Source organism: Aristaeella lactis (assembly GCF_018118585.1).
GTDB classification, from domain to species: domain Bacteria; phylum Bacillota; class Clostridia; order Christensenellales; family Aristaeellaceae; genus Aristaeella; species Aristaeella lactis.
In genome coordinates this window covers 2472533-2530203 of record NZ_CP069421.1, presented here as the reverse complement: position 1 = coordinate 2530203, position 57671 = coordinate 2472533, and the positions used below count along the sequence as shown (strand labels likewise).

45 protein-coding genes (2 of these 45 running past the window's edge) are annotated in these 57671 nt (G+C 56.7%); 33 read left to right on the top strand and 12 right to left on the bottom strand.

The genetic code is table 11. From position 1 onward, the window contains the following. From JYE50_RS11715 to JYE50_RS11705, 3 genes are all read right to left on the bottom strand, one after another. Positions 1–890 carry the 5' portion of a sensor histidine kinase gene (locus JYE50_RS11715; protein ID WP_084097435.1) on the bottom strand. It extends 649 nt beyond the left edge of the window, so only the first 890 of its 1539 coding nucleotides appear in the window; its start codon is at positions 888–890; the stop codon falls past the left edge of the window. Between the two features lie 612 nt (positions 891–1502). Then, positions 1503–3281 carry a SpoIID/LytB domain-containing protein gene (locus JYE50_RS11710; RefSeq protein WP_179138455.1) on the bottom strand — a complete coding sequence of 593 codons (1779 nt, stop codon included), beginning with the start codon at positions 3279–3281 and terminating at the stop codon, positions 1503–1505. Beyond that, a complete protein-coding gene (locus JYE50_RS11705) occupies positions 3278–4612 on the bottom strand; it encodes a replication-associated recombination protein A (protein WP_084097431.1) in 1335 nt (444 codons plus the stop codon). Before JYE50_RS11705 ends, JYE50_RS11710 begins: the two co-directional genes overlap by 4 nt. Positions 4613–4763: 151 nt before the next feature. Between JYE50_RS11705 and JYE50_RS11700 the strand changes: the two genes are divergently transcribed. Beyond that, positions 4764–6122 (top strand): MATE family efflux transporter, encoded by a 1359-nt coding sequence (locus JYE50_RS11700; protein ID WP_084097429.1) that lies wholly within the window; start codon positions 4764–4766, stop codon positions 6120–6122. A gap of 68 nt (positions 6123–6190) precedes the next feature. On the opposite strand, the gene JYE50_RS11695 is transcribed toward JYE50_RS11700, so the two are convergent. Then, positions 6191–6742, bottom strand: a complete 552-nt coding sequence (locus JYE50_RS11695) for a histidine phosphatase family protein (RefSeq protein ID WP_084097489.1) — start codon at positions 6740–6742, stop codon at positions 6191–6193. A 158-nt stretch (positions 6743–6900) separates the two neighbouring features. Between JYE50_RS11695 and JYE50_RS11690 the strand changes: the two genes are divergently transcribed. The 13 genes from JYE50_RS11690 to JYE50_RS11630 all read left to right on the top strand — a co-directional run bounded on the left by JYE50_RS11690 (position 6901) and on the right by JYE50_RS11630 (position 24544). Further along, positions 6901–8079, top strand: coding sequence for an acyltransferase family protein (locus JYE50_RS11690; RefSeq protein ID WP_084097427.1), 1179 nt, complete (start codon positions 6901–6903; stop codon positions 8077–8079). A gap of 76 nt (positions 8080–8155) precedes the next feature. Then, positions 8156–10420: a glycoside hydrolase family 3 C-terminal domain-containing protein gene (locus tag JYE50_RS11685; RefSeq protein ID WP_084097425.1), complete on the top strand. Its 2265-nt coding sequence runs from the start codon at positions 8156–8158 to the stop codon at positions 10418–10420. A gap of 384 nt (positions 10421–10804) precedes the next feature. Next, positions 10805–12040, top strand: coding sequence for an ABC transporter substrate-binding protein (locus JYE50_RS11680; protein WP_084097423.1), 1236 nt, complete (start codon positions 10805–10807; stop codon positions 12038–12040). Between the two features lie 95 nt (positions 12041–12135). Further along, a complete protein-coding gene (locus JYE50_RS11675; protein ID WP_084097421.1) occupies positions 12136–13113 on the top strand; it encodes a carbohydrate ABC transporter permease in 978 nt (325 codons plus the stop codon). Further along, positions 13110–13991: a carbohydrate ABC transporter permease gene (locus JYE50_RS11670; RefSeq protein ID WP_084097419.1), complete on the top strand. Its 882-nt coding sequence runs from the start codon at positions 13110–13112 to the stop codon at positions 13989–13991. Before JYE50_RS11675 ends, JYE50_RS11670 begins: the two co-directional genes overlap by 4 nt. A gap of 566 nt (positions 13992–14557) precedes the next feature. Beyond that, a complete protein-coding gene (locus JYE50_RS11665) occupies positions 14558–15823 on the top strand; it encodes an ABC transporter substrate-binding protein (protein WP_084097417.1) in 1266 nt (421 codons plus the stop codon). Positions 15824–15967: 144 nt separating this feature from the next. Then, positions 15968–16891 carry a carbohydrate ABC transporter permease gene (locus tag JYE50_RS11660; protein ID WP_084097415.1) on the top strand — a complete coding sequence of 308 codons (924 nt, stop codon included), beginning with the start codon at positions 15968–15970 and terminating at the stop codon, positions 16889–16891. Positions 16892–16906: 15 nt separating this feature from the next. Further along, a complete protein-coding gene (locus JYE50_RS11655; RefSeq protein WP_084097413.1) occupies positions 16907–17770 on the top strand; it encodes a carbohydrate ABC transporter permease in 864 nt (287 codons plus the stop codon). 328 nt (positions 17771–18098) lie between these two features. Further along, positions 18099–19331, top strand: coding sequence for an ABC transporter substrate-binding protein (locus JYE50_RS11650; RefSeq protein WP_084097411.1), 1233 nt, complete (start codon positions 18099–18101; stop codon positions 19329–19331). 102 nt (positions 19332–19433) lie between these two features. Continuing rightward, positions 19434–20333 (top strand): carbohydrate ABC transporter permease, encoded by a 900-nt coding sequence (locus tag JYE50_RS11645; protein ID WP_084097409.1) that lies wholly within the window; start codon positions 19434–19436, stop codon positions 20331–20333. Beyond that, positions 20333–21232 carry a carbohydrate ABC transporter permease gene (locus JYE50_RS11640; protein WP_366212542.1) on the top strand — a complete coding sequence of 300 codons (900 nt, stop codon included), beginning with the start codon at positions 20333–20335 and terminating at the stop codon, positions 21230–21232. Before JYE50_RS11645 ends, JYE50_RS11640 begins: the two co-directional genes overlap by 1 nt. Positions 21233–21302: 70 nt before the next feature. After that, positions 21303–22976: a glycoside hydrolase family 13 protein gene (locus JYE50_RS11635; protein WP_084097407.1), complete on the top strand. Its 1674-nt coding sequence runs from the start codon at positions 21303–21305 to the stop codon at positions 22974–22976. A gap of 209 nt (positions 22977–23185) precedes the next feature. Next, positions 23186–24544: a GH1 family beta-glucosidase gene (locus tag JYE50_RS11630; protein WP_084097405.1), complete on the top strand. Its 1359-nt coding sequence runs from the start codon at positions 23186–23188 to the stop codon at positions 24542–24544. A gap of 56 nt (positions 24545–24600) precedes the next feature. Here JYE50_RS11630 and JYE50_RS11625 read toward each other — a convergent pair whose 3' ends face one another. The 3 genes from JYE50_RS11625 to feoB form a co-directional block, all read right to left on the bottom strand. Further along, a complete protein-coding gene (locus tag JYE50_RS11625; RefSeq protein ID WP_179138454.1) occupies positions 24601–25431 on the bottom strand; it encodes a sugar phosphate isomerase/epimerase family protein in 831 nt (276 codons plus the stop codon). A gap of 130 nt (positions 25432–25561) precedes the next feature. Continuing rightward, positions 25562–25723, bottom strand: a complete 162-nt coding sequence (locus JYE50_RS11620; protein ID WP_084097401.1) for a FeoB-associated Cys-rich membrane protein — start codon at positions 25721–25723, stop codon at positions 25562–25564. A gap of 12 nt (positions 25724–25735) precedes the next feature. Beyond that, on the bottom strand, positions 25736–28066 hold the full coding sequence (gene feoB / locus JYE50_RS11615; protein ID WP_084097399.1) for a ferrous iron transport protein B: 2331 nt from the start codon (positions 28064–28066) through the stop codon (positions 25736–25738). A gap of 192 nt (positions 28067–28258) precedes the next feature. On the opposite strand from feoB, the gene JYE50_RS11610 reads away from it, so the two are divergent. Together JYE50_RS11610 and JYE50_RS11605 are read left to right on the top strand one after the other, a co-directional pair. Beyond that, positions 28259–29392: an immunoglobulin domain-containing protein gene (locus tag JYE50_RS11610; protein ID WP_084097397.1), complete on the top strand. Its 1134-nt coding sequence runs from the start codon at positions 28259–28261 to the stop codon at positions 29390–29392. Positions 29393–29512: 120 nt separating this feature from the next. Further along, on the top strand, positions 29513–30328 hold the full coding sequence (locus tag JYE50_RS11605) for a hypothetical protein (protein WP_143763695.1): 816 nt from the start codon (positions 29513–29515) through the stop codon (positions 30326–30328). A gap of 56 nt (positions 30329–30384) precedes the next feature. Here the strand turns inward: JYE50_RS11605 and JYE50_RS11600 are convergent, their stop codons facing one another. The 5 genes from JYE50_RS11600 to JYE50_RS11580 all read right to left on the bottom strand — a co-directional run bounded on the left by JYE50_RS11600 (position 30385) and on the right by JYE50_RS11580 (position 35170). Beyond that, a complete protein-coding gene (locus JYE50_RS11600) occupies positions 30385–31116 on the bottom strand; it encodes an ABC transporter ATP-binding protein (RefSeq protein WP_143763694.1) in 732 nt (243 codons plus the stop codon). 2 nt (positions 31117–31118) lie between these two features. Next, complete coding sequence (locus JYE50_RS11595) at positions 31119–31940, bottom strand: ABC transporter ATP-binding protein (protein ID WP_283399262.1); 822 nt, start codon at positions 31938–31940, stop codon at positions 31119–31121. A 32-nt stretch (positions 31941–31972) separates the two neighbouring features. Next, positions 31973–33055, bottom strand: coding sequence for a branched-chain amino acid ABC transporter permease (locus tag JYE50_RS11590; RefSeq protein ID WP_084097391.1), 1083 nt, complete (start codon positions 33053–33055; stop codon positions 31973–31975). 10 nt (positions 33056–33065) lie between these two features. Then, on the bottom strand, positions 33066–33944 hold the full coding sequence (locus JYE50_RS11585; RefSeq protein WP_084097389.1) for a branched-chain amino acid ABC transporter permease: 879 nt from the start codon (positions 33942–33944) through the stop codon (positions 33066–33068). 95 nt (positions 33945–34039) lie between these two features. Next, positions 34040–35170: an ABC transporter substrate-binding protein gene (locus tag JYE50_RS11580; RefSeq protein ID WP_084097387.1), complete on the bottom strand. Its 1131-nt coding sequence runs from the start codon at positions 35168–35170 to the stop codon at positions 34040–34042. Positions 35171–35435: 265 nt separating this feature from the next. Here JYE50_RS11580 and JYE50_RS11575 point away from each other — a divergent pair, with 265 nt between their 5' ends. The 17 genes from JYE50_RS11575 to JYE50_RS11495 all read left to right on the top strand — a co-directional run. Further along, a complete protein-coding gene (locus tag JYE50_RS11575; protein WP_179138453.1) occupies positions 35436–37409 on the top strand; it encodes a CARDB domain-containing protein in 1974 nt (657 codons plus the stop codon). 179 nt (positions 37410–37588) lie between these two features. Next, positions 37589–40291 carry a preprotein translocase subunit SecA gene (gene secA / locus JYE50_RS11570; protein WP_084097383.1) on the top strand — a complete coding sequence of 901 codons (2703 nt, stop codon included), beginning with the start codon at positions 37589–37591 and terminating at the stop codon, positions 40289–40291. 30 nt (positions 40292–40321) lie between these two features. Then, a complete protein-coding gene (gene prfB / locus JYE50_RS11565) occupies positions 40322–41428 on the top strand; it encodes a peptide chain release factor 2 (RefSeq protein ID WP_084097381.1) in 1107 nt (368 codons plus the stop codon). 106 nt (positions 41429–41534) lie between these two features. Then, on the top strand, positions 41535–42233 hold the full coding sequence (locus JYE50_RS11560) for a DUF1461 domain-containing protein (protein ID WP_084097379.1): 699 nt from the start codon (positions 41535–41537) through the stop codon (positions 42231–42233). A 33-nt stretch (positions 42234–42266) separates the two neighbouring features. Further along, complete coding sequence (gene tsaD, locus JYE50_RS11555) at positions 42267–43334, top strand: tRNA (adenosine(37)-N6)-threonylcarbamoyltransferase complex transferase subunit TsaD (RefSeq protein ID WP_283399260.1); 1068 nt, start codon at positions 42267–42269, stop codon at positions 43332–43334. Between the two features lie 42 nt (positions 43335–43376). After that, complete coding sequence (locus JYE50_RS11550) at positions 43377–44492, top strand: GGDEF domain-containing protein (protein WP_084097376.1); 1116 nt, start codon at positions 43377–43379, stop codon at positions 44490–44492. A gap of 16 nt (positions 44493–44508) precedes the next feature. Beyond that, on the top strand, positions 44509–47331 hold the full coding sequence (gene uvrA, locus JYE50_RS11545; protein WP_084097374.1) for an excinuclease ABC subunit UvrA: 2823 nt from the start codon (positions 44509–44511) through the stop codon (positions 47329–47331). A 133-nt stretch (positions 47332–47464) separates the two neighbouring features. After that, on the top strand, positions 47465–48736 hold the full coding sequence (locus JYE50_RS11540) for an adenylosuccinate synthase (protein WP_084097372.1): 1272 nt from the start codon (positions 47465–47467) through the stop codon (positions 48734–48736). Between the two features lie 65 nt (positions 48737–48801). Then, the gene (locus tag JYE50_RS11535) at positions 48802–50466 is read left to right on the top strand and encodes a diphosphate--fructose-6-phosphate 1-phosphotransferase (RefSeq protein ID WP_084097370.1); all 1665 of its coding nucleotides are present in this window, start codon (positions 48802–48804) and stop codon (positions 50464–50466) included. Between the two features lie 162 nt (positions 50467–50628). After that, on the top strand, positions 50629–51375 hold the full coding sequence (locus tag JYE50_RS11530) for a YebC/PmpR family DNA-binding transcriptional regulator (protein ID WP_084097367.1): 747 nt from the start codon (positions 50629–50631) through the stop codon (positions 51373–51375). A gap of 188 nt (positions 51376–51563) precedes the next feature. Continuing rightward, positions 51564–52901 carry a thymidine phosphorylase gene (locus JYE50_RS11525; protein WP_084097364.1) on the top strand — a complete coding sequence of 446 codons (1338 nt, stop codon included), beginning with the start codon at positions 51564–51566 and terminating at the stop codon, positions 52899–52901. Further along, positions 52898–53599, top strand: coding sequence for an AzlC family ABC transporter permease (locus JYE50_RS11520; protein WP_084097362.1), 702 nt, complete (start codon positions 52898–52900; stop codon positions 53597–53599). Before JYE50_RS11525 ends, JYE50_RS11520 begins: the two co-directional genes overlap by 4 nt. Next, complete coding sequence (locus JYE50_RS11515; protein ID WP_084097360.1) at positions 53596–53913, top strand: AzlD domain-containing protein; 318 nt, start codon at positions 53596–53598, stop codon at positions 53911–53913. The genes JYE50_RS11520 and JYE50_RS11515 overlap by 4 nt, the downstream gene beginning before the upstream one ends. A 17-nt stretch (positions 53914–53930) precedes the next feature. Further along, positions 53931–55094 (top strand): serine hydrolase domain-containing protein, encoded by a 1164-nt coding sequence (locus JYE50_RS11510; protein ID WP_084097359.1) that lies wholly within the window; start codon positions 53931–53933, stop codon positions 55092–55094. Positions 55095–55255: 161 nt separating this feature from the next. Then, complete coding sequence (locus JYE50_RS11505; RefSeq protein ID WP_084097357.1) at positions 55256–55861, top strand: ECF transporter S component; 606 nt, start codon at positions 55256–55258, stop codon at positions 55859–55861. A 28-nt stretch (positions 55862–55889) separates the two neighbouring features. After that, positions 55890–56663: a type III pantothenate kinase gene (locus tag JYE50_RS11500; RefSeq protein ID WP_304588085.1), complete on the top strand. Its 774-nt coding sequence runs from the start codon at positions 55890–55892 to the stop codon at positions 56661–56663. A 93-nt stretch (positions 56664–56756) separates the two neighbouring features. Then, positions 56757–57671 carry the 5' portion of a homoserine dehydrogenase gene (locus JYE50_RS11495; protein WP_084097353.1) on the top strand. The gene runs 348 nt beyond the window's last position, so 915 of the gene's 1263 nt are visible here — the first part of the coding sequence; the start codon lies at positions 56757–56759; its stop codon lies beyond the right edge, outside the window.

The window sequence follows — 57671 nt, the reverse complement described above, 5'->3', positions numbered from 1 at the left end:
TCCTTCAGGTTCCGGTTCAGGTCCTCAATGCTGTTTTTCATGGCCCGCTTGCGGGACAGCAGTACCAGATCACCGCTGAAGATGCGGTTGGCACTGGCCAGGATCAGGATCAGCGTCAGGAGGGAGAACAGCAGGAAGAACAGGGTGATCCAGCCGGGGAGCCAGGTGCCGTTCGCAAAGAACCAGAAGGCACTCAGGAAAACAGCCTGGCTGCTCAATGCCAGCGGAATCGTATGGAAAACGATGAAGAACACAAAACCGTACAGGCTGGAGATTCCCAGCAGCAGAAAGAACGTGTCGTTGAAGCATGTGACGTTCTTTCGGATATACTGTACGGTCAGCAGCAGTGCCGGAGACAGCACGAACAGCAGGATCAGGCCCTTGAAAAGCCGGGTGATAAGGGTGATCAGCTGTACAAAAGAGGCGCGTGCCGCCCCGCTGAGCTCGTAGTATCTCATGTACAGGCGGAAGGCACAGGCGGGGGAGAAAAAGACCATATACGCTGTCAGGAACAGGAAAACAGCAGTACCGCACAGGACCTCCCAGAAGATCCGGTGATGGATTGTTTTAATATTCCGCGCGATCAGCATCAGCATCAGTACGATTCCAAAGAAAAAGACCAGGGTGCCGCAGTTGCGCAGCGTCTGTGCCTGGCTCAGGGGAAGACGCATGCGGGAGATCAGCTGGAAAAGCGCCTGGTCCAGGGAACGGAGCGGGAAAATACGCGGCGTGGTATACATGGAGGTGCTGCTTGTCTGGAACATGACCGCCACACAGGCGATGCTGATTCCCGCGTTCATCAGGAACAGCGGGAGTCCGTAGCGGCTCCGGAGTGAAAAGACCAGCAGCAGAACCGCGGAGATGGCCAGGATCAGGATGCTCAGTGCCATAGGCGGTCCTTTCCCCTTTCATGATTATGTGGCAGACTGTTTCTTCCTGTATGCTAACACAGACAAGGGTTTGTTTCAAGGACGTGTATCCCGGGGTGAGGGTATATAAAATATATACCCTGTCCTGCGGCCGGAGGCAGGGGGAACTCCGCATGCCGTGTACGGGTAGATAAAAAATCGGACTGTTCATCAGGTGTGATCCATATATAATAGAATTAGAATGAGACAGGTAGGAATTTTTCGCCTGTGAAGGCGGACGTTTTTCGATTAAGCAGTTCATTCCGATGGTCTCCTCCGCATAAGGACTTTCCGCGCGGGAAAATATTGAGCAGGCTGCCTGTGGAAGGCGCTCCGCTACGGAGACCGGCCAGGCGGTCGATAACCGGCTCAACACTGCTTTCGGGAACTGGAGCCCGATGTGCAGGCCTCCTAAATCGCGTAGTCCGGCCAGTTGTTACCAGGGACAGCTGACCGGTTGGACAGTCCCGGCGCGCCGGCAGCAAGCCGGTGCGCTTTTTTGCGGCAGAAACGCGGGGAAAAGGCGTGGCCGTTTCGAATTGATGACAAATCCCCCGCCGGGATAATCCGGCGGGGGATTCTTTACGCGTTCGGTTATTCCTTTTCTGCTTTCTGCAGGAAGGAGAGCATCACGTATCCTTCAACCACATCTGTTTTGACTCTGGCCCATCCGGGAACTTCAGCCTCTTCCAGCACGATCAGGGGCTGGTGCTTATACAGCCGGCGCAGGACCTTTGATCCGGCAGAGGGCTTTTCCCGCAGGTTCAGGCTGCTGTCATCGTCAATGTTTTCCACCGTGGCCATCCAGGCGCCTTCCGGAAGGCCGGTTTCCGCTGTTGTCACAGGCATCAGCGTGGGCCGCGGCGTGGCAGTGGGGATCGGGCCGGGTGTTTCCCCGAGCAGCGGATCCGGGGTGGGCAGGGCAGCAGATTCTCCGGTATAGCGTCTGAGTTTGGCTCCCGGATAATAGAAATCCAGGATTTCCGTGTATTTCTTTTTTCCTTCGGAGGCCTGCTGCTGGGCTCCCCGCTGGCTCATGCCTACGCCGTGGCCGTAACGGCCGGCGGTCAGGGTAAAGCTGGTTTCATCTTCCGAAACGGTGATGATCTCATTGTCAGCGCCGTAGACGCTCAGGCCCAGCTGGAACACGGTTTCCGGAAACAGGTCCAGCACCGCTGTATAGGTTCCGGCGGGAATGAGCTCCGACACGGCTTCCGCGGCAGGGGCAGGAGTATCAGTCGGTTCGGCTGTGCGGTCCGGATACAGGATCTCGCTGATGCTCAGCTCGTCTTCATCCGTGCTACGGCGGGTGCGGCCTTCCTTCAGGACCGCGGAAAGGGATACGGTCAGTTCCAGCCGGGTCATCAGCCGGCTGGGCGCCTTATACCGGGGCGTTGTCAGCTTAACCCCGCGGATGGCATCCACCCGGATCTCGTCTTTTTCAGTCAGCCGGAAATCATCCAGCTCCGGTTCTTTTGCCAGGGCGGCGCGGATCAGCCGCAGGAGTCCCGCGGACAGGCCTGAACCGTCTTTCTGCAGTACGGCGGTCCGGACCGTGCTTTCCGGATTCTGCACGTCCCAGGGGTCATCGGTCATGGCAAAACAGCCGGGGATGTTATCCCCGCTCCAGATGTTGCCGGGCAGTTCTGTCTGGCCGCCGTTTGAGGCACTGTACCAGGCGGTGATCAGCTTGCTGTTCCAGGTCAGCACAAGCCCCTCGGTTTCCAGTACGGCGAGGGAAGCGTTTTCGCTGTTGTCCGGCGTGCCTTTGAAGGCCTGGTCATTGGTGTTATCCACCACATCCCACTCGGCGGAGGGATTCATTTTGCTCAGCGCGTAGGTCCTGGCACAGACAGCCTGGGCCTTCAGGGCCTCCAGCGGGAAGGAGTCGCTCATTTCATAGGGAACGACACCCTTCAGGTAGGATTCCAGCGGGAGTGTCAGGATGGGACGGATCGCGCCGTCCTTTACGGTGAGGGTCAGGTCTCCGGGATAAACGCCGGCCTGGAGGTTAAAGCGGATACCGGGTTCCGTGTCCCCGTCACGGCGGCGCAGCAGTTTGAGCTCTTTTCCGGCGGACAGGGACAGCCCGTTGTGGAAAAGGACCATTTTGCCGTTCCGCAGGAGAACGGTGATCTGCGCCCCGGCGGGAAGCAGCACTTCCCCGCCGTCCGCGCATTGCGTAAGGTAACGGCCTTCCAGTGTCATCCATGCCTCATCCGAAAGATTCAGTCGGGTGAGCAGCACTCGTATATCGGAAGAGGCGGTATTCGTTTTTTTCGCGGCAAGGGAAACCTGCGGAAGCAAAAGAGCCAGGCACAAAAGCAATAATACGGCTTTGTGCAGGACGGTCTGCTTTCGGATTATGCTCATTCTTTCCGGTGCTCCTTTTTCCATGCCCGGATCTGTTCCAGACGTTCTTTGTACCGGCTTTCCTGTCCCTGATCCGTCGGATGATAGAAGTGCCGGTCCTTCAGCGCATCCGGCAGGCACTGCATGGCGGTGATCTTTTCTTCATAGTCGTGGGCATACTGGTAGCCCTTTCCATAGGAAAGATCCTTCATCAGGCGGGTCGGAGCGTTGCGGATGACCAGCGGAACCGGAGCGTCCGGCTCTTTAACGATGGCCTCCCGCGCCTCATTCACCGCCATCTCCATGGCATTGGATTTGGAAGCCAGGGACATATATACAACGGCTTCGGCCAGGTGTACATTGCATTCCGGTACGCCGATGAAGTGACAGGCCTGGTAGGCGGCAACGCCGACCTCCATGGCCCGGGGGTCAGCCAGCCCCACATCCTCGGCAGCAAAACGCAGCACCCGGCGCGCGATATACAGGGGGTCCTCTCCGCCTTCCAGCATTCGCATCATCCAGTAGACGGCAGCGTCCGGGTCGGAGTTGCGCATGGATTTGTGCAGGGCGGAGATCAGGTTGTAGTGTTCTTCCCCGTCTTTGTCATACATCAGGTTTTTCCGGCTCAGGCACTGGGCGACGATCTCGTCTGTGACCTGGATACCGTCTTCCCCGGCTTCGCCGTTCAGGACTACCATCTCCAGCGAACTCAGGGCGCTGCGGGCGTCCCCGTTGCTGAAGCCGGCAATGGCTTCGAGGGCGTTTTCGCTGATCGTGACGTGATCCCGGCCGAAACCGCGTTCGTCTGTCAGCGCCCGGTGGAGCAGCATCAGGATATCATCCCGGCTGAGGGCCTGCAGTACGAAGACCTTGCAGCGGGAAAGAAGCGCGCTGTTAACCTCAAAGGAGGGATTTTCCGTTGTCGCGCCGATCAGGACAATGCTGCCTTTTTCCACAAAGGGAAGGAACGCGTCCTGCTGGGCTTTGTTGAAACGATGGATTTCATCCACAAAGACGATGGTGCGGATGCCGTAGACCCGGTTTTCCTCCGCCTGGTTCATCACCTGGCGGATCTCTTTAATGCCGCTGTTCACGGCGGAGAAATCAATGAAAGAGGCCTTGGTCTGCAGGGCTATGACCCTGGCAAGTGTGGTTTTGCCGACGCCGGGAGGCCCCCAGAAGATCATGGAGCATATGCTGTCGGAGGAGATCAGCCGGCGCAGGACTTTACCCGGGCCCAGCAGATGCTGCTGTCCCGCGATCTCATCCAGCGAGGAGGGCCGCATCCGGGCGGCAAGGGGCTGGCCAAACATGGACGGAGCCTGTTCCGGCAGCAGCGAATTCTCACTCATGGCTTATCCTCCCTTCATCATCGATGGGCCTATTATACCGTACTTTATATGGAAAGAAAAGCGAACAAAAGACCGTTGACAAAGCCGGAGCCTTTTCGGATAATGAATCGTAATCGATTACAGGCTTTAATCAAACGGCCCGGAGGTACCCATGCAGATCGACAACCGTGCCTTTTACCGGAAACTGAGGACGCTGGCGGCGCCTATCACCTTCCAGAGCTTTATGCTGGCGGCGGTGGCCGCGGCGGATGCCCTGATGCTGGGCGGTGTGGCCCAGAACGAGATGACGGCGGTTTCCCTTGCCACGCAGATCCAGTTTGTGCAGAACATGTTCATCTTTTCCATTGTCTCTGCCGGATCCATTCTCGGTTCCCAGTACTGGGGCAAGGGAGACAGGGAAACGGTCCGGAGTGTTTTCCACATTATGCTGCGCTGGTGCGGGATCATATCCCTGGTGTTTTTCGCAGCCTGCGAATGCTGTCCGGACCGGCTGATGCGCCTGTTTTCCCATGATGATCCGATCATTGAGACCGGCAGCGCCTATCTCCGGATTGCCGGCTGGTCCTACCTGATCGCGGGGGTTTCCCAGTGCTACCTGCTGATCATGAAGGTGACGGACCATGCTGTGGCCGGAGCCTGGATCTCTTCATCGGCGGTGGTCAGCAACATTGTCCTGAACGCGGTGTTTATCTTCGGATACCTGGGCATGCCGGCCATGAACGCACGGGGCGCCGCGCTGGCCACCACCCTGGCGCGGGTGATCGAGCTGGTTTTGTGTGTGACCGTTTCCGCGGGAAAAACCTATATCCGGCCGGCCTGGAACAGGATCTTTGAACGCCGCAGGCAGCTGGCGGCGGATTTCCGCAGGCAGTGTATGCCGCTGCTGGGCGGCGGCCTGCTGTGGGGCGTTGGTTTTACTTCCTATACGGCCATCATGGGACATATGGGAACGGATGCGGCAGCGGCCAACGCGGTGGCGGCGGTGATCCGGGATCTGATCTGCTGTGTGTGCAACGGCGTGGGCACCGCTGCCGGGATCATGGTGGGCAATGAACTGGGGGCCGGGAACCTGGAAAAGGGGAAGGCCTGCGGGATCAAACTGAAGAATGTTTCCTGGGTGATCGGGTTCGCGTCCATGGCGCTGGTACTTGCGCTGACACCGGTTGTGGTACAGATGGTGGTCCTGACGCCGGAGGCGCAGCAGTACCTGACCGGGATGATGATCATTATGGCGGTATACATGATCGGCCGGTGCGTGAATACCGTCACGATCAACGGGGTACTGGACGGCGGGGGAGATACGGTTTTCGACATGTACTCCCTGGCGGTATGCATGTGGGGACTGGCAATCCCGCTGGCGCTGCTGGGCGCTTTTGTGTTCGGCTGGCCGGTGCTGGCGGTGTATGCCTGTACCTGCCTGGATGAGGTGGGCAAAATTCCCTGGGTGATGTTCCGCTTCCGGAAATATAAATGGGTGAAGAACCTGACAAGGGATAATCCGACGGACTGACGGGGCCGGCTGTGTCTGCCGGTCATCAAAACAGCCGGCGGGAATATCCCGCCGGCCGTGATGTGTGTTCAGGGCAGTATCATCAGTTTGCAGTTTTCAATTCCCGCGCTCCAGAACTGGGCCCGGGGAAGATGGCGGACCTGGCAGACAATGCTGGAGTTCATCGCGCCGTGGCCGACGATCAGCACATCCTTTCCTTCCGCCAGCAACGGGTCCACGCGTTCCCGCAGGAAGTCGCCGGTGCGGGCGAACAGGTCGTCCAGGCTTTCAGCGCCGCCGGGTGGTGAGGTGTACTGGTCCGGAGCGTAGAAGAGCTGGTTGATCGGACAGTCCGGGATCTGAAAGCTGTTTTCGGTTCCTTCATAGCTTCCGAAGCTCATTTCCATCAGCCGGTCATCGGCCACGATGGGGATGTTCCGGTCCCGCAGCAGGATTTCCGCGGTTTCCCTGGCGCGGACCAGCGGGGAACAGAAGCAGATATCAAAATGGACGTTCCGGTATTCCTCCCGGGCGGTTTCGGCCATGCGCCGGCCTTCGTCGTTGAGCGGGATGTCGGTCCGGCCCTGCAGTTTGTGCAGGACGTTCCAGTCGGTCTTTCCGTGCCGGATGATATACAGCATAATGACAGCTCCTTCCGCGCCGCGGGTTTCGGGTGGCTGCATTATATCACACCCTGCGTCCGTGTAAAACGGGGAAAACAGCCGGGTTTCTGCCCGGACGGGAGCCTGTTCGGATCCAATACACCAATATCCTTCAGGAATAAAGGAGAGAACCTGCCATGGACTGGATGTATCTGTTCTATTTTTCGCTGGGGCTGCTGCTGTTTTTCGGCGCGAAGAGCACCGGCCGGGGCGAATGGAACGAGGAATATACCTCCCTGAAGCAGACGAAAATACTGCAGGGGATTGCCGCACTGGGAGTAGCCCTGCATCATATGGCCCAGAAGAGCTGCGCTCCGTGGCATCCGGCAAAGTATACGGTGCACGGCCTGGATCCTTTTGTGCCCATCGGCTATATGCTGGTAGGCGTATTCCTGTTCTGCAGCGGCCTGGGCCTGTATAAAAGCTTCAGGACCAAGCCGGACTACCTGAAAGGATTTTTCCGCCGGCGGATCCTGCCGGTGATTATTGCTTTTTACCTTTCGGAGTTCATTTATACCGGTATCCGCCTGCTGATGGGCGAAAAGATGACCCCGGTGACGATCCTCTGGTATCTGTCCGGCCTGCATATGGCGAATTTCAATGCCTGGTATGCGGTTGTGATCGTTTTCTTTTATCTGGCCTTTTGGGCGGCTTTCCGCTTCTGTAAAAAGGAGGGAACAGCCATTTTCCTGGTTTTCCTGTTTGCGCTGGGCTATACAGTGCTCTGTGCTTTCATTGATCACCAGAACGACTGGTGGCTGCGGGGAGAGTGGTGGTACAACAGCATTATCCTGTTCCCGCTGGGGCTGCTTTTCGGAAAGTTTGAGAAGCGCGTGACCGGTTTCTTCCGCAAGGGTTACTGGTTCTGGCTGCTGCTTTCCTTTGCGGGGATTTTCCTGCTGTTCCAGCAGTCGGAGTGGCTCAACAACAACGCATGGGGTTATTACGGTGAATGGGGAGATCCCCTGAAGGTGCCGCACCGGCTGATGAGCGCGGGACTGCAGTGGCTGGTGGCCCTGTTCTTCACCGTCTTCTGGTTTCTGCTGGCAATGAAGGTGAAGCCTGGGAACAAAGCGCTGGCCTGGCTGGGTTCCGTGACGCTTGAATTCTATCTGATGCACGGCGTCTTCGTGGAACTGTTCGGGTATAACTTCCTGGATATCTCAAAGAGCATCATCTATATCAGATCAGTACCGCTGTACATAGCCGCGGTGCTGGCGTGCGCCGTTGCCGCGACGCTGCTGTTCCGGCTGGTATTCCGGAAGATCCGGGGGTTTGTTCAGGCAAAGGACGGGAAGCCGACAGGCGTTGCTTGACAGTCCCGCAGGGGGAATGACATAATGAACGCGGCTGACAGGAGAACGTTTACAGTATATAAAGGAGAATACTGATATGGATATTAAGGCCCTGGTTTCCCAACTGACGCTGGAAGAAAAGGCGGGACTTTGCTCCGGAGACGATTTCTGGCATACCAAGGCTGTGGAACGGCTTGGAATTCCCCGCGTCATGGTGAGCGACGGCCCTCACGGCCTGCGCAAGCAGGATGAGGAGGCAGATCACCTGGGGATCAATGACAGCATCAAAGCGGTCTGTTTTCCCACGGCCTGTGCCACAGCGGCCTCCTTTGATCCGGAACTGATCCGGGCCATGGGAGAAGCCATCGGTGACAGCTGCCAGCATGAAAAACTGTCTGTGGTGCTGGGCCCGGCGGTGAACATCAAGCGGAGCCCCCTGTGCGGCCGGAACTTTGAGTATTTTTCCGAGGATCCGTATCTGGCCGGCCGGTTGGCCGCAGCGATGATCCAGGGGGTCCAGAGCCGGAATGTGGGTACAAGCATCAAGCATTTTGCGCTGAACAGCCAGGAACACCGCCGCATGAGCTCCTCCTCTGACGCGGATGAACGGACGATCCGGGAGATCTATTTCCCCGCTTTCGAAATGGCGGTCAGGGAGGCTCAGCCCTGGACGGTTATGTGTTCCTACAACAGGATCAACGGCGTGTATGCTTCAGAGGATCCCTGGCTCCTGACCGATGTGCTCCGGAAGGAGTGGGGCTTTGAAGGCTTTGTGATGTCCGACTGGGGTGCTGTTTCCGACCGGGTTGCCGGTGTGGCGGCCGGACTGGACCTGGAGATGCCGGCCTCCGGCGGTGTCAACGACCGGAAGATCATTGACGCTGTGCGGGCAGGGAAGCTGGATGAAAAACTGGTGGACCTGGCCTGTGAGCGGATCCTGAACATTGTGTACCGGTACCTGGAAAACGCGAAACCGGGGACTCCCTGGGACAAGGACGCCCAGCACGCGCAGGCGGCGGAAATGGCGGCGGAGTGTATGGTGCTGCTGAAGAACGGGGATGCTCTGCTGCCGCTGAATAAAGAGGATGAGATTGCCTTTATCGGCGAATTTGCGGAAAAACCCCGTTTCCAGGGCGGCGGAAGCAGCCATATCAATGCTTTTAAAATCACTGGCGCCCTGGAGGCCGCAAAAGGGCTGAAGATTACCTATGCCCGCGGCTATTCCGTGGAGAAGGACGAAGCGTCCGAAGCGGATATCGCTGAAGCCGTTGCAGCGGCAAAGAAGGCCAGGGCAGCTGTGGTGTTTGCCGGCCTGCCGGGTTCCTATGAATCGGAGGCTTATGATCGTTCCCACATGCGCATGCCTGCCTGCCAGAACAAACTGATCGAAGCTGTGGCGGAAGCCAATCCCAACACCGTTGTGGTCCTGCATAACGGAGCGCCTGTGGAGATGCCCTGGATTGGAAAGGTGAAGGCGGTGCTGGAAGCCTACCTGGGCGGCCAGGCTGTGGGCGAAGCGGCAGTGCGCGTTCTCTTTGGGGATGTTAATCCCTGCGGGCATCTTCCGGAGACATTCCCGCTGAAGCTGGAAGACAATCCATCCTATCTTTTCTACGGCGGGGAAGGCAACACCTCGGAATACCGGGAAGGCATCTTTGTCGGCTACCGGTATTATGATAAAAAGAATATGGACGTCCTGTTCCCCTTCGGCCACGGCCTGTCCTATACGACCTTTGAATACAGCGGACTGAAACTCAGTGCGGAAACACTGAAGGATACGGAAACCCTGACAGTATCCGTAACGGTGAAAAATACGGGAAACCGTGCGGGGAAAGCGGTTGTGCAGCTGTATGTGGGCGACAGGGAAAGCACACCTATCCGTCCCGTCCGGGAGCTGAAAGGGTTTGCCAAGACGATGCTGCAGCCCGGGGAGAGCAGGGAAGTCACCTTTACCCTGGATAAAAGGAGCTTTGCTTACTGGAACAGGGAGATTCATGACTGGCATGTGGAGACCGGCGTGTTCACCATTGAAGCCGGTGCTTCCAGCCGTGACCTGCCGCTGAAGGCGGAGGTCACCGTTGAATCCACGGCGGAACTGCCCAGGCATTACACAATGGACAGCATCTTCATGGATATCATGGCGGATCCCAAGGCGGCGCCTGTAATGCGGGAGTTTATGAGGCGGAATAAAGGCATCTTCGGCCATCAGGAGCAGGAAAACGGGTCGGATGCGGCAAAGGAAGCCATCACGGCAGATATGAAAACGGCGATGATCAACTATATGCCCCTGCGGGGTGCATTCAGCTTTGGGAACGCATCTGCGGAGCTGGCGGAGGAGCTGCTGAAGAAGCTGAACGGATGAGCAGATTCACGACCACAATATGTTGTGGCCGTATACAAAACCGGAACGTTACGCTCCGGTTTTTTTGATGCTTGTCAACGGGTTGACAGGATGATAATGAAACAAAACCAAAAAAAAACATACTTTTTTGGGGAGAGTGCTGAAATAAGCAAATGTTGGTTTACAAGGGCTGTTAACGATTGCGCTGCTGTCGGAGCATGTCCAAAAAGGGTATAAAAGCCCGCAAAACCTACATTTTGTGGTTGCAAAATGAAATGAAGGAGGGTATACTGTTCTTCGCTTGAGAAAGTGTAAAAAAGTACGGCTAAATCAGTCGAAAACAGTGAGGAATCGCTGTTTGAGAATACGCGGCAAAGCCGCAAAATAAAAAGGAGGAAACCCGTTATGAAAAAGGCCCTGTCCCTGGTTCTGGCCCTGGTCCTGCTTCTCTCCGTGACTTCCGTGTTCGCTGAAGAAGAAAAGACCACCCTGACACTGTGGTGTATCGCTACCGAGAGCGACTCCAACCGCATTGCCTATGAAAAGGCTATCCCCGAAATCGAAGAAGCTTTCAACGTAAAAATCGAGTGGGAAGCTTTCGAGAATGACTCCTACAAGACCAAGATCAAGAGCACGAGCGCTGAAGAGCTGCCCGACATCTTCTTCACCTGGGCCGGCGCTTTCTGCGGCGACTTCGCCACTGCCGGTAAGGTCTACTGCCTGGACGAAGCGTATGCTGAGTATGCTGACGCTCTGCCGGACGTTATGACCAAGAACGCCACCTACGATGGAAAGCGCTACGCTGTGCCGCTGACCATGAACATCGTGGCTATGTTCGCCAACATGGACCTGCTGGCCGAAGTCGGCTATGACAAGGTTCCGGAAACCTACGAAGACCTGATCGCCTGCTGCGACGCTCTGAAAGCTAAGGGAATCATCCCCTTCGGCTGCTCCGGCAACGCCACCTGGTGCGTGACCGAGTACCTCGAGCCCATCATCGAAAAGACCATCGGTTATGAAGAACTGGGCAACATCTTCGCTGGCAAGTCCACCTGGAACAACCCCGCGATCGCTACCGCTGTTGACAACTTCCAGAAGATGGTCATGGGCGGCTACTTCGATCCCGCTGGCGTGTCCCTGGACAACGACACCGTGAAGGCCAACTTCATCGCCGGCAAGTACGCGTTCTATCAGAATGGTACCTGGAACTGCGGCGACATCGCGAAGAAGGGCGACAACTTCAAGGTTGCTCTGTTCCCCGTCATGGATGCTGAAAAGGCTACCTACGCTCAGGTTATCGGCGGCCCCGCCGACTCCCTGGCTGTTTCCGCCAACGGCAAGAATCCTGAACTGGCTGCGAAGGTCGCTTTCGCGCTGGGCAAGAAGATCTGCCAGTACAGCTTCATCGATGCCGGTTCCGGTCTGCCCGCCTGGACCCCGGATTACGACACCTCTGCTGTGAACTACCTGACCACCGACGTGGCTGCCATGGTTGCTGCTGCTGATGGTATGGTTCTGTTCGGCGACACCGCTATGAGCGCTGACCCCGCCAACGTCTACCTGAGCTATGTTGCTAAGGTTTACGGCTGCGAGATCGACGGTGCTGGATTCATTGAAGCTCTGGCCAACGAACTTCAGTAAGATCAGCCTGATCTGAACAAATCAATCCGGAGACGGTCCTGAAGGGGATATTCCGAGGGGCCGTCTCCCTCTTTTGTTAAAAAGGATCACGAAAGATGAAAAGAACATTTACCTACAAGCTGCATATTTTTCTGTTTTTGCTGCCGGCGCTGGTCCTGTTTATCGGGATTCTGATTGCGCCGATTATTATGTCAGCATATTACAGCTTCCATGAGTTCAATCTGGTCTCAAACTCTGATATGGAGTACATGGGATTTGAAAACTACAGGATCCTGTTCAGCAGTATGCTGACCAATCCGAATACAGGAAAACTATACGCGAACAGCATGTATATGGGAGACGCCCTTGGGCACGCCCTGATCCTGGCCGCGCTTTCCACCTTTATCCAGCTCCCGCTGGCGCTGATCATCGCGCTCAAGCTGAGCAAGGGTATCCGGGGTGAACGGGCATATCTGTCCATTTACTTCATGCCTGTGCTGATTTCCACAGTTATTATCGGTCGTCTGTGGATGAATATTTATGATCCGGGCCAGGCCGGTCTGCTGAATGCCGGACTCCGGGCGCTGGGAATCGACAAGTGGTTGTTCCCGGCGATTACGAACGGAATTACCTCTTCCAAACTGCCATTTACGGGACAGTGGACCGGTTTCCGGGAGACCGCGCTGCTTGCGGCCTTTATCCCGATTTTGTGGCAGTATGTGGGATATCATATGCTGCTGATGTACGCGGGTATCAAGGGTGTTCCGGCGGATCTGCTTGAAGCGGCCCAGCTGGACGGATGTACTGAGGGACAGGTGAACCGTTTTATCATTATCCCGTATATCAAGCCGATTCTGAAGGTCTGCGTGATTTTCGCCGTGACCGGTTCCCTGAAATCATTCGACCTGGTCTATGCCCTGATGAAGGATACCTCCCGTGCGGAGCTGCCGAGTACGCTGATGTACAAGCTGCTGTTCCTGCATCAGAGATATGGACTGGGCAGTGCGGTCGCTGTGGTGCTGATTATTCTCTGCTTCCTGTTTGCGGTGCTGATCAGCCTGGCGTTCAGAGATAAGGGGGCGAAAGTAGCATGAAAGAAGCGCGTAAATTCAAGCCCTCGAACATTATTGTTCATCTGCTTCTGATCGTCCTGGTCGTGATCAACCTGTTCCCGCTGTACTGGATGGTCACCTTCGGCCTGAAATCCAACGATGAGATCCTCGGCTATTCATACAAGACTGAAGAAGGCGAGCGGGTCATTGTTCCGCCGAATCACGTCGGTCTTCCGCATACCTGGGCGTGGAGCAACTATACCCGGGCGATGAATACCGGCGACATGGGACAGTATTTTATCAACAGCCTTATTGTTTCCGTGTCCGCGATCGTGATCACGATCATAGCGTCATTCATGGCGACTTACGCATTGACCAGACTTGTCTGGAAAGGCCGAAAGGCCATGAATAAGTTCTTCATGCTCGGTCTCACGATCCCGATCCACGCGGCTATTGTTCCGGTGTTTACGATCCTGTCGAAGATGAAACTGCTGAACACATACACCGCGCTGATCGTGCCGTATTCCGCGTTTGCGCTGGCGATGGGTATTCTGATCAGCGTTGGTTTCATGGGTGATATTCCCTATGACCTGGATGAAGCGGCGTTCCTGGACGGCTGCGGCGTCTGGGGAATATTCTGCAGGATTATCGCACCGCTGATGATGCCGGCTATCGCGACGGTGGGTATTTATACCTTCCTCCAGTGCTGGAACGAGCTGCTGTTTGCGACCATCTTTGTCAGCTCCGGTAAGTACCGGACCCTGCCGGTCGGCGTACAGCAATTGTTTGGCCAGTATACCACAGACTGGGGTCCCATCGGCGCCGCGCTGACAATCGCGACGATGCCGACGATTATTGTCTATATCTTCCTGAGCAAACGCATCCAGGACAGTTTTATTGCCGGTGCGGTCAAGGGATAAGACAACTTATACTGATTCAAAAACTCTTTCCGGATATCTCCGGAAAGAGTTTTTTTGTACGTTTTCAATGGAACCGTTTCCGGAAAGCAGGGACAGGGAAAAGAAGCTGAATGATTGAAAACAGTTTCCGGAAATTTTCAGAAAGTATTTTTATTTTTTGCTTTAGATACATAAAATTGCATGGCAGATATACTATATATTGTGGTATGCAATCCCCAAAAAGACGAATCTGTCAATTGGTAACGTTTCCGAAAAATGAAATTCGACCATCGGTATCGTTTCCGTGAAAAAAAACAGAGCGAATACTCCTGGATACAATGAAATCAACGGCTGGAGCAAAATCGTTGATTAACAACGATTGTTAACGTTACCGAAAATGCACGGACATGTTACAAATGGGGAGGAATGGAAACATATACAACATGTTGTAGTTGCGCAAACGTTTTAAGGGCTGTATACTAACCCCGTCATAAAAGAAGAGAAGGAAATTGAACAGTCGACAACAGCGGGATCGCTGTTTGAGAATAATGCGGTTAGAACGCATATTAAAAAGGAGGAGACCCTGAATGAAAAAGATCCTGTCCCTGGTCCTGGCTCTGATGCTGGTGTTCAGCGTCGCGTCTCTCGCGCTGGCTGAAGAATCCGGCAAAGTCCTGAAGTTCTATGCCTGGAATGAAGAATTCAAAGGATTCTTCGAAAAGTATTACACCCTGCCGGAAGGCGTTACCGTTGAATGGGTTATCAACCCCAGCGATGGCGGCGTCTATCAGCAGAAGCTGGATGATGCTCTGATGAACGGCGAACAGGTTGATATGTTCCTGGCCGAAGCTGACTACATCCAGAAGTACGCTGATTCCGAGTTCACCCAGGACATCACTGCCATGGGCGTGACCGATTTCTCCAATGCTTATGAGTACACCGTGAAGGCCGCTTCCGATGCCAATGGTGTTGTGAAGGGTGTTTCCTTCCAGTGCTGCCCCTCCGCTCTGATCTATCGCCGCTCCATCGCCAAGGACGTGCTGGGCACCGATGATCCCGCTGAGGTCCAGGCTGCTCTGGATTCCTGGGAAAAGTTCGAAGCTGTGGCTGCTGACGCCAAGGCCAAGGGCTACTACATGACCGCTTCCTTCGCTGAAACCTATCGTCCCTTCTCCAACAACTGCACCAGCCCGTGGGTTGATGAAGAAAACAACCTGCAGTATGACGCTCAGATCGAAGCCTGGATCGCCCAGACTGAGAAGTTCATCGAGAACGGCTACACCCTGACCGCCGGTATCTGGGATGAAGAAAAGAATGTCCAGATGTTCGCTGACGGAAAGACCATGTGCTTCTTCGGACCCGCCTGGTACTTCAACTTCTGCATGGGCAATGCTCAGGATCCCGAAAAGGGCTGCCCCGGCGACTGGGCGATCTGCGAAGGCCCCGCTGCTCACTTCTGGGGCGGCACCTGGCTGATGGCTCCTGCCGGCACCGAGAATGCTGACATCGTGGCTGACATTATGAACACCTTCATCAACAATGAAGAAGTTTGCACCGCTCTGGTGGCCAACGAAGCTCAGTTCTCCAACAACAAGGCTGTGAACGCCAAGTTCGCTGCTGACGAGTCCTATGGTTCCGCTTTCCTGGGCGGCCAGAACGATGTGGCTGTCTTCGCCGCCATGACTGACAACATCAAGTGGGAAAACCACACGATCTATGATCAGTTCATGAACGAAGGTCTGCAGAACGCGATGCAGGAATACTTCAAGGGAACCGCTACCAAGGAAGAAGCTTATGCTAAGTTCTACACTGAACTGGCTGAAAAGTGCCCCGACGTGGTTTGCCCCGATTAATCCTGACTGATATAATTGTATTAGCTCACAAAGGCAAGGCAAAGGCCTTGCCTTTGTGAGTCACCAAAAGGATTTCTGCCGCCAGCGCACGAAAGCCGTACGCCGCCGGCAGAAATCCGATTATCGCGAGAAGGAGCATACGCCATGAGAAGACATAAGGGTGTCAGCTATGCCAAGTGGGGATATATATTTATTATCCCGTTTTTTGTTGTATATATTCTCTTTACCCTGGTACCGCAGCTGACCACTTTTTATAATGCTTTCTTTGAGAATTATCGGAGCGGGCTGAAACAGATCGGGCCGAATTTTGTCGGATTCGCCAATTTTGAGAAGCTGTTTTCAGTAGGCAAGAGTGGATCGATTGATATCCTGAAATACTTCGGAAACACGATCGTCCTCTGGGTGATGGGCGCCGTTCCCCAGGTTGTGGTCGCGCTGCTGCTGGCGGTGTTCTTTACCAGCTACCGCCTGAACATTAAAGGGCAGCAGTTTTTCAAAACCGTGATCTATATGCCCAACCTGATCATGGCCGCCGCATTCTCCATGCTGTTCTTTACGCTGTTTTCCCCGGTGGGGCCGGTCAATCAGATCCTGTTGTCATCCGGGTGGGCGGATTCGGCGATTGATTTCCTGGGCATCCGGATTTCAGTTCGTATCCTGATCGCCCTGATGAACTTCCTGATGTGGTTTGGCAATACGACCATCCTGCTGATGGCGGGTATCCAGGGTATCGACCAGTGCCTGTTTGAAGCCGCGGATATTGACGGCGCGAATTCGCTGCAGGTCTTCTTCCGGGTGACGCTGCCGCTGCTGGCGCCGATCCTGGTTTATACGGTGATCACGGCCATGATCGGCGGCCTGCAGATGTTCGATGTACCGCAGGTTCTGACCAACGGCAAAGGCACGCCGAACCGGACCAGCTTCACGATGGTGATGTACCTGAACAGCTATCTAGGACCCAGCAAGAATTACGGCATGGCGGGAGCGGTCAGCGTGGTGCTGTTCCTTATTTCATCGGCTCTGAGCCTGGTCGTTTACAAAACGCTGTCCAAGCCGTATAAGAATTAAGGGAGGGAGAGAAAGATGCAAAACAAAGAGAATGCCAAAGGCCGCCTGATGCTTTTCTGCGCAAGGTTTGTGGTCTATTTCATCCTGATCTTCCTGGCTGTGCTCTGCCTGTTCTCCTTCTATATGCTGATCATCAACTCCTCCCGCTCGAATGCCGAGCTGCAGGGAGGATTCCAGCTCTGGTTCAGCGGGCATTTCTTTGACAACCTGAAGAATGCCTGGAATGACGCGTCCATCAACATTCCCCGCGGCATGCTGAACAGCTTCCTGATCGCGGCGGCCTGCGCTTTGCTGACCACGTATTTCTCCGCACTGACAGCCTACGGTGTCCATGTATATGATTTCAAACTGAAGAAGTTTGCCTTCTATTTCATCATGGCAGTCATGATGATCCCGCCCCAGGTATCCGCGGTTGGTTTCGTTCAGCTGTGCTACCGTTACGGCCTTAACAACAATTATATCCCGCTGATCGTCCCCAGCATTGCCGCCCCGGTTGTGTTCTTCTATATGAAGCAGTACCTGGAAAGCGTGCTGCCCATGGAAATCGTGGAAGCAGCCCGGATCGACGGCAGCGGCGAGTTCCGGACATTCAACCAGATCATCCTGCCGATTATGAAGCCGGCCATTGCTGTCCAGATGATCTTTGCGTTTGTGGCTTCATGGAACAACTACTTCATTCCCGCACTGATCCTGGACAAGGCGGAACTGAAGACGGTCCCGATCATGGTGGCCCAGCTGCGCTCCGCTGACTATTCCAAATTTGATATGGGTAAGGTTTACATGTTCATCATGCTGGCGATCCTGCCGGTTATCATCGTGTACATTATCCTGTCCAGGGCGATTATCCGCGGCGCTACCGCAGGCGCGGTCAAGGGCTGATTACAGTCATCCTGTGATTCACATCCCCCGAAGCATTTGCTTCGGGGGTTTTTTGCTGCCCGGATCCGGAGGTGTTCCTGACAGGTTTCGGGAACCCGGGGCATATCAAAAATGTATAGGAACAATTGGTCAAATTCTATTGACAAGAATTGATCATTCATATAGAATCAACATGTCATCGGGAACGTTTCCAAAACACCATATACAACAAACAATACAAATACAATACAAATATAAAGACAATTTTTAATAAATCGGATTAAAACGGCGGAGATCCGTTTTAACAGGCAGTCATTGACTGCTAAATAATGAAGGAGGATTTTATCCCATGAAGAAACTTATTGCTATCGTGCTGACCCTGGCACTGATGATGACTGCCGTCTCTGCGCTGGCCGACATCGTGATCGTCCAGAACAAGGTGGAAATCACCTCCCAGATGGAAGAGTTTGCCAAGCTGTATGAAGAGAAGACCGGTGTTCCGGTAAAGGTTATCACCGGCGGCGGATCTTCCGACTACAACACCGTACTGAAAGCCGAAATGCAGTCCGGCCGTGAACCTGACATCTTCGTCATCGAAGGCCCCAGCAGCTATGAGCTGTGGAAGGACAAGATCGCGGACCAGACCGGCGCGGAGTGGACTCAGTACACCGCTGCCGCCTACATGGTGGATGGCAAGGCCGTGGGCTTCCCGGTGGCTGTGGAAGGCTACGGACTGGCCTACAACAAGAGTATCCTGGACAAGGCCGGGATCGACCCCGCGACCCTGACCACCTATGATGCCTATGCTGCCGCGTTTGAGAAACTGGACAGCATGAAGGAAGAACTGGGCCTGGATATGGTCGTCTCCATGGTGGCCGGCACCACCACCGGTATGACCTGGGTAACCGGCCTGCATAACTTCAACGTGTACCTGACCGTGGGCAATGAGCGCAATGACACCACCTACATCGACCAGGTGCTGGAAGGCAAGGTGGATGATGAACGGTTCCATCAGTACTGCCAGTATGTGGCGCTGATCTTCAAGTACAGCGATCCCGACATGCTGCTGAATGGCACCCAGGACAGCCAGCTGGCTGCTTTCGCCAACGGCAAGGCTGCCTTCTATCATCAGGGCAACTGGATGGATCCGTCCCTGGTGGCGATGAATCCTGATTTCGAAATCGCCTACGCGCCCCATGCTTTCCTGCATGAGGAAACCGACGGCATCCTGGTTAATCCGCCGTCCTGGTACGTGATTAACGAGAACGGAAACAAGGATGAAGCCCTGGCTTACCTGAACTTCCTGGCCACCTCCGAAGAAGGCGCTGACTACATGGTGAACAAGGCCGCCATGGTGCCCGCATTCACCAACGTGACGCTGGCTCCCTCCTCCCCCCTGTCCAAGTCCGTCATGGAATGGAACGCCGCCGGCAAGACCTATGACTGGCAGCAGTACAAGCTCCCCGATGGCTTCGGTATGGGCACCCTGGGCCAGATCTATGAACTGTTTGCTTCCGGAGCGATCGATGTGGACACCTTCGAGATCATGATGAAGGACGCGATCGCGGGCATTGCCAAGTAATCCAGACTCTTTCCCCGGGGATGGTTCCGGATGCTTTCCGGCGCCATCCCCTTTTTCAGCGGAAAGCTGATCATGCATTATTCATAATACGGGAGGGGTTCCATGACCAGCAGACAAAAGCGGAAGCTGACAGAATTTCTGTTCCTGCTCCCCACGCTGATCGCCTTTCTGATGGTGATCATCATTCCCTTTATTTTCGGTATCTATTATTCCTTTACCGACTGGCAGGGAACCGGCGCGGTGTCCCAGAATGTCGGTTTTGCCAACTATAAGGCGATCTTCCAGGAACCCGGTTTCCTGCATTCCTTCCTGGTAACGCTGCTCTTTACGGTGTTGAACATCATCACGGTGAATGTGGTTGCGTTCATTATCTCCCTGCTGGTGACCAGTGAGATCCGGGGACGGAATGTATACCGGGCAGGCTTCTTCGTGCCGAACCTGATCGGCGGTATCGTGCTGGGCCTGGTGTGGCAGTTTATTTTCTCCAATATCCTGCCGTCCATCGGACAAACCCTCGGCCTGCCGACGCTGAGCAAATCCCTGATCTCCAACAAAGATACGGTAATGATCACCATGGTCACGGTGAATACCTGGCAGTATGCCGGATACATCATGCTGATCTATGTGGCATCTATCCAGGGCATATCCAAATCGGTCATGGAAGCGGCGGAAGTGGATGGCGCACGCTACTGGACGCGGGTGAGGAAGATCCAGATTCCGCTGATGGCAAACGCGTTTACCATCTCCCTGTTCCTGACCCTGACCAATTCCTTCAAGATGTATGATGTGAACGTGGCCCTGACCAACGGCGGCCCGGTTTCCATCTTCATGATGAAGCCGGTGCAGGCTTCCGAACTGCTGGCCCTGAACATCTACAATACGGCCTTCAAGTATAACAACATGGCACAGGGCCAGGCGAAGGCTGTTGTTTTCTTTGTTGTGCTGACGATCTTCTCTGTGATCCAGGTCACCTGGAACAAGAGTAAGGAGGTGGAAGCATAATGGCTAAGCAGGCTGCTGCTCATGTTGAGCGTATGGCGGGTTATAAACCGCATAACGGCCGCAGGATCGCACTGGAGATTGTTACATTCATTCTCTTTGTGCTCTTCATGATGCCCTTTGTCATTGTGCTGTTCAACTCCATGCGGACGAACCAGGACATTATCAATGCCCCGGTCGGCGTTCCAACGGATATTTCCCAGCTCGGACGGAATGTGGCGGAGATCTGGAATAACCCCAATTTCAATTTCCTCTCTGCCCTGAAGGACTCTGTCATCATCACCGTGATCTCCCTGGCTGTGATCTCGATCTTCTCCTCCATGGCGGCCTGGGTGCTGGTACGGAACAAGACCCGGTGGTCAAACCTGCTCTTTATGAGCTATGTGGCTGCCATGGTTATTCCGTTCCAGGTGGTTATGTTCCCCCTGCTGACCTGGTTCAAGAACGTGGGAGATTTCCTGGGCATTCCGATGCTCCGGAGCTATCAGGGTATCATCTTTGCCTATCTGGGCTTTGGCGAGGCCATGTCGATCTTCATTTTCCACGGATTCATCAAGGGCGTTCCGCTGGAACTGGAAGAGGCGGCTGACATCGACGGATGCTCCAGGGCGGGGACTTTCTTCCGGATCGTGCTGCCTCTGCTCCAGCCGGTGTTTGTGACCGTGCTGGTGCTCAACGGCCTGTGGATCTGGAATGACTACCTGCTTCCGCTGCTGGTGCTCGGCGCCAGCGGCAATATCCGGACGATTCCCCTGGCGGTGCAGGGCTTCAATGGTGCTTATGTCAAGCAGTGGCACCTGATCATGACATCTACGCTGCTGGCTATGCTCCCGATCGTGATCCTGTATCTCTTTGCCCAGAAGTATATTGTACAGGGCATGGTGGACGGTTCTATCAAATAATCTCAGGTCTTCTTCGGCAGGCTGAGTATTCAGTCTGCCGTTTTTCAGGGAATGTAATGAGGTGAACGGAATGAATAACGAAAAGCGTGTATGGTGGAAGGAAGCCGTGGTTTACCAGATCTATCCCCGGAGTTTCGCGGATTCAAACGGAGACGGGATCGGGGACCTGAACGGCATCACGGCCCATCTGGATTACCTGAAGGACCTGGGGATCGATGTGATCTGGGTTTCGCCGGTATATGCCTCCCCCAACCACGATAACGGGTACGATATCTCCGACTACCGGTCTATCATGAAGGAATTCGGCACCATGGAGGATTTCGACCGGATGCTGGAGGGGATCCACGCCCGGGGAATGAAACTGGTGATGGACCTGGTGGCAAACCACTCGTCAGACGAGCACGCTTGGTTTGTTGAAAGCCGGAAAGGAAAGGATAATCCGTACCGGGATTATTATATCTGGCAGGACGGAAAGAACGGCGGACCGCCCAACAACTGGGGATCCTGTTTCTCCGGATCGGCCTGGGAAAAGGATGAAGCCAGCGGGCAATACTACCTGCACCTTTTCACAAAGGAACAGCCGGACCTGAACTGGGCCAATCCCAAAGTAAGGGCAGGCATATTTGACATGATGCGCTGGTGGTGCGACAAAGGCGTGGACGGATGGCGCATGGACGTGATCAGTATGATCGGCAAGGAAAACTTCGATGACGGGCCGGTAGCTCCCGGCGCACTGTATGGAAGTTTTGAGCCCTCCTGCCAGCATACGGAGACGACGCACCGCTATCTCCGGGAAATGCGCCGGGAGGTGCTGGACCGGTATAACCTGCTGACTGTCGGTGAGGCCGGCGGCACCGTGGAAGGCGCGATCCGCTATGCCAATGAGGACGGTTCCGAGCTGGATATGATCTTTTCCTTTGAACATAACGATGGCCTGAACGACGGTACTGAGCTGGGCAAGTGGAGCGACCACGGTGCGCCGCTGAAGGATGTCCGCACGGCTTTCAACCGGTGGCAGACGGGACTGCAGGGAAGGGCGTGGAACACCGTCTACCTGGGCAACCATGACCAGCCACGCCAGGTCAGCCGCTACGGCAATGACAGTGAGCTTTTCCGAGCGGTCAGCGCGAAAATGCTGGCCACCATGATCCATATGATGCGCGGCACCCCGTATGTATACCAGGGAGAGGAACTGGGCATGACCAATGCCTATTTCACCCGCCTGGATCAGTATGAGGATGTGGAAGTGCATAACGCGTGGCACCAGTGGGTGGAAAGCGGCCTGGTGGACGGTCAGGATATGATGCGCTGGTTTGCGCGGATTGCCCGTGACAACGCCAGGACGCCTATGCAGTGGACCGCCGGTAAAAATGCAGGTTTTACTACCGGTACACCCTGGCTTCCTGTAACGGGGAACTATCCGATCATCAACGCGGAACGGGAAGTGAATGATCCGGACAGCGTTTATCACTATTACCGGAAACTGATCGCGCTCCGACACAGCTATCCGGTCATTGTGTACGGAGAATTCGTTCCGCTGCTGGAAGAGGATCCGAAGGTATATGCTTATGCGCGTGTGCTGGACGGAGACCGGCTGACGGTCCTGCTGAACTGGACGGACCGGACCATTACCTGCCCGCTGGCAGAGGAGGAGCTCGGGGAGGAACTGATCTCCAATTACCCGACACACCAGGGCGGAAAACTCCAGCCTTATGAGGCGAGGGTATTTTTACGCAAGGCATAACAGGCTCCATGCCCGGAAATGAAACCATGAACCCGCCGGATAATCCGGCGGGTGTTTTTATGATAGGATGAAAGTGAAACGCAACGCAAACGCTCGCGCAAAATGAAAACGTACGTGAAAAATGCAAAAATATGTGAGAATGTCACTTGAATATGCATCCTGCAAACGTTACAATGACAACAATACGGTTAAAAAAGGAGAATGCCCGAATGAGCTTTCCCAAGGATTTTATCTGGGGCACAGCGACTGCTTCTTTTCAGATTGAAGGCGCGTGGGATGAAGATGGGAAAACCCCGAGCATCTGGGATGAGTTTTGTGAACAGCCCGGCGCGATCAGCGATCATTCCAACGGCCGGACCGCCTGTGATCACTATCACCGGTTCCGGGAAGACGTGGCCCTGATGGCGGACCGCGGTATCCGGAATTACCGTTTTTCTGTTTCCTGGCCCAGGATCCTTCCGGAGGGAACGGGAAAAGTCAACGAAGCAGGTGTTGCATTTTATAATGAACTGATCGACTGCCTGCTGGAGCATGGTATCCGTCCCTGGATGACGATCTATCACTGGGATCTGCCTGCCTGTCTGGAACGGAAAGGCGGCTGGGTGAACGACCAGATTCCGGAATGGTTCGCGGAATATACCGGGGTTCTGGCAGACCGCTTTGGAGACAGGGTGAAGGATTTCTTCACGATCAATGAACCCCAGTGCATTATCGGCCTGGGCTATATGACCGGCGGATTTGCGCCGGGGCTGAAACTGGAACTGAAGGACCAGGTCATTGCCTGTCATAACCTGCTGAAGAGCCACGGGCGTGCCTGCCAGGTGCTTCGGGAAAAGGTGAAGGATGTCCGTATCGGCTATGCTCCCTGCGGAGCTTCGGCGATCCCGAAGGATGAGAATAATCCGGCGGATGTGGAAGCGGCACGCAAGGCGTATTTTGCCATGGAGAAAAACAGCCCTTCTTTTTCCGTGGCGTGGTTCAGCGACCCGGTGGTCCTGGGCACTTATCCGGCGGACGGGCTGGAGTATTTCGGGCAGTACCTGCCTGAAGGCTGGCAGGAGGACATGAAGCTGATCTGCCAGAAGCTGGACTACTATGCCCAGAATCTTTATGAAGGTCGGGAAGTCCGGGCAGCAGACAATGAGAACGGCTGGGAAGACGCCCCTTATCCGGCGGGACATCCCCGTACCGCCTGCGGCTGGCCTGTGACACCCAGGGCGTTGTACTGGGCGCCCCGTTTCCTGACAGAGCGGTACAAACTGCCTTTTATCGTGACGGAGAACGGCATGTCCTCCCATGACTGGGTTATGTCGGATGGAAAGGTGCACGATCCGCACCGGATCGATTATCTCCGCCGGTATATCCGGGAACTCCGGAGGGCAGTGGAGGACGGCGTGGATATCCGCGGCTATTTCTGCTGGAGCCTGATGGACAACTTTGAGTGGGCCAGGGGCTATTCCGAGCGCTTCGGCCTGGTCTATGTGGACTATACTACCGGAAAACGCACCCCGAAGGACAGTTTTGACTGGTTCGCGGAGATGGTACGTACCAACGGGGAAAACCTGTAAACAGCATACAAAACACCTTCCCGGTGTGCCGGGAAGGTGTTTTATATGTGTACGGATCAGATACCGACGCCTGCTTCGGCGGCTTTTCCCGCCACATAGTCATAGGCGCGGCGGTATTCCTCAAAGGTGGTCATGTGCTCCAGCAGCACCGGAGCATCCGCGGGAAGATACCGGTCGATGGCTTTCAGGATCTGTACAAAGTCCAGGGATCCTTCTCCGGGGGAACACTCTTCCAGGACAGTAGTCAGCCGCATCAGATCCATCCGGGAATCCTTCAGGTGGGTGCTTTTGATATACGGTCCCAGCAGGCGGAAACACTCCTCTATGAACCTCTCCGCGTCCAGGAACCGTCTCGGGCAGTTGATTATATTCACAAAATCCATGTGGACGGCAAACTGTTTCCGGTCCACATCCTTCATCAGCTGAAGGCAGGTTTCCGGGCTGTCCGGGAGCATCCAGGGCATGGGTTCCAGGCAGTAGAAGGCCTTTTTCGGACTGGCACGGTCGATGATCTCCCGGAGGGAGGAGACCAGCCGGTCGTACATGGCCTGCGTGAAATTGCCGCGGTCCGCCGCGTCCCAGCCGGCGGTGCTTTCCGTACCGGCAATGTTGACGCAGCAGGGAATGGACAATTCATCGGCCAGTTTCAGCTGGCGGACGGCATATTCCAGGTTCGTGCGGCCTTCGGCGGGATCAAACACATTTTTCCAAACGCCCACTTCCGCGATGGCCACATCATGTTTTTCCGTGATCCGCAGGAGCCGCTGGATTTCCTCCCGGGGAGTTTCACAGGTAAAAGGTGCAGTAATGGCCCGAAAACCGGACTGTACCAGTTTCTCCTCCCATTCCGCGGGATTGTTGCAGCATACGGTTCCGCCTAAACGCATCAGGTTCATCCTTTCCGTTACGGTTGTATTCTTCTGAAACGGTTCGTGATATCAGGAGTATACCATATGGATCCGGCTGTGAAAAGGAAATCCCCCGTTCGGGCGAACGGGGGAGGATATACAGGAAGGCTCATTGCGGTTTTCTGCTTTGATCCCCGCAGAGGCCGCAGCTTTCGCAGCTGCATCCGCAGCAGCTGCTTTTTCCCGCGGCTTTCCTTTTCTGTTTCATGAAGAAGGCGAAAACCGCGATGCCGGCGATTACCAGCAGGATCAGGATATCCCAGAGATTCATAAACCTTCCTCCTCAGAACAGCAGACCGATCAGCCGGATGATCAGCGCGGCAACCCAGGCGATGGCGCACTGCCAGAGCACCACACCCAGGGCCCACTTCCGTCCCAGCTCCCGGCGGATGGCGGCGATGGCGGCGACACAGGGGGTATACAGCAGGCTGAAGGCAAGCATGGAAGCAGCGGTCAGAGAACCGAGGGCAGCGAGGCCGCCGCCGAAGAGGGTTTCCATAACGGAGACAACGCTTTCCTTGGCCATGAAGCCGCTGATCAGCGAGGTGACGATACGCCAGTCTCCCAGACCGACAGGCTTCATGAGAGGAGCCAGCAGTCCGGCAACAGCGGCGAGAATACTGTCATGGGAATCGGCCACCAGGTTCAGCCGGAAATCAAAGCTGGACAGGAACCAGACGACGATGGTGGCGATCAGGATAACGGAGAAGGCACGGTGCAGGAAATCCTTGGACTTTTCCCACAGCAGCTGGGCCACATTCCGGGGGCTGGGGAACCGGTAATTCGGCAGCTCCATCACAAAGGGAACGGCTTCTCCTTTGAACAGGGTGTTCTTGAACAGGAAGGCGACGGCAATTCCGGTGAGGATGCCCAGCAGGTACAGGCCTGTAATGATCAGCCAGCTGTACTGCGGGAAGAAGGCGGTGACAAAGAAACCGTAGATCGGCATTTTGGCCGTGCAGGACATGAAGGGTGTCAGCAGGATGGTCATCCTGCGGTCCCGTTCGCTGGGCAGGGTGCGGGTGGACATCACCGCCGGCACCGTGCAGCCGAAACCGATCAGCATCGGAACGATGCTCCGGCCGGACAGACCGATGCGCCGCAGCAGTTTATCCATGACAAAGGCTACCCGGGCAATATAACCGCTGTCTTCCAGCAGGGACAGGAAGAAGAACAGGATCACGATGATCGGCAGGAAGCTGACCACGGTGCCTACACCTTCAAAGATACCGCTCAGTACCAGGCTCTGGATCGTCTCGTTGATGTGAACAGCTTCCATTCCCTGCTCCGTTACGTTCTTCAGGGCGTCAATGCCGCTCTGGAGCAGATCCTGGAAGAAAGGCCCGATCAGGAAGAAGGTCAGGAAGAAGACCAGGCCCATGATCAGGATAAAGATCGGGATGGCGGTATGCTTTCCGGTCAGGACACGGTCGATCTTTTCGCTCCGGATCCTCTCCTTGCTTTCTCTGGGTTTGATCACGGAAGCGTCGCAGACTTTCCGGATAAAGGCAAAGCGCATATCGGCGATGGACGCGCTGCGGTCCATGCCCCGCTCTTTTTCCATCTGCAGCACCAGGTGGTCCAGGGTTTCCCGCTCATTCTCGTCCAGTTCCAGCTGGTCAGCCAGCAGCGGGTCACCCACAATCAGCTTGCTGGAAGTGAAGCGGACGGGCAGCTCCGCCCGTACGGCGTGGTCCTCAATCAGGTGTTCGACAGCGTGCAGAGCGCGGTGAACGGCGCCGTTATGATCTTCCGGACCGCAGAAATCCTGTACCAGGGGCTTCTCCTGATACTTGGCTACATGAATGGCATGGCGGATCAGCTCGTCCACACCTTCGTTCTTGGCGGCGGAGATCGGCACGACCGGAACGCCCAGCATGGCTTCCATGGCGTTCACGTCCACGGTGCCGCCGTTGCCGCGCAGTTCATCCATCATGTTCAGGGCGACGACCATCGGGATGTTCATTTCCAGCAGCTGCATCGTCAGATACAGGTTGCGCTCAATGTTGGTGGCGTCCACAATATTGATAATCGCTTTGGGATGCCCGCGCAGCACAAAGTCCCGGGAGACCAGCTCTTCGCTGGAATAGGGGGACATGGAATAGATGCCCGGCAGGTCGGTGACCAGCGTGTCGCTGTGGCCGCGGATGACGCCGTCCTTCCGGTCCACGGTAACGCCGGGGAAATTGCCCACATGCTGGTTGGAACCGGTCAGCTGGTTGAACAGGGTGGTTTTGCCGCTGTTCTGGTTTCCCACCAGGGCAAAGGTCAGCTTTGTGCCATCCGGCAGGGGATCTCCGCTGCCCTTGGGGTGAAAGCGGCCTTCCTCACCCAGACCGGGATGCTCCGGAGAACGCAGATTTTTCTTATCCTCAGCTTCGTTTTTCCGGTCCGCCGGTTCGATATCAATCTTTTCCGCGTCCGCCAGGCGGAGGGTCAGCTCATATCCGTGGATCCGGAGCTCCATGGGGTCTCCCATGGGAGCCAGTTTGATAACGGTAACTTCCGTTCCGGGAATGACGCCCATATCCAGGAAATGCTGCCGGAGGGCGCCTTCGCCGCCGACGGCCCTGATGACAGCGGATTGGCCGGGATGCAGCGCGTTGAGTTTCATAACAGATTCATTCCTTCCTTCAGGATCATTCATAGCACAGAAGCAGTTTACTACTATTTACCATAGTTAGCAATATCTAACAAGAAAAAATATAAAACTTTTTTGGATCAGTCCCGGAAATGGTCAGTCAAAAGTGAAACAGGGGCATCAAAATATCCCTCTGATTCGTCTGTATAGACAGGAGGTGTTTTTGTGCTTCGAAAACTGTGTTGTTTAGGTCTGATCATGGTATTTCTGTTCTCTGCTTCCGCGCTGGCGGAATACGATCAGTACCGGCTGACGGTCGGGGATAAGCTGGAGAACCTGCAGAAGTGGGAGATTTTTCCGCTGGATGCCCATAATGTGATTGTTCGTGTGTATAATCCGCTGCCCTGGCATGTCAGCTGGTACCGGGACGGGAAGCTGCTCAGGACACTGGTGCCGGAGGGGGATTATGACAGCGTCACACCGGTTGAACCGGTTTTTGAGGGCGACGGGTCTTTTTCCATGCTGTGCCGTATCCCTTCGGAGGAACAGTCAACGGATAAATTTCCGCCGCCCAACGCACAGGCGGAATGGACGGAGGAAGGACTGACCCGGATCACTCCGCTGAAAGAGCGGGTATACGCGACGCGCTGGGATAACCGGATTGTTTTCTATCGGACGGATGAATACGCGCGGATCCGGTATAACGGAAAAGACACCTGTATTTCCCGTGAACTGGCGGATATACTCCGGAATGGGAGCTGTATAGCCCTTGCGGATGAAGTTTTCCTGACGCGGTACTTCAATCTGGAAGAGGAGGATACGGCGGTGTTGTGCCTGGATCACGGGAACATCCGGTACAGGATAGAGGATCCTCTCTGGTGTGACCGGTTCCTGCCGGACGGACAGGGCGGATTCTTTACTTCGCAATGGGATATCGCTGAGTGGACGCTGGAAAGGGATTATTCCCCGGTCAGGCTGACCCATTATGACAGGGACGGAAAGTGTGACCGGGTATATCAGATGAAGGGTGACCGTGTGTTTGTCACGCCCCAGAGGATATATACAGATCCCGGAACAGGAACCAGGATCCTGTATGGAAGCGCTGTGGAACCGGACCGGAAAGTCTGCTCGGTTTTTGCGATGACGCTGGATGAGAATATGAACGTAACGGCATTGGATGTCCGGGATATCGATCCGGATTATAACGGATGTGAAGCGGATATTTACCTGGCTCCGAACGGTACACCCTGGGTATTCCTGTATAACCGGGAGCATCCGGACGTGATCCGGCCTGCGGCGATTCCTTTCTTCCTGCTGGATCAAAGCGGGGAGGATTACGGCCTGCAGATCGGCTGCTGAATCACCCGTTTACCATCACTATTAATCCGGCTGTATGATAAACAGCCGGATTTTGTTCGCCTTGAAATGCCGTCCGGGAAAGGATACAATAAGGGTATCAACCGGAACGGAGCGAAAAGGATGGCACTGACAGCCTATTGTAAAAAATGCGCCAGGGAAGTGGATCCCGGGGAGGTCTGCCCTTTCTGCGGAAGCAGGCTGGGAAAGAATTCCGCCCATGCCGCCTGGTGCGTGGAGCGTACACCGGTGAAGGACTGGATGTGCTGGAACGCGCTGATGCGGGTGCTGCTGCCCGCGGCGCTGTTTATCCTGCTGCTGGTGCTGGCTGCGGAGGGGATATCCGGGGGTATCGGCGCGGTGGAACAGCTGCTGGTTTCCGGGTTCCCCGTGGTGCTGCTGGTCCTGCTGGGAACGATCCTGGTGCTGGCCCTCGCGGCCCTGATTCTGCAGGGAAAAGAACTGACGGATTATGTGGTGGATAACCGCGGAATCCATGAAATCCACTACCTGCCGGATCCCACACCGGTAAAGCTGATCGCCAGGCTGCGGTCTCCCGCGCTGCTGCGGAACATGGCCGGGGGAAACGGCGCGCCTGTGTTGAAACTGAGCGAGAAGGACCTGGCATGGAAGGATGTAGCCCGTGTGCAGCTGTGGCCCGAGAAATGTATGATCCTGTACTACGCGCCGTCCTGGTGGCTGCGGATCGCGGCCGCCTGCACGCCCTTTATCTGGGATGACGTGATGTCTGTCACCCGGGACAAGCTTGGAAAGAAACGGAAGGTCCGGCTTCCGGCCTCGCTGGTGATCCCCGCGGAACCGCGGACAAGGCGTCCGGCTTCCAGGCCTGTCTATACCCCGGAACCGGAGGATTCACCCGGACAGATCAGCATGGATTCCCTGTTTGACGCGCCGCCGGATGATCCGGAACAGAACTGAACAGAAAAAGTATACGCCCTGCTGTTTAAGACAGCAGGGCGTTTGATATTCAGGGATCAGTTTCCGAGATAAGCCTTCCGGACGTCGTCGTTCTGCAGGAGTTCGGCGGCGTTGCCGGACATGGAGATCCGGCCGGTTTCCAGCACGTATGCCCGGTCCGCTACGGAGAGGGCCATCTGGGCGTTCTGCTCTACCAGCAGGATGGTAACGCCGGATTCGTGCAGCTCCCGGATGATATCGAAGATCTGGTCCACCAGGATGGGAGCAAGACCCATGGAGGGCTCGTCCAGCATCATCAGCTTCGGCTTGCTCATCAGGGCCCGGGCCATGGCCAGCATCTGCTGCTCGCCGCCGGACAGGGTGCCGCCGATCTGCTTTTCCCGTTCCTTCAGGCGCGGGAAACGGCGGAACGCATCCTCAAGGGAGGCTTCAATTTCTTCATTGGGACGGCTGTAGGCGCCCATCTCCAGGTTTTCCCGCACGGTCATGTGCTGGAAGATCCGGCGGCCTTCCGGACAGAGGCTCAGGCCTTTGTAGACCATTTTATTAGCGTTGGTTCCGTCCACGGGAACGCCGCCCAGCACGATGGAGCCCTGGCGGGGCTTCAGCAGACCGGCAATGGTGTTCAGGGTGGTGGATTTGCCGGCGCCGTTGGCGCCGATCAGGGTGACGATCTCACCCTCGCGGACTTCCAGGCTGATGCCTTTCACAGCATGAATGGCCCCGTAGTATACGTGCAGGTCCTTTACCTTCAGCAGGGGCAGATCCTGGTTTTTGACTTCGCTCATCTTCAGCCCTCCTTTTTCTTGCCCAGATAGGCTTCGATGACGGCGGGATTCGCCTGGATCTCATCGGCGGTGCCCTTGGCGATCACGCGGCCGAAGTTCAGCACGCAGATGCCTTCGCAAACGCCCATGACCAGGCTCATGTCATGCTCGATCAGCAGGATTGCGATACCGAACTGGTCCCGGATCTTGGCGATGTTCTCCATCAGCTCTTCCGTTTCATGGGGATTCATGCCCGCGGCCGGCTCATCCAGCAGCAGGAGCCTGGGCTCTGTGGCCAGCGCCCGGACGATCTCCAGCCGGCGCTGCGCACCGTAGGGCAGGCTGCCGGACACCTCGTCCGCCAGGTCCTGCATGCCGAAGATATCCAGCAGCTCCATGGCCCGCTCATGCTGGCGCTTTTCCTGTTTCCAGTAGCGCGGAAGCCGGAGGATGCCGCTGAACATATCATACTTGATCTGGTTATGCAGGCCGATCCGGACGTTCTCTTCCACCGTCATTTTGTCAAACAGGCGGATGTTCTGGAAGGTCCGGGCGATGCCCAGCCGGGAAGCCTGCACAATGCTCATGCCGTGCAGGTCCTGGCCGTTGATAAGGACGGCGCCGCTGGTGGGCTCATACACTTTGGTCAGCAGGTTAAAAACGGTGGTCTTGCCGGCACCGTTCGGACCGATCAGGCCGGCGATCTCGGTTTTGCCGATGGTCAGGTTGAAGTCATCCACGGCTTTCAGGCCGCCGAATTCGATGCCCAGATGACGGGTTTCCAGCACCGGGATTTCATTGACATCCCGCTCCGGAACGATGGAATGGGAAGGCACCGGAACCATTTTGGTATCGGAACGGTGTTTCTTTACCTGTGTCATTTGGCTTCACCTCCTCCGATGGATTCCTTCTGCTTCCCACGGAACAGGTTTTTGACGGGAGCAAACAGGTGGTTGGCGATTGACCGGGTGGTGGGATTGTTGGTGAAGATCATCACCAGGATCAGCACCACCGCGTAAACCAGCATCCGGTAGTCCGCGAATTCACGCAGGACTTCCGGCAGAACCGTCAGGAAGGTGGCGGAGATGATGGAACCCAGCACGTTGCCCAGGCCGCCCAGCACGACGAAGACCAGCACGTTGATGCTCTGGTTGAAGGTGAACTGTGTCGGCACCACGGTGGAGGAGTTCAGCCCGTAAAGCGCTCCGGCCATGCCGGCCAGCACTGCGGCGGTAACGAAGGCCATCATTTTGTATTTGGTTACGGATACGCCCATGGATTCAGCGGCGATCCGGTTGTCACGGGTGGCCTGGATGGCCCGGCCTGCCCGGGAATTGACCAGGTTCAGCACGATCACCAGCGTGACCAGGACCAGAACGAAGCCCACGGTGAAGGTGGAGATCGGCTTGATCTTAACTGCGCCTTTGGCGCCGTCCACCAGCATTGTGACATCCGCGGGCAGGTCTTTGTTCAGGAAGGAGAAGTGAACCTTTCCGTCCGCCGTGCCCACATACAGCACGTTGACCAGGTTCCGGATGATCTCACCGAAGGCCAGCGTGACGATGGCCAGGTAGTCGCCCCGCAGCCGGAGCACGGGAATGCCGATCAGCACGCCGAAGATTCCGGCAATGATACCGCCGGCCAGGATGGCAAGGACCAGGCGCAGGGTGGGATCCTGCATATCAAAGGCAGCCAGCAGCCAGCCGCTGATGATGGCACCGGTGTAGGCACCGATACTCATGAATCCGGCGTGGCCGAGGCTCAGCTCTCCGGAGAAACCGATGACCAGGTTCAGGGAAACCGCCATCACGATCCAGGCACAGATCGGTACCAGCTGTCCCTTCAGGGAACGGCTGATCGCTTTGGCGGCGATCATGTTCTGCAGGATCAGGAAGGCGGCGATGACCAGGCCGAAGGTGATCAGGTTGTAGATGAGGCGTTTGCGTTTTGCTTTTGTCATTTTCCCCACCTCACACTTTCTCACGCATGGGCTTGCCCAGCAGTCCGGCCGGCTTGAACAGCAGTACGATGATCAGCACGGCGAAGACGATGGCGTCTCCCAGTTCGGTTGAAATATAAGCCTTACCGAAAATCTCAATAATACCCAGCAGGATGCCGCCCAGCATGGCGCCGGGGATGGAGCCGATCCCGCCGAACACGGCGGCGGTGAAGGCTTTGATACCCGGCATGGAACCGGTGGTGGGCTGCAGGATGGGGTAGGAGGAGCAGAGCAGGATACCCGCGATGGCAGCCAGCGCGGAGCCGATGGCAAAGGTGAGGGAGATGGTCCGGTTCACATTGATGCCCATCAGTTCAGCGGCGCCGCGATCCTCCGAAACACAGCGCATGGCTTTTCCCAGCTTGGTCTTGGAGGTGAACAGGGTCAGCAGGACCATGATCACAATGCTGACCAGGATGGTGATCAGCGTGGCTGAGGAAATGTTGATCCGTCCCAGGTGCAGGGAGGTGCTGTTGATGAAGGTGGTGGGGAAGGCCTTGGGATTGGCGCCCCAGATCATCAGCGCGATGTTCTGCAGCAGGTAGCTCATACCGATGGCGGTGATCAGCACGGCCAGGGACGTGGCCTGGCGGAGGGGACGGTAGGCGAGTCCTTCAATGGTGATGCCCAGGACGGTGCAGACCAGCATGGCCAGCAGGAAAGCCAGGACCGGGGGGAAGCCCCAGTACTGGAGGCCGCAGAAAGCCACATACGCGCCGACCATGATAATGTCGCCGTGGGCAAAGTTCAGCATCTTGGCAATGCCGTACACCATGGTATAGCCCAGGGCGATGATGGCATAGATGCTGCCAAGGCTGAGGCCGTTAATCAGATTATCCAGAAAAATCATACAGGTATTTTCCTCTCCGGAAAAAATGAATATTCATTCAGGAAACAAGCGAAACCGGTCCAGAAGGACCGGTTCGCGAAAAAACGCAGGGGAGATCAGTCTTCGAAAACGTATACGCCGTTAACGATGGTGGCGGCCATAGGCGTCTTGGTAACAGCGCCGGACTCGTCCCAGGTCATGGTGCCGGTCAGGCCGGTCACTTCGATTTCCTTCATGGCGGCGATCAGCAGGTCGCAGGCTTCTTCAGCGGACATATCGGAAGTGATGCCGGCTTTCTCAGCGGCGGCAACCAGGATGTAGATGCCGTCGTAAGCGTCCGCGGCGAACTGGATGGGAGTCTCGTTGAACTTTTCCTGATACTTGGCAACGAAGCTTTTCACGTTCTCATCTTCAGAAGTGGCAACGAAGGGGGTCAGCAGCATGACGCCTTCCGCCAGGGAGGTGTCGAAGCCGTCCACGCTCAGGATGCCGTCCATACCGTCAACGCCGAAGAAGATGGGCTTGTAGTTCTTGTCGGCGGCGGTCTTCAGGATCAGGGAAGCGGGGGTGTAGTACATGGGCAGGAAGACGATTTCAGCACCGGCTTCCTGGGCCTTGCCAACCTGAACGGTGAAGTCTGTGGTTTCATCGGTGAAGGTTTCTTCGTTGACGATCTCCAGGCCCAGTTCCGCGCTCTTCTTAACAAAGGTGTCACGGATACCGGTGGAGTACACGTCGGCGTTGTTGTAGATCACGGCGATCTTGGTGCCCAGTTTGTGATCGGCGATGTACTGGGCGGAAGCGGAACCCTGGTTAGGGTCGGTGAAGCAAACCTGGAAGACGTTGTCCTTATCCTCGATGACAGCAGTGGAGGAAGCGGAGGGGGTCAGGAAGAACACGCGTTCGGTGTATCCCAGGGCACCCGCTGCTTCGCAGGGCTTGGAGGTGGTGGAACCCAGGATCATCTGGGCACCGGCGTCCAGCGCGGCGTTGTAGGCGTTGATAACCTTTTCCACGTTGTGCTCATCGTCTTCGGTGATGAGTTCAATCTGATATTTTCCGCCGGCGGCGTTGATTTCATCCACGGCGATTTCGGCACCGTGCTGGGTGGCCAGGCCGTACAGGGCAGCGGCACCGGTGGTGGGGCCGATATGGGCGATCTTCAGGGTGACGGTTTCTTCCGCGAAGGCGGAGCAGACAGTCAGGGCCAGTACCAGGGCGAGGGCCAGAGAAACAAGCTTCTTCATTGGGTTTTCCTCCTCGTATATTAAGGTATATGAAAGTAACAAAGCCCCTTTACTTTGTATCGTTCATTATACACCTGTTTTGGGGCGAGTAAAGCGCCGGAGGCTTGTTTTTTGTACGTTCTTTGTATTCTTGACAGGTCTGTGCTTTCCCGATAAAATATTGTAGATATCCTGTATCCATCCATATTGACACGTCTGCCGGTCCTGCCGGCAGGGGGAAGGAGGAAGGAGCTTCGCGCTCCGATACAATATGAACAGGAAACACTTGTTCCTTGCACTGGTACTGGGGATTGCGCTGGTCCTGGTATGCGTATCCGCGGCGCTTGCGGCGGACAGTCCGATAAAAACCTCCGTGGATTTCAGCAAAACCAAGTTTTCCGGTCCGGAAACAATTGATGTATCCATTACCGTGACCAATGTCGGGGAAGGCGACCTGCCTGCTCCGGTAACGCTGTATTATCCCAGCGGCAAGAAGATTGATGAGTTCGGCTCTCCGACGCTTTCCGTGGGCGCCAGCAAGACCTGGAAGGGCCAGTGGACTGTTACCCAGGAAGAACTGGACGCGGGAAAGGTTGTCTTTGCGGTCCGGTATTCCGTTTATGACGGTCCGCTTGATGAGAACGGGGAACCGAAGCTGCAGGGCCATAAGAGCAACCTGCGCAAGAAGATCGTCTATACCGAAGCCGCTCCTGAAATCTCCGTCAAACGAACCATTACCCCCACAACGGCCCAGAAAGATCAGGAAGTCAGCGTTGTTTACGAGATCACAAACTCCGGAACAGCGGCTGTGACTGCCGTCAAAATCAAGGAAAACACCAGTATCTCTTCCAAAACCGGCACGATCGATTCCATCGCGCCCGGGACAACGGAAACCTATACTTTCACCGCCAAGATGGCCAAGAAAGACCTGACCAGTGCGGCGACCATCTCCTATACAGCCGGCGGAAAGACTTTCAATACAAAGGTGGAAAGCACCACTGTCAAATACGGCGTGGTAAACCTCTCCGCTACCCTGAAGGCGGACAAAAAGGGCGGCGTGCCCGGCGACACGATCAAGCTGACGCTGACACTGAAGAACTCCGGTACGGTTGATTTCACCAATGTTACCGTAACGGATCCTGAACTGGGCACCGTTTTCGAAGGGCTGACTGTTGCGGCCGGAAAGACCGAAACCAAGGAAACGGAACTGGTGATCACCAAGACCCAGGACATCCAGTTTACGGTTAAGGCAGAAGACACCACCGGCAAAGGCATTGAAACCGCCACCGGACGGGTTACGGTCACTTCCCTGGATCCGAACCAGCAGATCGCGCTGAGCGTGGAAGCTGAAGCGGACCGCAGTATCGTATATACCAATCCCGGAACGGCCAGGGTGAAAGTTACCGTGAGCAACAACAGCACCATGGAAGTGAAGGACATCACCGTGAAGGCGGTGGACACCACCCTGTATCACTTTGACAGCATTCCCGCGGGAGAAAGCGCCTCCTTCATTCGGGATGTGGACGCGAACCTGCCTGAAAGGGATGGGCGAACGTATTGGGGCACTTTCCGGTTTACCGCTTCCTGCAAGGATCAGCTGGATCAGGTGCTGAAATTCGAAAGCAATGATATCCGGATTGACTATCAGGAGCCGACACCGGAACCCACAAAGGCACCGCTGGTTACGCCGATGAAACCCCAGTATGAGGATGTTCCGACCAGAGAGCCTGAACCCGCGTGGCTGGAGCAGGCTGAAACTGTTGCTGATACCGCCAAGTGGATCTTCGCGGCTGTGGCCGGTGTGCTGCTGGTGCTGCTGCTGATCGGCGCGGTCCGCCGCGGCAAGAGCCGGAGCGAATCGAAAAAGGCCATGGATCACCTGGAAGGCGCCAACTACCGTGACTACAGCACCGCGCCGAAGCGCAACCGCAGGAGTGAGATCTCCAACGGCGGAACCGAAGAGGAAAAGCCGGAGGAAACTGAAGAGAAGCCTGCTGAGGAAGAACCGGAGAACACCGCCCAGAGCAGTGAGCTGATGGCGGAAACCCTTCGGAGGCTGTATTCTGACAAGCCGGCGGAAACCGCGGCGGAAGTCGTGACGGAAACGGTGGAAAACGCGGAAGCGGCGGTTGAAGAAACCGCGGAAACCGTGGCTGAAGAAGCAAAGGAAGCTGTGGAAGCCGTTGAGGATGCGGCAAAGGATGTCAAGTCTGCCGCGGAGGATGCTTCCTCCCGCCGCCGCAGGGGCCGTAAACAGTAACTGAATAACCGATTTTCCCGCGCCGGGGTCGCTGAGACCCCGGCGCATTGTTTTTCCGGGGCACTGATCCGGGGAATCCTTTCCGTAAACTTGCGCCGCGGCCGTATTCGGTGATATACTAACCTGTAATGCTTTGCCCGTTTCCGGAAAGGATGGGACGGGCGGTGAAGGAGAAACAAATGCTTGAATTTTTGAAGAAAGTGCTGGGCTCGGGAAACGAAGTCCAGTTGAAGAAACTGAACAAACCGGTGGAAGCGGTTATGGCGCTGGAGGAGGAATACCGCGCGCTGACCGATGAGCAGCTGCAGGCAAAGACCGCTGAATTCAGACAGAGACTGCAGAACGGGGAAACAGAAGACGATATCCTTCCGGAGGCGTTTGCCACTGTCCGGGAGGCGGCTGACCGCGTGCTGGGGATGCGTCCCTACCGGGTACAGGTGCTGGGCGGCATTGTGCTGCATCAGGGCCGGATCGCGGAAATGAAGACCGGTGAAGGTAAAACGCTGGTGGCAACTATGCCGGCTTACCTGAACGCCCTGTGCGGCAAAGGCGTCCATGTTGTGACGGTCAACGATTACCTGGCCCGCCGCGACAGTGAGTGGATGGGTAAGGTTTACCGGTTCCTGGGCCTGACCGTTGGCCTGATCGTGCATGACCTGGAGCCGGAAGAACGCAGGGCTGCCTATGCCTGCGATATTACCTACGGTACCAATAATGAGCTGGGTTTTGACTACCTGCGGGACAACATGGTGATCCGCCAGGACAACCTGGTCCAGCGGGGCCATGCCTTCGCCATCGTGGACGAGGTGGACTCGATCCTGATCGATGAGGCGCGGACGCCCCTGATCATCTCCGGCCAGGGAGAAAAGAGCACCGAGCTGTATGACAAGGTGGACGCGGTGGTCCGTACCATGAAACCGGAGATCCACTTTGAGATTGAGGAAAAGAAAAAGGCCGTCACCCTGACGGATGAAGGCGCCCGGAAAGTGGAAACCGCCTTCGGCATCGACAACATCAACGACGCGGAAAACAGCGAGCTGAACCACCATGTGTACTGCGCCCTGCGTGCCCACAACCTGATGAAGCGGGATGTGGACTATGTGGTCCAGAACGGCCAGGTTATCATTGTGGATGAGTTCACCGGCCGCCTCATGATCGGGCGCCGCTACTCGGAAGGCCTGCACCAGGCCATTGAAGCCAAGGAACATGTGAAGGTGGAGCGGGAAAGCAAAACCCTGGCCACCATCACCTTCCAGAATTACTTCCGTATGTATGAAAAGCTGTCCGGTATGACCGGTACGGCCAAGACGGAGGAGACGGAATTCCAGGGCATCTACGCGCTGGACGTTGTGGAGATCCCCACCAACAAGCCGAACATCCGTGTGGACCAGGAAGATATGGTCTACAAGAATAAAGCCGCGAAGTTCAACGCGGTGGTGGCGAGCATTGAGCAGTATCACGCCAAGGGACAGCCGCTGCTGGTCGGTACCATCAGCGTTGAGGTCAGTGAAATGCTCAGCGATATGCTGAAGCGCAAAGGCATTCCCCATGAAGTGCTGAACGCCAAGAACCACGCCAAGGAAGCTGAGATCGTGGCCCAGGCGGGTCATTACGGCGCTGTGACCATCGCCACCAACATGGCCGGCCGCGGAACCGATATCCTGCTGGGCGGCAACCCCGAGTTCCTGGCCCGCCGCGCCCTGCGCCAGGAGGGCGTGGACGAGGAAGTGATCGAGGAAGCTGTCGGTCACAATGAGCATGTGAGCGATGAGGTGCTTGAGGCACGGAAGCGCTATCAGGAGCACTACAGCCGCTTCAAGGCGGATACGGATCGGGAGCATGAGCGGGTGCTGCAGACCGGCGGCCTGCATATCATCGGTACGGAACGCCATGAAAGCCGCCGGATTGATAACCAGCTGCGCGGCCGAAGCGGCCGTCAGGGCGACCCGGGTTCCACCCAGTTCTTCATCAGCCTTGAGGATGACCTGATGCGCCTGTTCGGCAGCGAGCGGATCGGCGTGATGGTGGACCGGCTTGGCCTGCGGGACGATGAACCGCTGACTGCCGGCCTGCTGACAAAGCAGATCGAAAACGCGCAGAAGCGGATTGAGAACCGGAACTTTGAATCCCGTAAGTACGTGCTGGAGTATGACGATGTGATGAACCGCCAGCGCGGGATCATCTACGGTCAGCGCCGCCGGGTGCTGATGGGCGAAAATGTGCGGGACAGCATCCTGCGCATGGCGGACCATGTGATTGACTTTGCGGCGGGCCGCTGGATGAACGGCGAAAACACCGCCGAGTGGGAATGGAAGGAAGCGGCAAACTACCTGGAGAACCTCTGCTGCCACCATGGCGCGCTGGAGGCGAACCGCGCCGCTGCCGGTACCGGTGAGAGCCGGAATGAGTTTATTGAAGCCCTGAAAGCGGATGCCAGGACGTTCTACGAAGAGCGTGAAAAGCTCATGGAGGACATCCATGTGGACATGCGCGAACTGGAGCGGGTTATGCTGCTGCGCAGTGTTGACTCCCGCTGGATGGACCACATTGACGCTATGGACCAGCTGCGGGACGGCATTGGTTTCCGGCAGTCCAGCGGCAAAAACCCGGTTACGGAATACCAGATCGAAGCCGGTCATATGTTTGAGGAACTGAACCACCTGATCCGGGAGGATACGGTGCGCCGGGTTTACCAGACCAAGGTGGAAGTGACGCCGGAACGGGTACAGACCGCCAGGCCGATCGACGCGCGGGTCGCGGGAGACGGTCCCCGGCAGCCGAGAAGGGTGAAGCCGTCCGAGAAGATCGGCCGGAACGATCCCTGCCCCTGCGGAAGCGGCAAGAAGTACAAGAACTGCTGCATGCTGAAAGAAAACACTTAATCATGAACTGAATTCTGCCGGAGGTGTGAAATGTTAGAGCTTGAACAATATGCCCAGGACATCGTGGGCATCCGGAAAAGCATCCTGGCTGCCGGGGAAGCGCTTCATATTGATCATATGAAGGAGCAGATCGATGAACTGACAGAGGAAATGAACCAGCCGGAGTTCTGGAACGATACAGACCGTTCCACCAGGGTGAACCAGAAGCTGGGTCACCTGAAGAACAAGCTGGCCCATTATGAAGGCCTGCTGCAGTCCGCTGACGACATCGATACGATGATGGAACTCGCCCGTGAGGAAAATGACGAGGAAATGGTACAGGAAGTCGGTACCGAACTGGCCAGCCTGAAGGAAAAAGCGGATGCGCTGGAACTGGAAACCCTCATGCGCGGTGACTATGACGACAACGACGCCGTGTTGAGCCTGCACGCCGGTGCCGGCGGAACCGAGGCCCAGGACTGGACCCAGATGCTTTTCCGCATGTACACCCGCTACTGTGAGCGGATGGGCTTTGAAGTGAAAGTGCTGGATCTCCTGGACGGGGATGAGGCGGGCATCAAGAGCGTGACCTTTGAGGTCAGCGGCGATCATGCCTACGGCTATCTCCGCGGTGAGAAGGGCGTGCACCGCCTGGTGCGCATCAGCCCCTTTGATGCCAACGCGCGCCGCCACACCAGCTTCTCCAGCCTGGACGTCGCCCCGATGATCGAGGATGACGGCGATGAGATCAAAATTGATATGAAGTACGTCCGGGTGGACACCTACCACTCCTCCGGCGCCGGCGGACAGAACGTCAACAAGACCAGCTCCGCTGTCCGGATGACCTATGTCAAGGATGACGTGACCATCGTGGTGGCCTGCCAGACGGAACGCGACCAGGTGCAGAACCGTGCCACCTGTATGAAGATGCTGAAAGCGAAGCTGCTGGAACTGAAGGAACGGGAAAAGGAACAGCAGATGGCTGACATCAAGGGCGAGATGAAGAAGATCGAATGGGGCAGCCAGATCCGCTCCTACGTTTTCCAGCCCTACACCATGGTCAAGGATCACCGCACCAACTATGAAAGCGGCAACATTGACGATGTGATGAACGGCAACCTGGAAGGCTTTGTCACCGCATACCTGAAGATGCAGTAACAAAACCAATGAATAATGAACAATGAATAATGAACAATGTTATGATGCCGACTCAGCATGACAGGATGGAGCACCGTAAAACATTATGAATTGTGAATTATGAATTATGAATTATGAATTAAAGGGACGGGCCCTGGGTTTCCTGCTGGTGTGGACGGTGATCCTGTTCACACTGGCTGCCGCGGTATACGGTACAGCCGGGAACGGGGACCTGCTGGCCCGGGAAATGCTCCGCCACGCGCCGCCGGAGGTTACGGGCCTGCCGGAAACGGAATACGAAGGCGCGGGCCGGATGACCGCCGGATATCTGACCGGCCGGGAACCGGTTTTCCAGTATGTCTTTTCCGACGCGGAGGGACGGGAATACACCTGCTTCCAGCCGCATGAGGCGGACCACATGGCGGACTGCCGGAACCTGATCGGCCTGGCGGGAACGCTGAGGTGGATCACCGGAGGCCTGGCACTGCTTTTGGCGGCAGCGGGCGTGCTGCTCCGGAAACGCAAGGCGTTTTCGGGCGGTATGTTCACGGGCCTGGGAGCGGCGGCTCTGGTGTTTAGCGGGATTGCGGCCTGGGCGCTTGCGGATTTCGACGGCCTGTTTGTCACGTTTCACCGCGTGGCTTTCACCAATGAGGGCTGGCTGCTGGATCCCCGGACGGACCTGCTGATCCGGCTGATGCCGCTGAACTTCTTTATTACCCTGGGAACCGGGATACTGGTCCGGATACTGATTTCCGGGCTTGTGCTGCTGGGAGCGGCATTGATCATTCAGAATTGTAAGACGAAAAGGCAAGGGAATGCATAATGGCCTGACAAGAACAATTATGCATCACGGATTATGAATTACGAACAAAACTCCCGCCGCCAGGCGGAAATGCTGCGGACGAAGGAAACGGTCCGTATCCTGTCACTGGAGACCAGCTGCGATGAGACCGCGGCAGCTGTGATCGAGAACGGCCGGAAGATCCTGAGCAACGTGGTGTTCAGCCAGATCGACCTGCACGAGCTTTACGGCGGCGTTGTGCCGGAGATCGCAAGCCGGGCCCATATGGAAGCCTGCGACCGGGTGGTGGACCAGGCGCTGCGGGAAGCCGGGATGAGCCTGCAGGAGATCGATGCCCTGGCGGTAACAAAGGGCCCCGGCCTTGTCGGCGCGCTGCTGACAGGGGTCAACTGCATGAAGGGCCTGGCCTTTGCGGCGGGAAAGCCGCTGGTGGGTGTCAACCATATTGAGGGACATGTCAGCGCGAACTATTTGAGCCATCCGGATCTGGAGCCGCCGTTCCTGTGCCTGGTGGTTTCCGGCGGCCACAGCCACCTGGTGGAGGTTTCGGATTACGGCACCTACCGCCTGCTTGGCCAGACAGTGGACGATGCGGCCGGCGAAGCCTTTGACAAGGCGGCTCGGGCGCTGGGACTGCCTTATCCGGGCGGCCCGCGTATCGACAAACTGGCGGAAGAGGGAAACCCGGAAGCCTTTACCCTGCCCAGCCCGAAGACGGACGGAAGGTATGATTACAGCTTCAGCGGACTGAAGACTGCTTTCATGAACACCGTGCACACGCTGGAACAGCGGGGCGAAACCCTGCCGAAGGCAGACCTGGCGGCAAGCTTCCGCCGGGCGGTATGCCGGGAACTGACGAATAAGGCGCGGCTCCTGCTGCAGGAACGCGGCAGGGACGGATATAACGGATTTGCTTTGGCCGGCGGGGTATCCGCCAACCGGGAACTGCGGCGGATGGCATCGGCGATGTGTGAGGAACTGAAAATCCCGTTGTTCATGCCGGAGCTGCATCTGTGCACGGACAACGGTGCCATGATCGGCAGCGCCGCCTATTACCGCCTGAGAAACGGGGAACTGGCGGGCCTGGACCTGAATGCCATGCCCGCGCTGAGACTGGTGTAAAGATTGAACTGAACAGACAAATCCGGAAGGTTGTAGACAGATATGATGGAGCAGCTGAGGTTCTGGAACCAATACGGATACCAACCTGATGTGTTCAAAAAATACAGGGATGCTGTTGCCCGCAGTAACCGCGGATCACTGAAAGTGATGTGCATCGTGGCAGTGGTTTCTTCCCTGCTGGTTTATATATACGGCGTGACGAGCAATCAGCCCAAGGGCGGCGGGACATACTGCCAGATCCTGCTGATTGTGGGCCTTGCCGGTGAGGTGATCGCGTTCTACAGAAAGTCCACATGGGCACAGATGCTCATTGTCGGTTATATTCTGGGAGCTGCTGTTTACGCGTTTGCGGTTTTTGGCGCCGTGAACTATGATTCAAGCGTTTTCTGGATCGGAACCCACCTGGCGGTTGGCTGCTATCTGTTTGACTATGCCTGGCGCGTGCTCGGTCTGCAGGTTCTCAGCTATGTGGCGCTGGAGGTCTCCTGGAAGGCAAAAGGCGCTTTGCAGGATCCGACCCAGAGGATTTTCTGCCTTCTGTATCTGCTGATCAGCCTGATCACGGTGTATACGCTGAACCGGGCCAGGGCCTCCCTGATTACGGGCCGTGAAGAATTCCGGCGCGTGGCGGATACGGACCAGCTGACCGGACTGACAGCCCGGAGGGCTGCCCAGCAGGAAATAGAAGATCACCTGCAGACGGATGAGCACGGCGTGCTGATGCTGCTGGACCTGGACTGCTTTAAGAGCGTGAACGACCGGTACGGGCACCAGGCGGGAGACAAGGTGCTCATCGACGTGGCCGCGGATATCCGGAAGATGTTCCGGAATTCCGATGTGCTGAGCCGGCTCGGGGGAGATGAATACGTCGTCTATCTGAAGAGCGTTCCGGGAAGGGAATGGACACTGAAGCGTGCCACTTCCATGGTGGAGAAGATCGGCCGTACGGTGGGTGAAGGCCCTGATGCCGTCCGGGTAACGGCCAGTGTCGGGATCGTCATGACAGATATGGTGGGACGGACGTATGACGATCTGTACCGCGCCGCGGATATAGCTATGTACAACGCCAAGAACAGCGGCGGAAACAAGGCGCTGTTCTATTCAGAAGAGATGCTGGGAAAACCGGTGGATGAAGAAAAGATCAACAGTCTGAGATAACGGGAAAAGGGAAACCATGAATGAATTTCTGACAATCAGGGGCGCACGTGAGCACAACCTGAAGAACATTTCTCTCCGGATACCGCGGGACAAGCTGACGGTTATTACGGGACTGAGCGGCAGCGGAAAAAGCTCCCTGGCCTTCGACACAATCTACGCGGAAGGTCAGCGCCGCTATGTGGAAAGCCTGACCAGCTATGCCCGCCAGTTCCTGGGACAGATGGACAAGCCGGATGTGGATGCCATTGAAGGGCTGAGTCCGGCTATTTCCATTGACCAGAAGACAACGGGACGGAATCCCCGCTCCACCGTGGGTACGGTGACGGAGATCCATGACTACCTGCGCCTGCTCTGGGCGCGCGTCGGTGTTCCCCACTGTCCGGTCTGCGGCCGGGAGATCCGGAAACAGTCTGTGGACGAGATCGTGGACGCGGTATGCGCTGTGCCGGAGGGGACCAGGATGCAGATCCTGAGCCCGCTGGTGAGGGGACGCAAGGGGGAACACAGGGATCTGCTTTCCTCCGCCCGGAAGAGCGGCTATGTCCGGGTGCGTATTGACGGGGAAATGTATGACCTGGAGGACACTCCGGAACTGGATAAAAAGAAAAAACATACCATTGAGATCGTGGTGGACCGCCTGATCCGCAGGGATACGGATGAGTTCCGCCACCGTCTGGCAGAAGATGTGGAGACCGCTTCCGTCCGCGGAGCGGGACTGGTCATCGTGGACTGCCTGGAACTGGGCGAAACCCTTTACAGCATGAACTATGCCTGCCCGGACTGCGGCGTTTCCATTGAGGAACTGGAGCCGCGGATGTTCTCCTTCAACAGTCCCTACGGGGCATGCCCGGCCTGCAGCGGCCTGGGAATCCGGATGAAGATCAGCCGGGAAGCAATCTTCCCGGACGAGCGGGTAACCCTGCGGGAAGGCGCCATGAACCTGATGGGGTTCAACGCCTCGGAGGACGGCGGCATCGCGGCGCAGTACTTCGGGGCTATGGGAAAGAAATACGGCTTTTCGCTGGATACGCCCCTGGAGGATATCAGCGGGGCCGGCATGGATGCCCTGCTGTACGGCACCGGGGATGAACAGATCAGCATCACCTATGAAGGCGCCCGGGGGCAGCGGGAATACACCACCAGCTTTGAAGGAATCATCCCAACGCTGGAACGGCGGTACCGGGAGACCACCTCGGACGCCATGAAACAGGCTTATGAGGAATACATGGCGGAGGAAACCTGCCCGGAATGCGGCGGGCAGCGCCTGAAGGCGGAAGCCCGGGCCGTGACGGTGGGCGGAAAGAGCCTGCCGGAGGTCAGCGATATGAGCATCCGGCAGGCACGGGATTTCTTCGCTTCCCTGGAACTGGACGGGAACAGCCGGATTATTGCCGCGCAGATCCTGAAGGAAATAGATGCCCGACTGGGCTTCCTGTGCGATGTGGGCCTGGATTACCTGACCCTCAGCCGGGGCGCGGGCACCCTGTCCGGAGGCGAGGCGCAGCGTATCCGCCTGGCCACGCAGATCGGCAGCGCTTTGATGGGTGTCATGTACATCCTGGATGAGCCCAGCATCGGCCTGCACCAGCGGGATAACGCGAAGCTGATCGCGACGCTCCGCAGGATGCGGGACCTGGGTAATACCGTGATCGTGGTTGAACATGACGAGGAAACCATGCTTGCCGCGGACTGGATTGTGGATGTGGGCCCCGGCGCGGGACTGCACGGCGGCTATATCGTGGCGGAGGGGACGGCGGATGATATCCGCGCGTGCCCGGAAAGCCTCACCGGCCAGTATCTCAGCGGCAAAAAGGTGATCCCTGTGCCGAAAACCCGCCGGAAACCGACCGGCTGGCTGACGGTCAGGGGTGCCGCGGAGCATAACCTGAAGCATATAGACGTGCGGATCCCGCTGGGAGTACTGACCTGCGTAACCGGTGTCAGCGGCAGCGGAAAGAGCAGCCTTGTCAACGAGATTGTTTATAAAAACCTTGCCCGGAAACTGAACCGTGCCAAGACCCGCCCGGGTTGTTTTGACAGCATGGAAGGCCTGGAGCAGCTGGACAAGATCATCATGATCGACCAGAGCCCCATCGGACGGACACCCCGGAGCAATCCGGCAACCTATACCGGTCTGTTTGACCTGATCCGGAAACTGTTTGCGCTCAGCCCGGAAGCCAAGGCCAGGGGTTACAAGGAAAACCGTTTCTCCTTCAACGTCAAGGGCGGCCGCTGCGAGGCCTGCCAGGGGGACGGTATGAAGCGGATCGAGATGCATTTCCTGCCGGACCTTTATGTACCCTGTGACGTCTGCCACGGCCACCGGTATAACCGGGAAACCCTGGAAGTCACCTGGCAGGGGAAGAACATCAGCGAAGTGCTGGATATGACGGTGGAGGAAGCCCTGGGCTTCTTTGAGAACCATCCCCAGATCATGCGGAAGCTGGAAACCCTGTATGATGTCGGCCTGGGCTATATGAAACTGGGCCAGGCATCCACCACCCTGTCCGGCGGCGAGGCCCAGCGTGTAAAGCTGGCCACGGAACTCAGCCGCAGGGCGACCGGGAAAACCATTTACCTGTTGGATGAGCCGACCACCGGCCTGCACATGGCGGACGTGGACCGGCTGATCCTGGTGCTCCAGCGGCTGACGGACGCGGGCAACTCGGTTCTGGTGATCGAGCATAACCTGGACGTGATCAAGGTCTCGGACCATATCATCGACCTGGGTCCGGAAGGCGGTTCCGGCGGCGGTACGGTGGTGGCGGAAGGCACCCCTGAACAGGTGGCTGCCGTGAAGGGATCCTATACCGGTGAATACCTGAAAAAAGTACTTTGAGGATACAGGGCGGAAACGCTGTATGCATTGACAAGTACGGCCTGGACGAATACAATGATCATGCGCGAACAGGCGCTTTTTTGAGGCTGTAACCGGAACAGAACATGAGGAAAATCCGGGAGGAGATGAAACAATGGCTTGTACCGCACTCGTAGGCATCAACTGGGGTGACGAAGGAAAAGGCAGAATGGTTGACCTGCTGGCGGAAGCCTTCGACATCGTCGTCAGATTTCAGGGCGGCGCCAACGCGGGACATAAGATCATCAATAAATTCGGCAAATTCGACCTGCACCTGCTGCCTTCCGGCGTGTGCCGTCCCGGGGTGGTCAACATCCTGGGAAACGGAGTTGCGCTGGATCCTGAAACGCTGGTGAAGGAAATTGAAGACCAGAAGGGGATCGAGATCACTCCCGAAAACCTGATGATCAGTGAGCGGGCATCCCTGCTGCTGCCCTGGCATCGTGAAGTGGACATGCTGGAGGAAGCCCGCCAGAAGGAAAAGCAGTTCGGTTCCACCAAACAGGGGATCGCGCCTTTCTATTCCGACAAGAACCAGAAACGGACCATCCTGGCCGGGGAACTGTTCTATCCGGATCGGCTGAAGCGCCATGTGAAAGAGCTGTGCGCCTGGAAGAACCTGACCCTGGAAAAGATATACGGTGCGAAGCCCGTCAGCGAAAAGGAACTGAACGCCTGGCTGAACGACTACTGCGAGCAGATCAAACCGTATATCAAGAACACCAGGGATTACCTGATACAGGCGGAGAGCGACCACAAGCGCATCCTGTTTGAGGCGCAGCTTGGGGCCCTGCGGGACCTGGATTACGGGATCTATCCCTACACCACTTCTGTCAGCACCCTGGCGTCCTATGCCCCCATCGGGGCGGGCATGCCCGGCGTGGAGATCGACCGGGTGATCGGTGTCATCAAAGCCTATTCGACCTGCCTGGGGGACGGTCCCTTTGTCTGTGAGTATACCGGCAAAAAGGGTGACGAGTTCCGCAAGATGTGCGGCGAGGATGAACCCGAAGGCGGACGCACCGTCCGGATCGGGCCGATCGACCTGGTGGCAAGCAAATACGGAACCGAGGTCCAGGCTGCCACGGAGCTGGCGCTGACCAAGCTGGACATGCTCAGCGACCTGGATGAGATTCCGCTGTGCGTTGGCTACAAGCTGGATGGCAAGGTGATCACGGATATGCCCTTCGCTTCCGCGCTGGATGAATGCGAACCGGTATATGAGACCATGAAGGGCTGGAAGTGCAGCATTTCCGGTGTCCGCAACTGGTGGGACCTGCCGGAGGAAGCAAAGGCCTATGTCAACCGTATTGAACATGTCGTGGGATGCGTGATCCGGTGGATCTCTGTTGGCCCGGAACGCCACAGCATCATCCGCCGCGGATAAAACAGATGGTTCATCCATAACAATGGATATCATACAAAAAACATTAATCTTTTAGGAGGCACAAGATGAATCTCTCACCACTTCAGAAAGCAAGATATGAATACAGCCCCAAGCTTCCGGGAATGCTGCGCGGCGGTATCTCTGAGATTTCCGTCAAGGTCGGAGCGCCTACGGAAAGCGTTGCGGACCAGGCCAAAATCAAGGCCCTTTTCCCCAACACCTACGGTAAGGAAGAGATCACCTTCGTGAAGGGCAGCAACACCTCTGCCGCCAAAAAGCAGGTTGTGGGTGTTATCCTTTCCGGCGGACAGGCGCCCGGCGGACACAACGTCATCTGCGGCCTGTATGACGCGATCAAGGCCACCGATAAGAACAACGTTCTCCTGGGCTTTAAGGGCGGACCTTCCGGACTGATCGATGATGACTGCATCGAGTTCACCGACGAGTACATCAACGCCTACCGGAACACCGGCGGTTTCGATATCATCGGTTCCGGCCGTACCAAGCTTGAGACTGAAGAACAGTTCAAGATTGTTACTGAAGTGGCAAAGAAGCATGGCCTGACCGCTATCGTGATCATCGGCGGCGATGACTCCAACACCAACGCTGCTGTGCTGGCGGAATACATGGCTGCCCACAACACCGGCGTGCAGGTCATCGGCTGCCCCAAGACTATCGACGGCGACCTGAAGAATGAGGACATCGAGGCCTCCTTCGGTTTCGACACCGCCACCAAGACCTATTCCGAACTGATCGGCAACATCGAGCGTGATGCCAACTCCGCCAAGAAGTACTGGCATTTCATCAAGGTGATGGGCCGTTCCGCTTCCCACGTCGCCCTCGAGTGCGCCCTGGAAACCCAGCCCAACATCTGCCTCATCGGTGAGGAAGTGGCCGCGAAGAAGATGTCCCTGGCCGCTATCGCGAACTACATTGCCGATTCCGTCGAAAAGCGCGGCAACAACGGCGAAAACTTCGGCGTTGCGATCATCCCCGAAGGTATCGTGGAATTCGTTCCCGAGTTCTCCAAGCTGATCGCTGAGATCAATGAACTGCTTGCCGGCAAGAAGACCGAAGAGTTCAACGCTCTTCCGGACTGGGCTGCCAAGTATGAGTTCATTAAGAAGGGCCTCTCCGGCGAATCCTTCGCGGTGTTCGAGATCCTGCCCCAGTTTGTGCAGCAGCAGCTGTTCCTGGAACGCGATCCCCACGGCAACGTGCAGGTTTCCCTGATCGAGTCCGAAAAGCTGTTCTCCGAAATGGTGAAGAACGAGCTGGCGAAGAGAAAGGCTGCCGGCACCTACAAGGGCAAGTTCGGCGCGCAGCATCACTTCTTCGGTTACGAAGGAAGATGCGCTTTCCCGTCCAATTTCGACGCGGACTACTGCTACTCCCTCGGCTACAATGCCTTCATGCTGATCCAGTATGGCTACACCGGATACCTGTCCAAGGTTTCCAATATCTCCAAGCCTGCTGAAGAGTGGGTTGCCGGCGGTATGCCCATCACCAAGATGATGAACATGGAAAGAAGAAACGGCGAGGACAAGCCCGTTATCCGCAAGGCCCTGGTTGAGCTGGACGGAGCTCCCTTCAAGTTCTTCGCGGCGCACAGGGAAGAGTGGGCAGTGAAGACTTCCTTCACCTACCCCGGCGCGATCCAGTACTTCGGACCTGCTGAAGTCTGCGATCTGACCACCCGGACGCTTGCCCTGGAGAAGGGCCAGGCCTGAGCCTGACCTGTCAGGAAAAAAGAGTTTTATACAGCCTCCCGCACTGCGGGAGGCTGTTTTTCATGCCCGGAAGGCTTGTTTTTCTTGACGTAACAACAACACCGGTGCTATAATGCTATGTATTTTTGACCGATATGAGGTACGATTTCTGGGAGGGATACGATGTCCGGGCATTCCAAGTGGCACAATATTCAGGCTAAGAAGGGCAAGGCAGACGCGCAGCGCGGAGCGATTTTCACAAAGATCGGCCGCGAGATCGCCATCGCGGTTCGTGAAGGCGGCGCCAATCCTGAGTCCAATGGCAAGCTGCGCGATATTATCGCCAAAGCTAAAGCCAACAATATGCCGAATGACAATATTCAGCGTTCCATCAAAAAGGCGAGCGGTGAACTGAGCAACGTGGTCTACGAAGAGATCACCTACGAAGGTTACGCTCCCGGCGGCGTTGCGGTGATCGTGGACTGCATTTCCGATAACCGTAACCGTACTGCCAGCGATGTGCGTCACTGCTTCGCCAAGTACGGCGGAAACCTGGGCACCACCGGTTCCGTGGGTTTCATGTTTGATGAGCGCGGCGTGCTTGTGGTGGAACGGGAACCCGGCAGCGACGAGGACGAGATGATGATGATCGCCCTGGATGCCGGCGCCGAAGACGTGAAGGTGGATGACGATGTATTCGAGATCGTGACCGCCCCCAGTGAATTCAGCACCGTTCGTGAGAACCTGGAAAAGCAGGGAATCACCTTCCTGTCCGCTGAAGTGGCCAAGATTCCGCAGAACACCGTGGCTGTCAGCGATCCGGACACCATCCAGAAGATCCAGAAGATGCTGGACCTGCTGGAGGAGAACGATGACGTGCAGAACGTGTATCACAACGCGGACCTGCCGGAGGAAGACGAGGACGAATAAGCATTCGTCAATTCAGAATTCAGAATTCAGAATGAATTGCTCAACATGACAATGTACCCGATCATCTGATATCGGAACGTTGGAATGGTTATGAGTATATATACAGCCCGAGAGTGGGCATGAAGGCCGATATCCGGGCAACGGATATCGGCTTGTTCTTTCTATCGGAAACGAAGGGGGATTTTCGCATGACAATGGTGGAAATCATCGAAAAGAAAAAATTCGGCCGGGAGCTGACAAAAGAGGAGATCACTTTCTTTGCGCAGGCGGCCGCAGATCATTCTGTACCGGATTACCAGCTTTCCGCTTTGCTGATGGCGATCCGTCTGAACGGCATGACGGATCAGGAAACGACGGACCTGACCCTGGCAATGCGGGATTCCGGAGATATTGCCGATCTTTCCGGCATTCCCGGCATCAAAGTGGATAAGCATTCCACCGGCGGCGTGGGAGATACGACCACGCTGGTTCTGGCACCCCTGGTGGCGGCCTGCGGAGCCCCTGTGGCCAAGATGAGCGGCCGGGGCCTGGGCCATACCGGCGGCACCCTGGACAAACTGGAATCCATTCCCGGACTGAGTGTCGGGCTGCCTGTGGAGGATTTTATCCGCCAGGTAAAGGAGATCGGTGTGGCCGTGGTAGGCCAGACAGGCCATCTCGCGCCGGCGGACAAGACGCTTTACAGCCTGCGGGATGTGACTTCCACCGTGGATTCCCTGCCCCTGATCGTTTCATCCATTCTCAGCAAAAAGCTGGCAGCGGGTTCGGATGCCATCGTGCTGGACGTGAAGACTGGTTCCGGCGCGATCATGCATACCCTGGAGGACAGCCTTGCCCTGGCGCAGAACATGGTGCGGGTGGGTGAACTGGCCGGGAAACCGATCGTGGCCCTGGTCAGCGGCATGGACCAGCCGCTGGGAACCCATGTGGGCAATGCCCTGGAAGTGAAGGAAGCCATTGATATCCTGGCCGGCCGTGCCGGCGGGGACCTGCTGGAGGTTTCCCTGACCCTGGGAGGCTATATGCTGCACCTTGCAGGAAAGGCGGAAACGCCGGAAGCGGGCCAGGCGATGATGAAACAGGCGATCGACTCCGGGACCGGTCTGGAAAAGCTGAAGCAGATGATCGCGGCCCAGGGTGGCGACCCGTCTGTCTGTGATGATGTGACCCGCCTGCCCCAGGCGAAGGTGATCCGTCCTGTAACCTGCGGCGTGTCCGGCTGGGTGACAAAGATGGATACCATGGCGCTGGGCCTGGCTGCCCAGGCAATGGGTGCCGGACGGCTGACGGCGGATGATAAACTGGATTATTCTGTGGGCTTTGTGCTGCAGGTTCGTATCGGTGACCGGGTGGAAGCCGATACGCCGCTGTGCGTGCTGCATGCCAAAAGCGAGGAGGACGCGGACCGGGCGGAAGCTGCCGTCCGTGCCGCCATCACGTTCGGACAGGAACCCTGCGGGCGGGTGCCCAATTTCTTCGCGGTGGTGACAAAGGATGGCATCCGCAGGCTGGAGGCGGATGAATGAACAAGGTTTTCCGGCAGGGGATCCGTCACGGGATCCCGATCGCCCTTGGCTACCTGAGTGTGTCCTTTGCCTTTGGCATGAAGGCGGTGGGAGACGGACTGACCGTGCTGCAGGCCGTGCTGATCTCCATGACCAATGTGACCAGCGCGGGCCAGATCGCGGCGGTGCCGCTGATGGTGAGCGGTGCTTCCCTGGCTGAAATGGCACTGACCCAGCTGACGATTAACCTGCGCTACGCGCTGATGAGCCTGTCCCTCAGCCGAAAACTGGATGGATCCATGGGAACGCTGCAGCGCGTGATCTTTTCCTTTGCGAATACCGATGAAATTTTTGCCGTTGCTTCCTCCCAGCCCGGAAAGGTCGGCAAGTATTATCTTTACGGCCTGATGCTGACACCCTGGATCGGCTGGTCCCTGGGAACTTTCCTCGGAGCGGCGGCGGGAACGCTGCTTCCGGCCTTTGTCCGTACGGCGCTGGGGATCGCGATCTACGGCATGTTCCTGGCCATCATCCTGCCGCCGGCGCGCAAGAGCCGTCCGGTACGCTTTGTGGTGCTGGTCGCGGTGGCGCTGAGCCTCTGTTTCCACTACATTCCGGGACTGAACACCGTTTCTTCCGGATTTGTGATCATTATCTGCGGCGTGCTTGCCGCTGCGCTGGGAGCCTGGCGCTACCCGGCGGAGGAGGATGCCGCATGAACTGGAGTGTATTTCTGCCTTACCTGGCCGTTACGGCCGGTGTGACTTACCTGATCCGCATGCTGCCGCTGACGGTATTCCGCCGGGAGATCAAAAGCCGGTTTGTCCGGTCTTTCCTGGCGTATATCCCTTACGCGGTGCTGGGAGCCATGACATTCCCCGATGTGTTTTATTCCACGGGGGATATGCGCACAGCTATCTTCGGCGTCGCGGTAGCGGTGCTGCTTGCCTGGCGGGGACGGAGCCTGCTGACGGTGGCTGTTGCCGCCTGCTGCGCGGTGGCGCTGGCCCAGGGATTCCTGCTTCTGGTATAACCAGGGGGTACAGAACAATGAGCTTACAGGACAAACTGTCCGCCTGCCTGCGGCAGGCGGTGGAAAACCATGAAGCAGCCGGTGTGAGCCTGCTGATCCTGAAGGACGGAGAAGAGCTCTGCCATGTCCGGGAAGGCTTCGCGGATACCGCGTCCGGCAAACCGCTGCGGCGGGATTCTATTTTCCGCCTGTACAGCCAGAGCAAGCCGGTCACCGCGGCCGCCGCGATGATCCTGGCGGACCGAGGTGTCATTGACCTGATGGCTCCGGTGGACCAGTACCTGCCCGGGTTCGCGAATCCCCGGGTGATCGAAGCGGACGGAACGATCCGTCCCGCACTTCGCGCACCGTGGATCATCGATCTGCTGGGAATGACTTCCGGCCTGTGTTATCCGGACCTGGATCCGGCAGGACAGTGCGCGGACCGTGTTTTCCGGGAAGATCACGAGCAGATTCTGGCCGGCGGAGGAATGAGCACCCTGGAGTTCTGCAACAGGCTGGGAGAACTGCCGCTGGCGTTTGATCCCGGGGCTCACTGGCGTTACGGAACCAGTGCGGATATTCTTGGCGCAGTGATCGAGGCGGCCTCCGGAAAACGTTTTGGGGAATTCCTGCGGGAAGAGATCTTTGAACCACTGGGCATGAAGGATACGGCATTCTGGGTGCCGGAAGAAAAGCGGGACCGGCTGGTGACCTGTTACCGGCGCGTACCCGGCGGGCTGGAGGAATTCAACAGTCTCCACCTGGCTGTGGGACGGTATGATGTGGAACCGGCTTTTGAATCCGGCGGCGCCGGTCTGGTCTCCACGCTGGATGATTACGCGGCTTTTGCCCGGATGCTGATGAACGGCGGAACGGCGGAGGGCCGGCGGATCCTTTCGGAAGCGGCGGTGCGGTTTATGACAGCTCCGCAGCTGAATGAAAACCAGCAGAAAGACATGTGGGAAAACCTCAGCGGATACAATTACAGCTGCCTGATGCGGGTGTGCGACCATCCGGGCCGGGCGGTGCTGTTTACCGAAAAGAATGAATATGGCTGGGACGGCTGGCTGGGCACTTATTTCGCCAACCTGCCGGACCGGGGAATCACCTTCCTGCTGGCGCAGAACGTTACGGATACGGGAACGGCGCCGGTGACCCGGAAGTGCCGGAATATTCTGGCTGCCTGTATGGACTGCTGATGTATTGGCAGTCCTTCTTTTCTTTACAATCCGGTAAAAAATTGTATAATGAATCCATCCGCATATGTTGAGCGCCGGGAGCATATGCACCGGACGCAGAAAAACGCGGAAATACATTTTGACGACGGGTATCCTGAGCGAACCCGAACGGAGGTATTCTTATGACAAACACAACAAGACGCACAAAGATCGCGCGGATGACGCTGCTGGCCATGCTGGTAGCGGTTTTGATCGTTCTGGCTTATGTGAACATTCCCATGCCCATGGGCCTTTCGATCACCTTCAACATGATTCCGGTGGCGATTGCGGTTATGGCGATGGGCTTGCCCGGCGGTGTGATCATCGGCGGGGCTTTCGGCCTGATCAGTTTCCTGCAGTGCTTTGGCATCTGCGGCTCCAGCGCACTGGGCGCGGCACTGGTTAACGTGAGCCCGTTCCTGATGTTCGTACAGCGTTTTGTTTCCCGGGTGCTGGTGGGCGTGCTGGCCGCGGTGGTTTACCGTGCCATGTGCAAAACAAAGGCCCCGCTGTATATCCGCGGTGTGGTTACGGGTTTTTCCGCTGCTTTCTTTAACACCCTGTTCTTTATGAGCCTGCTGGTTCTGTTCTTCGGCAGCACGGAGAAACTGGCCGGCCCCATTGCGGAAAAGGGTGTCCTGATGTATATCATTACTTCTGTGGGTATCAACGCCGTGGTGGAAATGGTTGTCGCGGCTGTTGTGACCGGCGCTGCGGGAGTCGCGCTGAAAAAGGCCCGGATGATCTGACCGTGAACTTTTAAAGGAGAAAACCATCATGATTCTGACCATGGACATCGGGAACACCAATATCAAGACCGCTCTGTTCGACGGGAAAGAAATGTATAAATACTGGCGTATGTCCACCAATATCACATCCACTTCGGATGAGTACGGTGTACGCCTGATGTCCATGTTTGCCCATGAGGGCGTTTCGCCGGAAGTGGTGGAAGGCATAGTGGTTTCCAGCGTTGTTCCGACGATTAACTATACGATCGAGTACATGCTGCAGAACTACATCGGCAAGGCTCCGCTGTTTGTGGCTCCCGGGGTCAAAACGGGTATCAATATCAAATATGAAAACCCCCGGGAGCTCGGCAGCGACCGGATTGCCAATGCGGTTGCGGCTTATGAGGAATACGGAGGACCGTGCATCTTCATCGACTTCGGTACTGCCACCACCTTTGGCGTGGTGGACCAGGAAGGTTCTTTCCTGGGCGGCACGATCTGCCCCGGTATCAAGCTGAGCAGTGAGGTCCTGGTGACGGGCACGGCAAAGCTGCCGCGGTTCGAGCTGAACAAGCCGGACAACGTCATCGGCCGGTCCACCCTGACCAATCTGCAGAGCGGTATGTACTATGGTTATGTAGGCCTGGTACGCAACATCGTGCGTAAGATCCGGCAGGAGCTGGGCGAGGAAGCGCTGGTGGTTGCCACAGGCGGCATGGCGCTGATGATCGCCGATGAGAGCAAGGTCATCGACAAGCTCGACGGCCTGCTGACCCTGAAGGGCCTGCGGATCATCTATGAACGGAATCATATGGATGCGTGAAACGCTGAAGGCCTTCGGTAAGAAGGCCGGGCGAAACGAGCGGTCGCCACGGTGTGGAGCCGCGAAGAATGAGATTGCGGAGGAAACGGGACAATGAAAGAGGTAGTGCTGGGACTGCTGGGATTGGGAAACATCGGCGGAGGCGTCTGGGATCTGATCCGGGAATTCGGCGGTGAAGTCGGAAAGCGCACGGGCGTGAAGCTCCGTGTGAAGAAGGCTCTCGTGCTGGACAAGAAGATCCATGGCGGCAAGGAAGTGCCGGATGAGGTACTGACTACAGATAAGAACGATATCCTGGAAGATCCGGAGATCAATATCGTCTGCGAATTCCTGGGCGGCGAACAGCCTGCCGCGTCCATGATGCTGCGCGCGCTGGAGAACGGCAAGTCCGTTGTCACCGCGAACAAGATGGCGCTTTCCCTTCATTTTGACGAACTGCGGGAGATGGCAAAGAAGACCGGCGCGGGCCTGTACTACGAAGCCAGCGTCGGCGGCGCGATCCCGATTATCAACGCGATCCAGACCCCTCTGATCGCCAATCATATTGAGCAGATCATGGGTATTGTCAACGGCACGACCAACTACATCCTCACCCGGATGGCGGCGGAAGGCGCCGAATATGAAGCGGTACTGAAGGACGCCCAGCGCCTGGGTCTTGCGGAACCCAATCCCACGGCGGACGTGGAAGGCTTTGACGCGGCCTACAAGCTGAGCATCCTGGGCTCCCTGGCATTCCACAGCCGGGTGCTTGTGGAAGACGTGTACCGCGAGGGTATTACCAAGGTTAATTCCGAAGACATCGCTTTCGGACGGGAAATGGGCTATGTGCTGAAGCTCCTGGCCATCGGCAAGGACAATGGCGATTCCATTGAAGCCCGTGTGCATCCGGCTTTCCTGCCGGCGGATCATCCGCTGGCCCGTGTGGACGGTTCCCTGAACGCGGTTTATCTCTATGGCCATTCCTTTAAGGACATGATGCTGGAAGGCCGCGGCGCCGGAGATGCTCCG

Coding starts and splice junctions, on each gene's coding strand:
- JYE50_RS11710 (WP_179138455.1), bottom strand. CDS start 3,281: ATGAGCATAATCCGAAAGCAGACCGTCCTGCACAAAGCCGTATTATTG.
- JYE50_RS11705 (WP_084097431.1), bottom strand. CDS start 4,612: ATGAGTGAGAATTCGCTGCTGCCGGAACAGGCTCCGTCCATGTTTGGC.
- JYE50_RS11700 (WP_084097429.1), top strand. CDS start 4,764: ATGCAGATCGACAACCGTGCCTTTTACCGGAAACTGAGGACGCTGGCG.
- JYE50_RS11695 (WP_084097489.1), bottom strand. CDS start 6,742: ATGCTGTATATCATCCGGCACGGAAAGACCGACTGGAACGTCCTGCAC.
- JYE50_RS11690 (WP_084097427.1), top strand. CDS start 6,901: ATGGACTGGATGTATCTGTTCTATTTTTCGCTGGGGCTGCTGCTGTTT.
- JYE50_RS11685 (WP_084097425.1), top strand. CDS start 8,156: ATGGATATTAAGGCCCTGGTTTCCCAACTGACGCTGGAAGAAAAGGCG.
- JYE50_RS11680 (WP_084097423.1), top strand. CDS start 10,805: ATGAAAAAGGCCCTGTCCCTGGTTCTGGCCCTGGTCCTGCTTCTCTCC.
- JYE50_RS11675 (WP_084097421.1), top strand. CDS start 12,136: ATGAAAAGAACATTTACCTACAAGCTGCATATTTTTCTGTTTTTGCTG.
- JYE50_RS11670 (WP_084097419.1), top strand. CDS start 13,110: ATGAAAGAAGCGCGTAAATTCAAGCCCTCGAACATTATTGTTCATCTG.
- JYE50_RS11665 (WP_084097417.1), top strand. CDS start 14,558: ATGAAAAAGATCCTGTCCCTGGTCCTGGCTCTGATGCTGGTGTTCAGC.
- JYE50_RS11660 (WP_084097415.1), top strand. CDS start 15,968: ATGAGAAGACATAAGGGTGTCAGCTATGCCAAGTGGGGATATATATTT.
- JYE50_RS11655 (WP_084097413.1), top strand. CDS start 16,907: ATGCAAAACAAAGAGAATGCCAAAGGCCGCCTGATGCTTTTCTGCGCA.
- JYE50_RS11650 (WP_084097411.1), top strand. CDS start 18,099: ATGAAGAAACTTATTGCTATCGTGCTGACCCTGGCACTGATGATGACT.
- JYE50_RS11645 (WP_084097409.1), top strand. CDS start 19,434: ATGACCAGCAGACAAAAGCGGAAGCTGACAGAATTTCTGTTCCTGCTC.
- JYE50_RS11640 (WP_366212542.1), top strand. CDS start 20,333: ATGGCTAAGCAGGCTGCTGCTCATGTTGAGCGTATGGCGGGTTATAAA.
- JYE50_RS11635 (WP_084097407.1), top strand. CDS start 21,303: ATGAATAACGAAAAGCGTGTATGGTGGAAGGAAGCCGTGGTTTACCAG.
- JYE50_RS11630 (WP_084097405.1), top strand. CDS start 23,186: ATGAGCTTTCCCAAGGATTTTATCTGGGGCACAGCGACTGCTTCTTTT.
- JYE50_RS11625 (WP_179138454.1), bottom strand. CDS start 25,431: ATGCGTTTAGGCGGAACCGTATGCTGCAACAATCCCGCGGAATGGGAG.
- JYE50_RS11620 (WP_084097401.1), bottom strand. CDS start 25,723: ATGAATCTCTGGGATATCCTGATCCTGCTGGTAATCGCCGGCATCGCG.
- feoB (WP_084097399.1), bottom strand. CDS start 28,066: ATGAAACTCAACGCGCTGCATCCCGGCCAATCCGCTGTCATCAGGGCC.
- JYE50_RS11605 (WP_143763695.1), top strand. CDS start 29,513: ATGGCACTGACAGCCTATTGTAAAAAATGCGCCAGGGAAGTGGATCCC.
- JYE50_RS11600 (WP_143763694.1), bottom strand. CDS start 31,116: ATGAGCGAAGTCAAAAACCAGGATCTGCCCCTGCTGAAGGTAAAGGAC.
- JYE50_RS11595 (WP_283399262.1), bottom strand. CDS start 31,940: ATGGTTCCGGTGCCTTCCCATTCCATCGTTCCGGAGCGGGATGTCAAT.
- JYE50_RS11590 (WP_084097391.1), bottom strand. CDS start 33,055: ATGACAAAAGCAAAACGCAAACGCCTCATCTACAACCTGATCACCTTC.
- JYE50_RS11585 (WP_084097389.1), bottom strand. CDS start 33,944: ATGATTTTTCTGGATAATCTGATTAACGGCCTCAGCCTTGGCAGCATC.
- JYE50_RS11580 (WP_084097387.1), bottom strand. CDS start 35,170: ATGAAGAAGCTTGTTTCTCTGGCCCTCGCCCTGGTACTGGCCCTGACT.
- secA (WP_084097383.1), top strand. CDS start 37,589: ATGCTTGAATTTTTGAAGAAAGTGCTGGGCTCGGGAAACGAAGTCCAG.
- prfB (WP_084097381.1), top strand. CDS start 40,322: ATGTTAGAGCTTGAACAATATGCCCAGGACATCGTGGGCATCCGGAAA.
- JYE50_RS11560 (WP_084097379.1), top strand. CDS start 41,535: ATGAATTATGAATTAAAGGGACGGGCCCTGGGTTTCCTGCTGGTGTGG.
- tsaD (WP_283399260.1), top strand. CDS start 42,267: ATGAATTACGAACAAAACTCCCGCCGCCAGGCGGAAATGCTGCGGACG.
- JYE50_RS11550 (WP_084097376.1), top strand. CDS start 43,377: ATGATGGAGCAGCTGAGGTTCTGGAACCAATACGGATACCAACCTGAT.
- uvrA (WP_084097374.1), top strand. CDS start 44,509: ATGAATGAATTTCTGACAATCAGGGGCGCACGTGAGCACAACCTGAAG.
- JYE50_RS11540 (WP_084097372.1), top strand. CDS start 47,465: ATGGCTTGTACCGCACTCGTAGGCATCAACTGGGGTGACGAAGGAAAA.
- JYE50_RS11535 (WP_084097370.1), top strand. CDS start 48,802: ATGAATCTCTCACCACTTCAGAAAGCAAGATATGAATACAGCCCCAAG.
- JYE50_RS11530 (WP_084097367.1), top strand. CDS start 50,629: ATGTCCGGGCATTCCAAGTGGCACAATATTCAGGCTAAGAAGGGCAAG.
- JYE50_RS11525 (WP_084097364.1), top strand. CDS start 51,564: ATGACAATGGTGGAAATCATCGAAAAGAAAAAATTCGGCCGGGAGCTG.
- JYE50_RS11520 (WP_084097362.1), top strand. CDS start 52,898: ATGAACAAGGTTTTCCGGCAGGGGATCCGTCACGGGATCCCGATCGCC.
- JYE50_RS11515 (WP_084097360.1), top strand. CDS start 53,596: ATGAACTGGAGTGTATTTCTGCCTTACCTGGCCGTTACGGCCGGTGTG.
- JYE50_RS11510 (WP_084097359.1), top strand. CDS start 53,931: ATGAGCTTACAGGACAAACTGTCCGCCTGCCTGCGGCAGGCGGTGGAA.
- JYE50_RS11505 (WP_084097357.1), top strand. CDS start 55,256: ATGACAAACACAACAAGACGCACAAAGATCGCGCGGATGACGCTGCTG.
- JYE50_RS11500 (WP_304588085.1), top strand. CDS start 55,890: ATGATTCTGACCATGGACATCGGGAACACCAATATCAAGACCGCTCTG.